The sequence below is a fragment of the Micromonospora sp. NPDC050784 genome, assembly GCF_044456765.1.
Taxonomy (GTDB): Bacteria; Actinomycetota; Actinomycetes; order Mycobacteriales; family Micromonosporaceae; genus Micromonospora; species Micromonospora foliorum.
Genome location: NZ_JBITGG010000003.1, coordinates 23,694 through 77,660, shown reverse-complemented (window position 1 = coordinate 77,660; position 53,967 = coordinate 23,694). Strand labels below are relative to the sequence as shown.

59 protein-coding genes, 1 tRNA gene and 2 pseudogenes are annotated in these 53,967 nt (G+C 70.3%); 30 read left to right on the top strand and 32 right to left on the bottom strand.

Annotated features, from left to right (window positions below; genetic code table 11):
- Positions 1–41 precede the first annotated feature (41 nt).
- The 7 genes from ACIBD9_RS04835 to ACIBD9_RS04805 all read right to left on the bottom strand — a co-directional run bounded on the left by ACIBD9_RS04835 (position 42) and on the right by ACIBD9_RS04805 (position 7,629).
- Complete coding sequence (locus ACIBD9_RS04835; protein ID WP_396714593.1) at positions 42–362, bottom strand: DMT family transporter; 321 nt, start codon at positions 360–362, stop codon at positions 42–44.
- Positions 363–408: 46 nt separating this feature from the next.
- A complete protein-coding gene (locus ACIBD9_RS04830) occupies positions 409–1,698 on the bottom strand; it encodes an RNA polymerase sigma factor (RefSeq protein ID WP_396715054.1) in 1,290 nt (429 codons plus the stop codon).
- 3 nt (positions 1,699–1,701) lie between these two features.
- Positions 1,702–2,103 (bottom strand): YciI family protein, encoded by a 402-nt coding sequence (locus ACIBD9_RS04825; protein ID WP_396714591.1) that lies wholly within the window; start codon positions 2,101–2,103, stop codon positions 1,702–1,704.
- Between the two features lie 104 nt (positions 2,104–2,207).
- Positions 2,208–4,415, bottom strand: a complete 2,208-nt coding sequence (locus ACIBD9_RS04820; RefSeq protein WP_396714589.1) for an alpha-galactosidase — start codon at positions 4,413–4,415, stop codon at positions 2,208–2,210.
- Positions 4,412–5,326: a carbohydrate ABC transporter permease gene (locus ACIBD9_RS04815; RefSeq protein ID WP_387175713.1), complete on the bottom strand. Its 915-nt coding sequence runs from the start codon at positions 5,324–5,326 to the stop codon at positions 4,412–4,414. The genes ACIBD9_RS04820 and ACIBD9_RS04815 overlap by 4 nt, the downstream gene beginning before the upstream one ends.
- The gene (locus ACIBD9_RS04810; protein WP_396714587.1) at positions 5,323–6,279 is read right to left on the bottom strand and encodes a carbohydrate ABC transporter permease; all 957 of its coding nucleotides are present in this window, start codon (positions 6,277–6,279) and stop codon (positions 5,323–5,325) included. The genes ACIBD9_RS04815 and ACIBD9_RS04810 overlap by 4 nt, the downstream gene beginning before the upstream one ends.
- 21 nt (positions 6,280–6,300) lie before the next feature.
- Positions 6,301–7,629, bottom strand: a complete 1,329-nt coding sequence (locus ACIBD9_RS04805; RefSeq protein WP_396714585.1) for an ABC transporter substrate-binding protein — start codon at positions 7,627–7,629, stop codon at positions 6,301–6,303.
- A gap of 283 nt (positions 7,630–7,912) precedes the next feature.
- On the opposite strand from ACIBD9_RS04805, the gene ACIBD9_RS04800 reads away from it, so the two are divergent.
- Complete coding sequence (locus tag ACIBD9_RS04800; protein ID WP_396714583.1) at positions 7,913–9,904, top strand: beta-galactosidase; 1,992 nt, start codon at positions 7,913–7,915, stop codon at positions 9,902–9,904.
- 37 nt (positions 9,905–9,941) lie between these two features.
- Positions 9,942–10,718 (top strand): DeoR/GlpR family DNA-binding transcription regulator, encoded by a 777-nt coding sequence (locus ACIBD9_RS04795; protein ID WP_396714581.1) that lies wholly within the window; start codon positions 9,942–9,944, stop codon positions 10,716–10,718.
- A gap of 119 nt (positions 10,719–10,837) precedes the next feature.
- Here the strand turns inward: ACIBD9_RS04795 and ACIBD9_RS04790 are convergent, their stop codons facing one another.
- Positions 10,838–11,074, bottom strand: a complete 237-nt coding sequence (locus ACIBD9_RS04790; protein WP_396715052.1) for a hypothetical protein — start codon at positions 11,072–11,074, stop codon at positions 10,838–10,840.
- A gap of 95 nt (positions 11,075–11,169) precedes the next feature.
- Positions 11,170–11,418, bottom strand: a complete 249-nt coding sequence (locus ACIBD9_RS04785) for a DivIVA domain-containing protein (RefSeq protein WP_396714579.1) — start codon at positions 11,416–11,418, stop codon at positions 11,170–11,172.
- A gap of 324 nt (positions 11,419–11,742) precedes the next feature.
- On the opposite strand from ACIBD9_RS04785, the gene ACIBD9_RS04780 reads away from it, so the two are divergent.
- Together ACIBD9_RS04780 and ACIBD9_RS04775 are read left to right on the top strand one after the other, a co-directional pair.
- Complete coding sequence (locus ACIBD9_RS04780; RefSeq protein ID WP_396714577.1) at positions 11,743–12,606, top strand: helix-turn-helix domain-containing protein; 864 nt, start codon at positions 11,743–11,745, stop codon at positions 12,604–12,606.
- Positions 12,603–12,812: a DUF397 domain-containing protein gene (locus ACIBD9_RS04775; protein WP_396714575.1), complete on the top strand. Its 210-nt coding sequence runs from the start codon at positions 12,603–12,605 to the stop codon at positions 12,810–12,812. Before ACIBD9_RS04780 ends, ACIBD9_RS04775 begins: the two co-directional genes overlap by 4 nt.
- On the opposite strand, the gene ACIBD9_RS04770 is transcribed toward ACIBD9_RS04775, so the two are convergent.
- The gene (locus ACIBD9_RS04770) at positions 12,809–13,423 is read right to left on the bottom strand and encodes a TetR/AcrR family transcriptional regulator (protein WP_396714573.1); all 615 of its coding nucleotides are present in this window, start codon (positions 13,421–13,423) and stop codon (positions 12,809–12,811) included. The genes ACIBD9_RS04775 and ACIBD9_RS04770 overlap by 4 nt on opposite strands.
- A gap of 41 nt (positions 13,424–13,464) precedes the next feature.
- On the opposite strand from ACIBD9_RS04770, the gene ACIBD9_RS04765 reads away from it, so the two are divergent.
- Both ACIBD9_RS04765 and ACIBD9_RS04760 read left to right on the top strand, forming a co-directional pair.
- Positions 13,465–14,634 (top strand): glycosyltransferase, encoded by a 1,170-nt coding sequence (locus ACIBD9_RS04765; RefSeq protein WP_396714571.1) that lies wholly within the window; start codon positions 13,465–13,467, stop codon positions 14,632–14,634.
- Between the two features lie 190 nt (positions 14,635–14,824).
- The gene (locus ACIBD9_RS04760; RefSeq protein WP_396714569.1) at positions 14,825–15,766 is read left to right on the top strand and encodes a sporulation protein; all 942 of its coding nucleotides are present in this window, start codon (positions 14,825–14,827) and stop codon (positions 15,764–15,766) included.
- A gap of 66 nt (positions 15,767–15,832) precedes the next feature.
- Here the strand turns inward: ACIBD9_RS04760 and ACIBD9_RS04755 are convergent, their stop codons facing one another.
- On the bottom strand, positions 15,833–16,210 hold the full coding sequence (locus tag ACIBD9_RS04755; RefSeq protein ID WP_396714567.1) for a hypothetical protein: 378 nt from the start codon (positions 16,208–16,210) through the stop codon (positions 15,833–15,835).
- Between the two features lie 177 nt (positions 16,211–16,387).
- Positions 16,388–18,430 carry a glycerophosphodiester phosphodiesterase family protein gene (locus ACIBD9_RS04750; RefSeq protein WP_396714565.1) on the bottom strand — a complete coding sequence of 681 codons (2,043 nt, stop codon included), beginning with the start codon at positions 18,428–18,430 and terminating at the stop codon, positions 16,388–16,390.
- Between the two features lie 191 nt (positions 18,431–18,621).
- Here ACIBD9_RS04750 and ACIBD9_RS04745 point away from each other — a divergent pair, with 191 nt between their 5' ends.
- Entirely contained in the window at positions 18,622–19,041 is a 420-nt protein-coding gene (locus ACIBD9_RS04745) for a hypothetical protein (protein WP_396714563.1), read from the top strand.
- A gap of 54 nt (positions 19,042–19,095) precedes the next feature.
- On the opposite strand, the gene ACIBD9_RS04740 is transcribed toward ACIBD9_RS04745, so the two are convergent.
- Positions 19,096–21,390 (bottom strand): HelD family protein, encoded by a 2,295-nt coding sequence (locus ACIBD9_RS04740; protein ID WP_396714561.1) that lies wholly within the window; start codon positions 21,388–21,390, stop codon positions 19,096–19,098.
- A 147-nt stretch (positions 21,391–21,537) separates the two neighbouring features.
- On the opposite strand from ACIBD9_RS04740, the gene ACIBD9_RS04735 reads away from it, so the two are divergent.
- Positions 21,538–22,164 (top strand): SGNH/GDSL hydrolase family protein, encoded by a 627-nt coding sequence (locus ACIBD9_RS04735; RefSeq protein ID WP_396714559.1) that lies wholly within the window; start codon positions 21,538–21,540, stop codon positions 22,162–22,164.
- Positions 22,165–22,232: 68 nt separating this feature from the next.
- Here the strand turns inward: ACIBD9_RS04735 and ACIBD9_RS04730 are convergent, their stop codons facing one another.
- On the bottom strand, positions 22,233–23,357 hold the full coding sequence (locus ACIBD9_RS04730; protein ID WP_396714557.1) for an outer membrane lipoprotein carrier protein LolA: 1,125 nt from the start codon (positions 23,355–23,357) through the stop codon (positions 22,233–22,235).
- 96 nt (positions 23,358–23,453) lie between these two features.
- On the opposite strand from ACIBD9_RS04730, the gene ACIBD9_RS04725 reads away from it, so the two are divergent.
- Both ACIBD9_RS04725 and ACIBD9_RS04720 read left to right on the top strand, forming a co-directional pair.
- Entirely contained in the window at positions 23,454–24,110 is a 657-nt protein-coding gene (locus ACIBD9_RS04725) for a response regulator transcription factor (RefSeq protein ID WP_396714555.1), read from the top strand.
- Between the two features lie 44 nt (positions 24,111–24,154).
- Entirely contained in the window at positions 24,155–25,708 is a 1,554-nt protein-coding gene (locus ACIBD9_RS04720) for an ATP-binding protein (RefSeq protein ID WP_396715050.1), read from the top strand.
- A gap of 132 nt (positions 25,709–25,840) precedes the next feature.
- On the opposite strand, the gene ACIBD9_RS04715 is transcribed toward ACIBD9_RS04720, so the two are convergent.
- Both ACIBD9_RS04715 and ACIBD9_RS04710 read right to left on the bottom strand, forming a co-directional pair.
- Complete coding sequence (locus tag ACIBD9_RS04715; protein ID WP_396714553.1) at positions 25,841–27,544, bottom strand: tetratricopeptide repeat protein; 1,704 nt, start codon at positions 27,542–27,544, stop codon at positions 25,841–25,843.
- A 57-nt stretch (positions 27,545–27,601) separates the two neighbouring features.
- Positions 27,602–28,063 carry a MarR family winged helix-turn-helix transcriptional regulator gene (locus tag ACIBD9_RS04710; RefSeq protein WP_238657451.1) on the bottom strand — a complete coding sequence of 154 codons (462 nt, stop codon included), beginning with the start codon at positions 28,061–28,063 and terminating at the stop codon, positions 27,602–27,604.
- A gap of 49 nt (positions 28,064–28,112) precedes the next feature.
- On the opposite strand from ACIBD9_RS04710, the gene ACIBD9_RS04705 reads away from it, so the two are divergent.
- Complete coding sequence (locus ACIBD9_RS04705) at positions 28,113–28,634, top strand: VOC family protein (protein WP_396714551.1); 522 nt, start codon at positions 28,113–28,115, stop codon at positions 28,632–28,634.
- 24 nt (positions 28,635–28,658) lie between these two features.
- A complete protein-coding gene (locus ACIBD9_RS04700; protein WP_396714549.1) occupies positions 28,659–29,543 on the top strand; it encodes a hypothetical protein in 885 nt (294 codons plus the stop codon).
- Positions 29,544–29,612: 69 nt separating this feature from the next.
- On the opposite strand, the gene ACIBD9_RS04695 is transcribed toward ACIBD9_RS04700, so the two are convergent.
- The gene (locus ACIBD9_RS04695; RefSeq protein ID WP_030333600.1) at positions 29,613–29,792 is read right to left on the bottom strand and encodes a DUF4236 domain-containing protein; all 180 of its coding nucleotides are present in this window, start codon (positions 29,790–29,792) and stop codon (positions 29,613–29,615) included.
- Between the two features lie 248 nt (positions 29,793–30,040).
- Between ACIBD9_RS04695 and ACIBD9_RS04690 the strand changes: the two genes are divergently transcribed.
- The 7 genes from ACIBD9_RS04690 to ACIBD9_RS04660 all read left to right on the top strand — a co-directional run bounded on the left by ACIBD9_RS04690 (position 30,041) and on the right by ACIBD9_RS04660 (position 35,493).
- Entirely contained in the window at positions 30,041–30,118 is a 78-nt protein-coding gene (locus tag ACIBD9_RS04690) for a putative leader peptide (RefSeq protein ID WP_349881247.1), read from the top strand.
- Positions 30,119–30,249: 131 nt separating this feature from the next.
- Positions 30,250–31,281 (top strand): ABC transporter substrate-binding protein, encoded by a 1,032-nt coding sequence (locus tag ACIBD9_RS04685; protein ID WP_396714547.1) that lies wholly within the window; start codon positions 30,250–30,252, stop codon positions 31,279–31,281.
- Positions 31,278–32,123, top strand: coding sequence for an ABC transporter ATP-binding protein (locus ACIBD9_RS04680; RefSeq protein WP_396714546.1), 846 nt, complete (start codon positions 31,278–31,280; stop codon positions 32,121–32,123). The genes ACIBD9_RS04685 and ACIBD9_RS04680 overlap by 4 nt, the downstream gene beginning before the upstream one ends.
- Positions 32,116–32,982, top strand: a complete 867-nt coding sequence (locus ACIBD9_RS04675; RefSeq protein WP_396714544.1) for an ABC transporter permease — start codon at positions 32,116–32,118, stop codon at positions 32,980–32,982. Before ACIBD9_RS04680 ends, ACIBD9_RS04675 begins: the two co-directional genes overlap by 8 nt.
- A gap of 11 nt (positions 32,983–32,993) precedes the next feature.
- A complete protein-coding gene (locus ACIBD9_RS04670) occupies positions 32,994–34,328 on the top strand; it encodes an LLM class flavin-dependent oxidoreductase (protein ID WP_396714542.1) in 1,335 nt (444 codons plus the stop codon).
- Positions 34,325–34,885: a flavin reductase family protein gene (locus tag ACIBD9_RS04665; RefSeq protein WP_396714540.1), complete on the top strand. Its 561-nt coding sequence runs from the start codon at positions 34,325–34,327 to the stop codon at positions 34,883–34,885. Before ACIBD9_RS04670 ends, ACIBD9_RS04665 begins: the two co-directional genes overlap by 4 nt.
- Positions 34,882–35,493 (top strand): malonic semialdehyde reductase, encoded by a 612-nt coding sequence (locus tag ACIBD9_RS04660; RefSeq protein ID WP_396714537.1) that lies wholly within the window; start codon positions 34,882–34,884, stop codon positions 35,491–35,493. The genes ACIBD9_RS04665 and ACIBD9_RS04660 overlap by 4 nt, the downstream gene beginning before the upstream one ends.
- Before the next feature lie 12 nt (positions 35,494–35,505).
- Here ACIBD9_RS04660 and ACIBD9_RS04655 read toward each other — a convergent pair whose 3' ends face one another.
- Together ACIBD9_RS04655 and ACIBD9_RS04650 are read right to left on the bottom strand one after the other, a co-directional pair.
- The gene (locus ACIBD9_RS04655) at positions 35,506–35,961 is read right to left on the bottom strand and encodes an Rrf2 family transcriptional regulator (protein WP_030333674.1); all 456 of its coding nucleotides are present in this window, start codon (positions 35,959–35,961) and stop codon (positions 35,506–35,508) included.
- A 7-nt stretch (positions 35,962–35,968) separates the two neighbouring features.
- Positions 35,969–36,961: a helix-turn-helix transcriptional regulator gene (locus tag ACIBD9_RS04650; protein ID WP_396714535.1), complete on the bottom strand. Its 993-nt coding sequence runs from the start codon at positions 36,959–36,961 to the stop codon at positions 35,969–35,971.
- Positions 36,962–37,164: 203 nt separating this feature from the next.
- Here ACIBD9_RS04650 and ACIBD9_RS04645 point away from each other — a divergent pair, with 203 nt between their 5' ends.
- The gene (locus tag ACIBD9_RS04645) at positions 37,165–37,941 is read left to right on the top strand and encodes a glucose 1-dehydrogenase (protein ID WP_396714533.1); all 777 of its coding nucleotides are present in this window, start codon (positions 37,165–37,167) and stop codon (positions 37,939–37,941) included.
- Positions 37,942–38,057: 116 nt separating this feature from the next.
- Here ACIBD9_RS04645 and ACIBD9_RS04640 read toward each other — a convergent pair whose 3' ends face one another.
- Positions 38,058–38,489 carry an SsgA family sporulation/cell division regulator gene (locus ACIBD9_RS04640; protein ID WP_007457244.1) on the bottom strand — a complete coding sequence of 144 codons (432 nt, stop codon included), beginning with the start codon at positions 38,487–38,489 and terminating at the stop codon, positions 38,058–38,060.
- A gap of 273 nt (positions 38,490–38,762) precedes the next feature.
- Between ACIBD9_RS04640 and ACIBD9_RS04635 the strand changes: the two genes are divergently transcribed.
- From ACIBD9_RS04635 to ACIBD9_RS04625, 3 genes are all read left to right on the top strand, one after another.
- Complete coding sequence (locus ACIBD9_RS04635) at positions 38,763–39,392, top strand: TIGR02611 family protein (RefSeq protein WP_396714531.1); 630 nt, start codon at positions 38,763–38,765, stop codon at positions 39,390–39,392.
- Between the two features lie 50 nt (positions 39,393–39,442).
- Positions 39,443–39,514: transfer RNA gene (locus ACIBD9_RS04630), tRNA-Val, on the top strand.
- An 806-nt stretch (positions 39,515–40,320) separates the two neighbouring features.
- Positions 40,321–40,767, top strand: coding sequence for a GNAT family N-acetyltransferase (locus ACIBD9_RS04625; protein ID WP_396714529.1), 447 nt, complete (start codon positions 40,321–40,323; stop codon positions 40,765–40,767).
- A 242-nt stretch (positions 40,768–41,009) separates the two neighbouring features.
- On the opposite strand, the gene ACIBD9_RS04620 is transcribed toward ACIBD9_RS04625, so the two are convergent.
- Both ACIBD9_RS04620 and ACIBD9_RS04615 read right to left on the bottom strand, forming a co-directional pair.
- Entirely contained in the window at positions 41,010–41,588 is a 579-nt protein-coding gene (locus tag ACIBD9_RS04620; protein ID WP_396714527.1) for an HD family hydrolase, read from the bottom strand.
- Positions 41,585–42,216: pseudogene (locus ACIBD9_RS04615) on the bottom strand (helix-turn-helix domain-containing protein). The gene ACIBD9_RS04620 and the pseudogene ACIBD9_RS04615 overlap by 4 nt, the downstream one beginning before the upstream one ends.
- Before the next feature lie 231 nt (positions 42,217–42,447).
- On the opposite strand from ACIBD9_RS04615, the gene ACIBD9_RS04610 reads away from it, so the two are divergent.
- The gene (locus ACIBD9_RS04610) at positions 42,448–42,570 is read left to right on the top strand and encodes a hypothetical protein (protein WP_396714525.1); all 123 of its coding nucleotides are present in this window, start codon (positions 42,448–42,450) and stop codon (positions 42,568–42,570) included.
- Positions 42,571–42,621: 51 nt separating this feature from the next.
- Positions 42,622–42,801 carry a hypothetical protein gene (locus ACIBD9_RS04605; RefSeq protein ID WP_396714523.1) on the top strand — a complete coding sequence of 60 codons (180 nt, stop codon included), beginning with the start codon at positions 42,622–42,624 and terminating at the stop codon, positions 42,799–42,801.
- Between the two features lie 281 nt (positions 42,802–43,082).
- Here the strand turns inward: ACIBD9_RS04605 and ACIBD9_RS04600 are convergent.
- The 6 genes and pseudogenes from ACIBD9_RS04600 to ACIBD9_RS04575 all read right to left on the bottom strand — a co-directional run.
- Positions 43,083–43,217: pseudogene (locus ACIBD9_RS04600) on the bottom strand (DNA-binding protein); the annotation flags it as partial.
- Between the two features lie 202 nt (positions 43,218–43,419).
- Entirely contained in the window at positions 43,420–43,677 is a 258-nt protein-coding gene (locus ACIBD9_RS04595) for a hypothetical protein (protein WP_030333696.1), read from the bottom strand.
- Between the two features lie 22 nt (positions 43,678–43,699).
- Positions 43,700–44,314, bottom strand: coding sequence for a hypothetical protein (locus ACIBD9_RS04590; protein ID WP_396714521.1), 615 nt, complete (start codon positions 44,312–44,314; stop codon positions 43,700–43,702).
- A 22-nt stretch (positions 44,315–44,336) separates the two neighbouring features.
- Positions 44,337–45,062: a WXG100 family type VII secretion target gene (locus ACIBD9_RS04585; protein ID WP_396714519.1), complete on the bottom strand. Its 726-nt coding sequence runs from the start codon at positions 45,060–45,062 to the stop codon at positions 44,337–44,339.
- A gap of 19 nt (positions 45,063–45,081) precedes the next feature.
- Positions 45,082–45,396 carry a hypothetical protein gene (locus ACIBD9_RS04580; protein ID WP_396714517.1) on the bottom strand — a complete coding sequence of 105 codons (315 nt, stop codon included), beginning with the start codon at positions 45,394–45,396 and terminating at the stop codon, positions 45,082–45,084.
- Complete coding sequence (locus tag ACIBD9_RS04575; RefSeq protein WP_396714515.1) at positions 45,396–45,788, bottom strand: YbaB/EbfC family nucleoid-associated protein; 393 nt, start codon at positions 45,786–45,788, stop codon at positions 45,396–45,398. Before ACIBD9_RS04575 ends, ACIBD9_RS04580 begins: the two co-directional genes overlap by 1 nt.
- A gap of 81 nt (positions 45,789–45,869) precedes the next feature.
- On the opposite strand from ACIBD9_RS04575, the gene ACIBD9_RS04570 reads away from it, so the two are divergent.
- The 3 genes from ACIBD9_RS04570 to ACIBD9_RS04560 all read left to right on the top strand — a co-directional run bounded on the left by ACIBD9_RS04570 (position 45,870) and on the right by ACIBD9_RS04560 (position 47,947).
- Positions 45,870–46,397 (top strand): aldo/keto reductase, encoded by a 528-nt coding sequence (locus tag ACIBD9_RS04570; protein WP_396714513.1) that lies wholly within the window; start codon positions 45,870–45,872, stop codon positions 46,395–46,397.
- Positions 46,398–46,525: 128 nt separating this feature from the next.
- Complete coding sequence (locus tag ACIBD9_RS04565; protein ID WP_396714511.1) at positions 46,526–46,933, top strand: nitroreductase family deazaflavin-dependent oxidoreductase; 408 nt, start codon at positions 46,526–46,528, stop codon at positions 46,931–46,933.
- Positions 46,934–47,275: 342 nt separating this feature from the next.
- A complete protein-coding gene (locus tag ACIBD9_RS04560) occupies positions 47,276–47,947 on the top strand; it encodes a hypothetical protein (protein ID WP_396714509.1) in 672 nt (223 codons plus the stop codon).
- A gap of 106 nt (positions 47,948–48,053) precedes the next feature.
- Here the strand turns inward: ACIBD9_RS04560 and ACIBD9_RS04555 are convergent, their stop codons facing one another.
- On the bottom strand, positions 48,054–48,881 hold the full coding sequence (locus tag ACIBD9_RS04555; protein WP_387175821.1) for an SAM-dependent methyltransferase: 828 nt from the start codon (positions 48,879–48,881) through the stop codon (positions 48,054–48,056).
- Between the two features lie 206 nt (positions 48,882–49,087).
- Between ACIBD9_RS04555 and ACIBD9_RS04550 the strand changes: the two genes are divergently transcribed.
- Together ACIBD9_RS04550 and ACIBD9_RS04545 are read left to right on the top strand one after the other, a co-directional pair.
- A complete protein-coding gene (locus ACIBD9_RS04550) occupies positions 49,088–50,272 on the top strand; it encodes a cellulose binding domain-containing protein (protein WP_396714507.1) in 1,185 nt (394 codons plus the stop codon).
- A gap of 108 nt (positions 50,273–50,380) precedes the next feature.
- Positions 50,381–50,611, top strand: a complete 231-nt coding sequence (locus tag ACIBD9_RS04545; protein WP_396714505.1) for a hypothetical protein — start codon at positions 50,381–50,383, stop codon at positions 50,609–50,611.
- Positions 50,612–50,735: 124 nt separating this feature from the next.
- Here ACIBD9_RS04545 and ACIBD9_RS04540 read toward each other — a convergent pair whose 3' ends face one another.
- From ACIBD9_RS04540 to ACIBD9_RS04530, 3 genes are all read right to left on the bottom strand, one after another.
- Positions 50,736–50,933: a hypothetical protein gene (locus tag ACIBD9_RS04540; protein WP_238660000.1), complete on the bottom strand. Its 198-nt coding sequence runs from the start codon at positions 50,931–50,933 to the stop codon at positions 50,736–50,738.
- A 349-nt stretch (positions 50,934–51,282) separates the two neighbouring features.
- Complete coding sequence (locus ACIBD9_RS04535) at positions 51,283–52,668, bottom strand: esterase/lipase family protein (protein ID WP_396714503.1); 1,386 nt, start codon at positions 52,666–52,668, stop codon at positions 51,283–51,285.
- Positions 52,665–53,967, bottom strand: a 1,303-nt coding sequence (locus tag ACIBD9_RS04530) for a tetratricopeptide repeat protein (protein ID WP_396714501.1), incomplete at its 5' end; no start/stop codon positions are given. The genes ACIBD9_RS04530 and ACIBD9_RS04535, both read right to left, overlap by 4 nt.

The window sequence follows — 53,967 nt, the reverse complement described above, 5'->3', positions numbered from 1 at the left end:
GTCGGGTGCGCGTCGGACCCGGCCACCGGAACCCGTTCCGGTCAGTGCTCCCCGGTCAGGTTCACGATGACCACTCCGGCGATGATCAGCGCGATGCCGGTGAGCTTGGCGAGCCCCACCGACTCACCCAGGAACACCGCCCCGATCGCCACGATGGCCGCGGTGCCCAGACCCGACCAGAGGGCGTACGCCACACCCACCGGGATTTCCTTGACGGCCTGCGCCAGCAGGAGGAAAGCCAACGCGTAACCGCCGAGGCATGCCACCGTCGGCCAGAGGCGGCTGAACCCGGCGGTGCTCTTGATCAGGCTGGTCGCCAGCACCTCGGCGAGGATGGCGATCCCCAGCAGCACGTACGCCATGCGTCCCCTCGGTCCGTCGTGGTCGATGAGCCCGTCGCCGCCCAGGCTAACGCCGGCGAGATCCACGTCCAGCCGACCCGTCCACGCCGGAGTCGGCGGCCAGGCGGGCTGCTCGCATGGTCAGGTAGAGCTGTTCGGGACGGCTGCTCGTGCGGGCGGCGGCGATCCGGTAGTCGGCGATCGCCTGGGCCTGGTCACCGGCCATCTCGTGCAGGTGGGCTCGGGCAGCGGCCAGCCGGTGGTGTCCGGCCAACTGCGGGTCGCTGCTCAGCGCGTCGAGGGCGGTCAGGCCGGCGGCCGGGCCGTGCACCATGGCCGTCGCCACGGCCCGGTTGAGGGCCACCACCGGGCTGCCGAGCATCCGTTCCAGCACCTCGTAGAGCGCCAGGATCTGCGGCCAGTCGGTCTGCTCGGTGCTCGGCGCCTCGTCGTGCAGGGCGGCGATGGCGGCCTGCACCTGGTACGGGCCGGCCGGCCCACGCGGCAGGGCCCGGGTGACCAGGGCGACGCCCTCGGCGATCGCCGCCGCGTCCCAGCGGCTGCGGTCCTGATCGGCCAGTGAGATCAGCTCGCCGGAGGGCCCGGTCCGCGCCGGGCCGCGTGCCTCGGTGAGCAGCATCAACGCCAGCAGTCCGGCCGATTCGCTGTCGTTTGGCAGCAGCGTGTGCAGCGCGCGGGTCAGCCGGATCGCCTCCGCCGCGAGGTCGATGCGGCGCAGGTCCGGACCGGTGGTACTGGTGTGCCCCTCGGTGAAGACCAGATAGAGCACCTGCCGCACGGCGACCAGCCGGTCCGCCCGTTCCGCCTGCTCGGGCATCCGGAACGGCAGCCCGGACGTCTTGATGCGCTGCTTGGCCCGGCTGATCCGCTGTGCCATCGTCGCCTCGGGCACCAGGAACGCGCGGGCGATCTCGGCGGTGCTCAATCCGCCGACAGCGCGCAGGGTCAGCGCCACCGCCGACGTCGGGGCGAGCGCCGGGTGGCAGCAGAGGAAGAGCAGGACCAGCGTGTCGTCCCGCTCGGCGGTCAACTCCTCGTCCGGGGCTGGCGCGTACCCCCGGTCGTCCGGATCCCGGCGGGCGACCAGGTCCTCCCGGCGGCGTCGGGCCTGCTCACCGCGGACCAGCTCGATCATCCGGCGGTACCCGACCTGGATCAGCCAGCCACGCGGGTTCGCCGGCAGCCCTTCGGTCGGCCACTGGGTGGCGGCGGCCAGCAGCGCCTCCTGCACCGCGTCCTCGGCGGTGGCGAAGTCACCGAAGCGGCGGCTGAGCACGCCGAGGACCTGCGGCGCCAACTCGCGCAGCAGGTCCTCGACGTGGGGATCGGTGTTCAGCCCTCACAGCTCCTGGGACGGGGCGGACATCACCGGGTGCACCTCGATCGGCATGTTCAACGGCCGGCCACCGGGGCCGGGCGCCGTGGAGATGTACGCGGCCAGTTCCACGGCCCGCTGCGGGCTCTCGCAGTCGACGATCCAGAACCCGGCCAGGAACTCCTTCGTCTCGGCGAACGGCCCCTCGGTGACCACCGGCGCCCCGCCGTCACCAGCCCGGACGATCCGGGCCTGCTGCGGGCCGCCGAGACCCTGCGCGTCGACCCACTCACCGGCGGCGGTGAGCTTGTCGTTGACCTCGCCCATGAACGCGATGTGCGCCCGGACCTCGTCCTGGGTCCAGGTGTCGATGCTCGGGAAGTCGGTACCGGCGGCGCTGAACTGCATCAACAGCATGTACTTCATGGTTGGCTCCTCACACCTGCGCACCCTCGTCGGTGCTCTCACCCTGAGGTAGAAGCACGCCCTGCCGTTCTCGACACCCCGGCCGAAGATTCTTGAGAATCTTGTCAGTCGACGGCGTCGACCTCCAGCACCAGAGTCTGCTCCGGGTGCAGGGCGGGCACCTGCACACCCATCCGGGCCAGCGCCGCCCCACTGAGGGTGAGACCACCCGCCAGCCAGGTGGGCGCGGACAGGTCGATGGTCGCCGGGGCCGGTACGCCCGACACCTGTCGCACCCGGTACCGCCGACCCGGGTCGAGGCCGGGCAGCCGTACCGCGCCGGGGACCTGCGCCACCGAGGTGGCCAGCCGGGCCACCGCGTACACCGCTCGGGTGTTGTCGTGATCGACCACGCCGTGTGCCCAGACGGCCGGGTCCGGGTGATCGACCCGGACCACCCGGCCAGCGTGCAGCAGCGGGCGCAGCCGCTTGTGCAGTGCCACCCAGGCGGCCAGCTCGGTCTGTTCGGCAGCGCTGGTCGACGCGATGTCCCACTCGATGCCGTGGTGGCCGAAGAGCGCCGTCGCCGCCCGGAAACCCAGGTCGTGTACGCGGTTGGTGGTGTGCGAGCGTTCCGGCCCGATGTGGGTGCCGATCAGCTCGGGTGGCAGCAGCAGCCCGGTCCAGCGCTGGATGCTGAGCCGCTCCAGGGCGTCGTTGCAGTCGCTGGCCCAGACCCGGTCGGTGCGGGCCAGGATGGCCAGGTCCACCCGGGCTCCGCCGGACGAGCAGCTCTCGATCTCCACGCCCGGGTGCCGATTGCGCAACTCGTCGAAGAGCCGGTAGACCGCCAGGGTCTGCCCGTGCACCCCGGGACGGCCGTGGTGCCCGGCCTCGGTGAGGTCCCGGTTCTGGTCCCACTTGAGGTACCGGATGCCGGGGTGGTCGGTGAGCAGCGTGTCGAGGCGTTCCAGCACATAGTCGTACGCCTCGGGGCGGCCCAGGTCGAGCACCTGCTGGTGACGCCAGGCCGGCGGCAGCCGCCCCGGCACGGCGAGCAGCCAGTCGGGGTGCGCGCGGAACAGGTCCGAGTCGGGGTTGACCATCTCCGGCTCGACCCAGAGGCCGAACTGGAGGCCCTGGCCGGTCACATGGTCGATCAACGGTTGCAGGCCGTCCGGCCAGACGCCCTCGTCGACGTACCAGTCGCCGAGCCCGGCGGTGTCGTCGCGCCGGCCGCGGAACCAGCCGTCGTCGAGCACGAACCGCTCCACACCGATCTGTGCGGCCCGGTCGGCGAGCGCCCGCAGGCGGTCCAGGTCGTGGTCGAAGTAGACCGCCTCCCAGACGTTCAAAGTCACCGGGCGGGGAGAGCGCGGGTGCCCGGGACGCGCCCGGAGGTGGGTGTGCAGCACGTCGCTGAGCCCGTCCAGGCCGGCGTCGGACCAGACCGCGTAGAGCAGGGGAGTCTCGTACGACTCGCCGGGGCCGAGCCGGACCTCCCCGGGGGCCAACAGCTCGCCGCCACCGAGGGTCGACTCGCCGGTGGGCCGACGCTCGGCGAACGTCACGTGGTCGCCGCTCCAGGCGGTGTGCACCGCCCAGACCTCGCCGTGGCCGAAGCCGAACCCGGCGGTGCCGGCCACCAGCAGCAGCGTGGCGTCATGCCCGGTACGACCGTGTCGGCCCTCGCGGACCCAGGCGCCGTGCTGCCACGGGTGCCGCTGCGGGGACCGTTCCCGACACCACCGGCCGGTCAGGTCGAGCAGCTCGGTGGCGACCGCCGGCACCGGCAGCGCCGGCGTCAACTCCCGCAGCTCGTACGCGCTGTCGCCGTCGTTGCGCAGCCGGTGCCGCACGGTGAGCAGGCCGTACGGGTCGAGCGTGATCTCGATGGTCAGGGTCAGCCCGGCGGCCGGGTCCGACGCCCGCACGGTCAGCAGCGCCCCGCCGGGCCCGCCGTGCCCACCGTAGGAGGGGAGTACGCCCACCACCTCCCCGCCCGCAGCCAGGTGGCCCGGGTCGGGGTCGTTGTCGCGCACGTCCCACCCGTCCAGGCGGAAGGACGTGGACCAGTCTCGTCGGTCGCGGTGCCCGGCCAGGCCGGGCCGTCCACTCCAGCCGGCGCTCGCCTCCGGCAGCAGGGACAGCACGGTCGGCTGGTCGAAGCTGCTCGGCACCACCGGCGGTACGGTCGCGTCGACGAGCTGGCGCAGGCCGTCGTCGTCGAGGTCGCCGACGTCACCGCCCCAGTGCACGACCCGGGGCAGCCCCGGGCCGCGCGCGTCGAGCACCAGGCTGGTCCGCGCGCGGCGCAGGTGCAGGATCGTCATCCCTTTGAGGCTCCCAAGGTCAGGCCCCGAACGAAGTGCCGCTGGAGCATAAAGAAGATCACCAGGGTGGGGATCGCGACGAGCACGCTGCCCGCCGAGACCAGGTTGTTGTCGGTGAAGAACTCACCGCGCAGGTTGTTGAGCGAGCTGGTCACCGGGAACTTGTCGCCGGTACGCATGAGGACGGTGGCCCAGAAGAACTCGTTGTAGATCCAGGTCACCTCCAGCGTCGCCAGCGCGGCCAGGGCCGGCCGGCACAGCGGCATGGTGACCTGCCAGTACTGCCGCCAGATGCTCGCCCCGTCGACCATCGCCGCCTCGTACAGGTCACGGGGCAGCGCCTTCATGTAGTTGCTGAGCACGAAGACGCAGAAACCGCACTGGAAGGCCACGTTGATCAGGATCAGGCCCCAGTAGCTGTCGTAGAGCAGCTCCGAGTCGCTCATGAACTCCGGCAGCGGCACCTCGGTGAACAGCCGGAACAGCGGGATGAGCAGCGCCTGCTGGGGCAGCAGGTTGGCCGCGGTGAAGATCCCGAGCAGGACGAGGTTGAGCTTCCAACTGAACCGGGCGATGACGAACGCCACGCAGGAGGCGAGGAAGAGGGTAAGCAGCACCGCCGGCACCGTGATGTACACCGAGTTGAGGAAGTGCTGGCCGAACTCCGCCGTCCGCCAGGCGGTGACGTAGTTGTCGAACGTCCAGCCGCCGAACGACACGTAGCCGTTCGCGGCGGTGTAGTCGTACGACCGCAGCGAGGTCAGCACCGCCCAGGCGATCGGGAAGAGCCAGGCCAGCGAGACGACGATGAGGAAGCCGTGCAGCAGTATCCGTAACGGGGTCAGCTTGCGGCGGCGCGGCGGCGCGTCGGGCCCGCCCTCGGTACGCCGGGTGATGGTCGCGGTGCTCATTGCCGGTTCTCCCTCATCACGGTCGCCAGGTAGATGGTGATGAAGACCAGCGAGACGACCAGCATGATCGTTGCCAGTGCCGAGCCGAACCCGATCCGGCTCGCCTCACCCACCACGTTCTGGGTGACCAGCGCGGAGATCAGCTCCAGCCCGTTGCGGCCCTTGTTGACCACCCAGACGAGGTCGAACGCGCGCAGCGACTCGATCACGGTCACCACCAGCACGATGATGTTGATCGGCCGCATGACCGGGAACACGACCCGGAAGAACGCCCGGCTCTCCGAGGCGCCGTCGACCGCCGCCGCCTCGCGCAACGATGGATCGACGCCCTTCAGCCCGGCCAGGTAGAGCAGCATGATGTAACCGACGTGCCGCCACCCCGAGGCGACCATCACCGCCCAGATGTTGACGTTCGAGTCGCCGTACCAGTCGATGTTGCTGCCGAAGACGGCGTTGATCAGCCCCTGGTCGCGGGAGTAGAGCAGCTGCCAGACGAAGCCGATGAGCGCCAGCGAGAGCACCACCGGCAGGTACAGCGCGGTCTGGTAGAAGCGGCTGCCACGCAGCTCCTTGTCCAGCAGCACGGCCAGGAACATGCCGAACGGGGTGGCGACCACGAACAGCGCCGCCAGCCAGAGCAGGTTGTGCTGGATCGCCGGCACGAACGGCGGGTAGATGTTCACCACGTCGCTGTAGTTGCGCGCGCCGACGAACTCGATCTCGTTGAGTGGGCCGATGCCGTCCCAGTTGGTGCCGGAGAGCAGCACGGTGGCCGCCGCCGGCAACCAGACGAATCCGGTGACGAGCAGCAGCGGGACGAGCACCATCAGCGTGATGACCACGCGGTCGGTGCGGGACAGGAGCCGTAGCCGCCGGCGACGACCACCCGTGGAGGTGGTCGTGGCCGGCGGTGGCACGGCGCGATCCGCTTGGATCAGGGGCAGGTCGGACACGATGTCCTCCCCCTTCCGCCGTCAGTCAGTGAAGATCGACTTTTTCTGGTTCTCGATGGACGAGGTGAGACCGTCGATGTCCTTGGGGTTCTTGATGAACTGCTGGATCGCCGGGATCATCACCGTGGAGGCGAAGTCCGGCCGGGTGTCCCGGTCGAGGAACTGGGCGATCTCGGTGGCCGACCCGACCAGTTCGGCGGCCTTCTTCTGCAGGGCGGTGTAGCCGCTGACGTCCGCGCTGGTGTTGGCGACCAGGGTGGCCGGGTCGTTCTTGACCGTGATGTCGCCGGCCTCCTTGCCACCGAAGTACTCCAGCAGCTTGCGCGCGTTGTCCTCGTTCTTGGGCTTACGCGCCATCATGTAGCCGTCGATCGGGGCGTCCAGCGCCTTGGCGCCGATGGCCGGGTCGATCTCGGGGAAGGTGAAGAAGTCGAGGTCGTTCTGCTCCTCGTTGCTGAACTGCTGACCGACGAAGAGGCCGAGCATGTACATGCCGCTCTTCTTCTGCTGCAACGACTGCGCGGCCTCCTGCCAGGTGCGGCCGAGGCTGTCCGGCTGGTGCAGGGGGAGCAGACCGGCCCAGGTGTCGAAGACCTTCTTGACCTTGTCGGAGGTCCAGGCCTCCTTGCCTGCCATCAGGTCGACGTGGAACTGGTAGCCGTTGATGCGCAGGTTGAGGATGTCGAAGGTGCCCATCGCCGGCCAGCCGTCCTTGTCGGCGAAGGCGATGGGGGTGAGGCCGTCCCTCTTCATCTGCGCGCCGAGCGCCGTGAGCTGGTCCAGGGTGGTGGGCACCTGGTAACCGTGTTGCTGCCACACGGACTTGCGGTAGAACATCGCCCACGGGTAGTAGGACGCCGGTACGAAGTACTGTTTGCCGTCGTCGCCGGTGGATGCCTTCTTGAAGGCGTCGGAGTAGCCGGAGAGCTTGCCCCACACGTCGCTGATGTCGCTGGCCAGGCCCTTCTGCGCGAAGAAGCGCATCCGGTAGCCGGCGAACCAGGTGAACACGTCGTCCGGCTTGCCCTGTAGGTAATTGTTGATGTTCTCCTGGAACGTGTTGTGGTCGACCGTGTTCACCGCGACCTGCACCCCGGACGAGGTCTTGAAGCCGTCGGTGACCTTGGCGAGGACGTCCTTCGGCTTCGGGTCGGACTGGTTCGAGCCGAGCGACACGTCCTTGCTGGACCCCCCGGAGCCGGAGTCGTCACCGCAGCCGGCGAGCAGTCCGGTGCCGAGCAGCGCGCCCGTGCCGGCCGCGCCGGCCAGCAACGATCGTCGGTTGATGCCGGCGACTGAGGGCGGTACGAGCCGAGCCAGGTACTCGGCTTGGGATTGGGGACGGGACATCTGTGCCTCCTGCGGATGAGAAGGAGCTACGCCCAAGGGCCTCAGGGGTGGTGAAGGCAGGTCCGGCGTCGTGATCACACATTGAGATCCACCGAGAATCCACATTGGCGAACACGAACGGCCATTGGGGCCTCAAGCTACCCTCCAGTCGGGCGCTGTCAAGAGGGCAGTTCGCCTCTGATAACCCAGTCGTGACACGGCCGTTACCTAGTAAACGTTGGAAAGAAGCTCGATGTTGGAACCTGTTGACTTCCCTGGGCCAGCGGGTGCACCCTCAGCTGTCATGCGGCAATGGCAGGGGAACAGCATCTATTTCGGCGGCGACTACAACCCCGAGCAGTGGCCCGAGGAAACCTGGCCGGAGGACGTCGACCTGATGCGCCGAGCCGGGGTCAACCTGGTCTCCGTCGGCATCTTCTCCTGGGCGCTGCTGGAGCCCACCCCGGGCCGGTTCGAGTTCGGCTGGCTGGACCGGGTGCTGGACCTGCTGCACGACGGCGGCATCCAGGTCGACCTGGCGACCGCAACGGCCAGCCCACCGCCGTGGTTGGCCCGCGCGCACCCGGAGACACTGCCCCGCCGGGCCGACGGCACGATCCTCTGGCCGGGTGGCCGGCAGGCGTACTGCCCCAGCTCCCCGGTGTTCCGCGAGCGGTCGCTGGAGCTGGTACGCGCGGTCGCCGGCCGGTACGCCGAGCATCCCGCCGTGGTCATGTGGCACATCTCCAACGAGCTGGGCTGCCACAACGTGCACTGCTACTGCGATGTCAGCGCGGAGGCGTTCCGCGGCTGGCTGCGCGAGCGCTATGGCGACCTGGACCGGCTCAACGACGCCTGGGGCACCGCGTTCTGGAGCCAGCGTTATGGCGACTGGGCCGAGATCAACCCGCCGCGCACGGTGACTGCCTTCGCCAACCCCACGCAGCAGTTGGACTTCCTGCGCTTCTCCTCCGAGGAGTTGCGCGCCCAACTGCGCGCCGAACGCGAGGTGCTGAGGACACTGGTCCGTCAGCCGATCACCACCAACTTCATGATCGGCATGGGCGTCAAGCACATGGACTACCAGTCCTGGGCGTCCGACGTGGACCTCGTCTCCAACGACCACTACATGACCGCCGCCGACCCGCAGGCGCACCTCGGGCTGGCGCTCGCCGCCGACCACACCCGGGGCGTCGCCGGCGGTGACCCGTGGTTGCTCATGGAGCACTCCACCAGCGCCGTCCAATGGCAGCCGCGCAACGTGGCCAAGCTGCCCGGTCAGCTGCGTCGCAACAGCCTCGCGCACGTCGCCCGGGGCGCCGACGGGGTGCTCTTCTTCCAGTGGCGCGCCTCCCGGGCCGGCGCGGAGAAGTTCCACTCCGCGCTGGTCCCGCACGCCGGACCGGACACCAAGGTGTTCCGCGAGGTCTGCCAGCTCGGCGCGGACCTGAAGGCGCTGGCCGAGATCCGCGGTAGCCGGGTGGACGCCGACGTGGCGATCCTCTTCGACTGGGAGGCGTGGTGGGCGGTCGAGCTGGATTCGCACCCCAGCGTCGACGTCACCTACGCCGACCGGATGAACGCCCTGTACGGCTCGCTCTGGCGGGCCGGCGTGACCGCCGACGTCGTCCACCCGTCGGCCGACCTCAGTGGCTACCGGCTGGTCCTGGTGCCGACCCTCTACCTGGTCCGGGACGCCGACGTCGCCGCGCTGCACCGGTACGTCGAGGCCGGCGGCACGGCGGCGGTCACCTACTTCAGCGGCATCGTGGACGCCAACGACCACATCCGGCTGGGCGGTTACCCGGGCGCGTTCCGGGAGTTGCTCGGCGTCCGGACCGAGGAGTTCTTCCCACTGCGCGAGGGCGAAAAGGTCCGTCTCGACGACGGCAGCACCGCCGACGTGTGGACCGAGTGGGTGCACCCCGACGGCGCCGAGGTGCTCGCGTCGTACACCGATGGGCCCTTGCCGGGCGTGCCGGCGCTGACCCGCAACCAGGTGGGCGACGGCGCCGCCTGGTATGTCGGCACCCGGCTGGACGAGCCGGCCACGGACCGGTTGGTGGCCCGCCTGCTCGCCGAGACCGGCGTCCGCCCGGCGGCGTCGGCGCCGCCCGGGGTGGAGGTGGTCCGCCGCCGCGACGGCGACCGGACCTGGCTGTTCGCGATCAACCACACCGACACCGAGGTACGCCTGCCGGCGCACGGCGTCGAGCTGTTGACCGGAGGGCACTGTGCCGGTGAGCTCGCGCTGCCGGCCGGTGAGGTGGCGGTGGTCCGTGAGGATCGGACCTGATTCTGACGACAGTCACGGTGCGAAGGAGGGTCCCCAGATGCTCGCCCAGCAGCGGCAGACCGCCATTCTCGATCTGATCCGCCAACGCGGCGGGGTACGGGTGAGTCACCTGGTCAGTCGGTTCGGCGTGTCCGACATGACGATCCGGCGCGACCTGGAGGTGTTGGCCGAGCGCGGCCTGGTCGACAAGGTGCACGGCGGTGCCACGCTCGCCGGGCCGGGTTCGGCCGAGGAACCCGGCTTCGCCGCCAAGTCGATCCGCCAGCAGGCGGAGAAGCGGGCCATCGCCGAGCGCGCGGCGACAATGGTGGAGCCGGGGATGGCCATCGCGCTCTCCGCCGGCACCACCACCGCCGCGCTGGCCACGCTCCTCTCCGACGTACGCGGGCTGACCGTGGTGACCAACTCGATCCCGGTGGCCGACGCGCTGTACCAGAACCCGCGCGCCGACCAGACCGTCGTGTTGACCGGTGGCATCCGCACCCCGTCGGACGCGTTGACCGGGCCGGTGGCCGAGGCGGCGATCAGCGCGCTCAACGTCGACCTGCTCTTCCTCGGCGTGCACGGGCTGAGCCCACGGACCGGGTTCACCACCCCCAACCTGCTGGAGGCCGGCGTCAACCGCTGCCTCATCGGCGCGGCCCGCCGACTCGTGGTGCTCGCCGACCACACCAAGTGGGAGACGATCGGCATCGCCACCATCGCCCCACTGGAGGCCGCCGACGTACTGATCACCGACCGTGGGCTGCCGACGGAGGCGCGCACCACGATCGGTGAACAGGTAGGCGAGCTGGTGGTCGTGGAACCCGACTAGGGCGCCCCGCGCGCGCTGCCCCGCGTCGATCTTGCAGTTTGTGTCGTCGAGATGCGTGGAATGTCCTACAAGTCGCGACAGAATGTGCAAGATCGCGGAGGGTGTTGGGCTGGCCCTCACTAGGGGCTGTCGGTGGGGAGGCAGGTGCCGACGTGGTCGGCGTCTCGCGTGCAGCGGCGGCGATCGGGCATGATCCGGTCGCAGAAAACCCAATGTCGTACGTGCTGCGCGTCCTCGGCCGACACCGTGATGCCCGCGACGTCGGCCTGTGGCGTCGAGGCCAGCGACCGGGCGAGCGTACGGGCCAGATCCAGCGCCCCGGCCAGGTCGGGAACCGCCACCGGCAGGTGGATCACGTGTCGGGGCAGCGGTTCGGTTGACTCGGTGAACGCCAACACGGCGGCCCGAGGCAGCGGTACGAAGATCCCGCCGGGTGGTTCGTCCGGCGGGATCACGGCCGATGCCTCTCGGACCAGGCACTCTGTCGGACGCGCAGCGCCCGCTTCATCCGTGCGTTCTCCTCACTGAGCTGCGCCAGGTCGTGGTGCAGTGCAGTGAGGTCGAGCGCGACGCGTTGCAGAAACCGCCGCACCTCGCCAGGGTGGAGGCCCCGCCGGCCGAAGCCGACGGTGGTGAACTGGCGGTCGCGGACATGCCGTGGATGCAGCCGACCGCCGTCGTAGAGCGTGCCTCTGGGCATCGGTCACCTCTCGTCGTTCCTCAATGGGTGAGTCAGGGTCGCGGGGCGCCCTTCTTCGTGGTAGGTATTCGTTCAAGTCGGTTCGGAGCCGGGTTCGCACATCCCGACGCTCTAGTTGAGACCCGACGAGAGCCGGTATGCGCCTGCCACTCGCGAGGCCGTCTCTCGTCACCTTCTCGGCTGTTGGCACAGCCGCGGTTGCCGTTTTCGCACCGGGCGTCCCCGGGGGCCGGCGATCACCTCACCCGAAGGCCACGTTTCCAGTCGCTTGGAACTGGAGCAATGGTTCCTACGCGGCTTCGCCAACGAATCGAGAGGTGGACCATGCCGCACAAGCCGTTCATCCGGACCCTCCGTGCGCAATGGCTGGGTCAGCAATTGCGGACCCTGCGGGAGGAGCGGGGGATGACGTTGAAGTTGGTCGCCGAGCATCTGCAACGCGACATGTCGGCGCTTGGTCGGTACGAACGCGCGGACTGGCCGATCCGCAAGGGTGATGTGATCGCGCTGTTGGATCTCTACGGATTTCACCACGCAGCCGAGCGGGCCCGTCTGCTGGCGCTTGCCGAGGAGGTTTGGCGCACCGACCGGTGGGACGAGGACTATGGCGACGTAGTGGACGCCTCCTTCATCGAATACCCCTGGCTGGAAGGTCGCGCGGAGCAGGTCTGCTGCTTCCATCTCACCCTGGTCCCCGGGCTGCTTCAGACCCGGGAGTACGCCGAGGCGGTGATTCGTAATGCGGCAGAACCGGGAGCTACCGAGGCGACGATCAACCGCTGGGTCGACCTTCGGATGACCCGTCAAGAGGTTCTGAGGCGACGCCGCCCACTGACGATTTCTACTGTGATAGACGAAGCTGTGCTGCGCCGGATGGTCGGCGGGCCGGAGGTGTTACGCCGACAACTGCACCACCTCACGCAGGCGCAGCGATTGGGTAACGTCGCAATCAGAGTGATGCCGTGCGGGGTAGCCCTGCACCAAGGGCTCGACGGTACGTTCTGGATATTCCGGCTGCCAGAGCCGTATCCTGCGGTTGCCTACGTCGAGTCTTTGGGAGGGCGGCTCTACCTGGAGTCGCCGAAGGCTGAGCGCTTCGTTCGTGCCTATGGGCGTCTGCTGGATTCTGCGCTCAGCGAGAGTGAGTCAACGAAGTTGATCACGAGCATCGCGGAGGAGTTGTCATGAGCGAGAGCATGTCCGAGGTGGCTTGGCACATCAGCAGCAAGAGCGACAGCAACGGTGGTAGCTGTGTCGAGGCGGGTCCCATCCTGGACGGTTCAGGTCGAGTGGCGGTGCGGGACAGCAAGGACCGGGCGGCGGCAACCCTCGTCTACCCCGCCGAGGGGTGGACCGTGTTCGTCCTCGGGATCAAGGACGGCGAGTTCGGCTAGGGCCGGAGAAGTGCCTCGGTGGCCCGGTCGACCAGCCAGTGCTCGGCCTCGTCGTACGACCAGCCACCCTCGTCGACCAGCTGTGGCCAGGAGTGCAGCCCGAAGTAGAACCAGAGCACCTGGGTGGCCTGTTCGACGGTGAGGCCCGGACGTAGGGCGGAGAGTTCGTCGAGGCGTACCGCGCCGACCCGTAGCGCCTGCCGGTACGCCGCCGCGCCGTCGCGCGCCGCTTCCGCCGCGCTCGCCGTCATGCCCGGCGCCGCCCTCATCAGTTGGATGGTGTGCGGGCGGCTCTGGTGGCCGTACCGTGTCCCGGCGCCGATCAGCCGCACGACCTCGCCGGGGTCGGCGGCGACCGCGATGGCCGCCACGTTCCGCGCGGTCTCCGGGTCGTTCACACCCGCCTCGATGAGCGCCCGCAGCAGCGTCGGCTTGCCGCCGACGCTGGTGTAGACGGTCGCCACGGCAACCCGGGCGCGGGCGGCGATGTCGTTGACCGTCGTGGCGGCGTACCCCTGGGTGATGAACAGATCCTGCGCCGCATCCAAGATCAACTGCCGCGTTTGCTCGGCGCTCTCCTGGCGCCGACTGGCGCGGGGTTGAGCGGCCACCAGGGCACTCTACCGGCCCATCTCGTCAGAAGAGTATTCTGATGAACATGCGAGTCGTCTTCTCGAACGTGCCGTCTTTCGGGCACTTCCTCCCGCTTCTGCCCCTGATCCGCGCGTTCCGGCGTCAAGGCCACGACGTTGCCGTGGTGACCGCTGCGGGCATGGCCCCGCTCCTCGCTCCCGAGGGCATCGAGCTGCTGCCGGCTGGCCCCATGCCGGATGCCCTCTTCGCCGAGGTGGGGCGAAAGCTGGGCATCAACCCCGCGACCGAGCCGATCCCGGAGGCGGTCGCCGAGTTCTTCGCCGGGGTCCGGGTCGACCTCACCGCCGACGAGGCGTTCGCGCAGGCAAAGAGCTGGCAGCCGGATCTGATCGTCAACGAGATGCTCGACTTCGTGGGGCCGCTGGTCGCCGCCGGTCTCGACGTACCGCTGGCCACCCTCGCCTTCGGCCCGGCGGTGCCGGCCGAGTTCACCGACCCGCTGATCGCGGTGGTCCGCTCCCGCTACGAGGAGCGCGGGTTGCCCGCGCCGCAGCGCGTCCAGGCCGGGCGGTGGCTGCTGGACACCTGCCCACCGGGGCTGCAGTTCGAGGGCTTCGCCGTACCGCAGGGGGTGGAGCGGATCGCGCTGCGGCCGGAACCGCACCAGGCGCCCGACGCTTCGACGGGCGCGCACACGCCGCCGGCCGGCGGGCGTCCCCGGGTGCTGGTCAGCTTCGGTACGGTCTTCGCCGACCCCGCCGTGGTCGGCCCGCTGCTGGGCGCCCTCACCGACGTCGACGTCGACGTGCTGGCCACGCTCGGCCTCGACGGCGAGCCGGAGGACTACCAGCTCGACTCGGAGCGGGTGGAGTTCACCCCCTTCGTGCCGCTGGCCCAGTTGCTGGAGAACGTCAGCGCGGTCATCACCCACGGCGGCGCCGGCACCACCCTCGGCACGCTGGCCCGTGGCGTCCCGATGGTGGTCGTACCCCAGGGCGCCGACCAGTTCATCCAGGCGGACCGGGTCGCCGCGTCCGGAGCGGGTCTTGCACTGATGCCCGGGCAGGCCGGCCCGGCCGCCATCGCGGCGGCACTGCGCCGGCTGCTCGACGAGCCGACGTTCACCGAGGCGGCTCGCCGGATCGGCGCCGAGGTCGCCACGATGCCGTCGCCCGACGAGGTCGCCGAGCGGCTGCGCGCCGAGGTGATCGGCCAAAGCCAGGGTTGATCGACTCGGGCTCGCTGAAATCGGGGTGTCCCGGTCGACGGGACACCCCGCCTTTCATGAACCGCAGTCGATCAACGGACGCCGGCCGTCCGGGCGCTTCACAGCCACCTCACAGGGGTGCTGGATAGGGTGCCGTTCGAGTCAACGTCCGACTCCAACCTGGAGCGGTCGGCGTCGCACAGGAGTTCCGATGGTCTTCAAGAAGATGTTGAGCGCGTTCGGTGTGGGCGGTCCCAGCGTGGACACCGTGCTGACCAACCCCAACACCCGGCCCGGCCTGACCCTCGACGGGCAGGTCAACCTCGTCGGTGGCGACGCTGAGGCAGCCATCGAGCAGGTGGTGATCGGCCTGGTCACCCGGGTCGAGGTCGAAGGACACGACACCGAGTACGCGGGCACGATGGAGTTCCACCGCATGGTGGTCAGCGGTCCGCTCCAGCTCGCCCCGAAGCAGCAGCTCTCGATCCCGTTCCAGCTGCCGGTGCCGTGGGAGACCCCGATCACCGACGTGTACGGCCAGCGCCTGCACGGCATGACGATGGGTCTGCGCACCGAGTTGGCGATCGCCCGCGCGGTCGACAAGAGCGACCTGGACCAGGTGGCGGTGCACCCGCTGCCGGTGCACGAGCGGATCCTGGAGGCGTTCCAGCGGCTCGGCTTCCGGTTCAAGCACGCCGACCTGGAGCGTGGGCACATCCGGGGCGTGCAGCAGACGCTGCCGTTCTACCAGGAGATTGAGTTCTTCGCCTCCCCGCAGTACGCGAGCACGATCCGGGAGGTCGAGCTGACCTTCGTGACCAGCCAGCGCGGTGTGGAGGTCATCCTGGAGTGCGACAAGCGAGGTGGGTTCCTCAGCGCCGGGCACGACGCGTTCGGTCGCTACCAGGTGGCGCACATCGACGCTGACCGGGTGGACTGGGCGCAGGTCGTCGACGGCTGGCTGCGCGAGACCACGTCCCGCTACGGCAGCCTGCGATCCCAGTACGGCGGGGGTCACGGGCACAGCCGTGGGCACGGCATGGGCGGCATGGTGGCCGGTGCGGCGCTCGGCGTCGCCGGCGGCATGATCGCCGGCGAGGTGATCGAGGATGCGTTCGAGGGCGACTTCGGCGACTTCGGTGGCGACGAGTAGCCGATCCCAGACATGACGGTGGCCTCCGGGAGGATCTCCCGGAGGCCACCGTGCACTGTGAACCGGTCAGTGCCGGGCCTTGCGCTCCTCGCTGCTGCGCCAGTTGCTGCCGGCCTTCGCGAGGCCACGGCTACCGAGGTAGCCAAGCGTCAGCAGGGTGATCAGGAACCAGGCGTTGTCGGCCCGGAAGATGTCCACCCCAGCGGTGTTCCGGCCAACGACCTGCGACGCGCCCAGTACGGCGGCCACCGCGATCAGGTAGATCCAGAACTCGGTGGTCTTGAACGCCTGCTTGGTCTCCGTACCGGGTGCCTGCATGTCGTTGCGGCGCCCGTCATGCATGACCGGCATCTGCTGGGTCTGCATGTCCCGCATCTGAGCGGGATTCTGCGGGTCGTTCATGGGCCGGTTCATCGGCCGGGTGGAAGCAGCCTGCGTGCTCATCTGGTCCTCCTCAGGATGCGATGAGTCGTACCTGCATTCCCCCGCCCCGCTACCGCGTGTCGGCCACGGCGCGGTTCGCTTTCACGGCGGGGACACCCCCCGACTACCCGAGGCCCCGGAGCAGGTAACACCGATCGCCGGCCGGAAAAACCGGCCGGCGATCGGATGGTCGACGGGTCAGCGCAGGCCGTTGCGGATCGCCACGCTCACCAGAAGGCCCGGGTCGTCGGTGATGATGCCGTCGACGCCGAGGTCGATGACCCGCTGCATCACCGTCGCGTCATCGACCGTGTACGGGATCACCTTCAGGTCGTACCGCGTCTGCAGGGTCCGAACGTCCGGTCCGTGGAAGTATGCCGGGTTCTCCCGCAGGTACCAGTCGGTCGAGGCGACCGTGCCCTGCTTCGGGTCGTGCACCTGCCAGTTGGCGGACACCGTGCCAGCGCCCGCGGCCCGGGTCAGCTTGCCGAGGTCCTGGTACTTCCACCAGTCCAGTCCACCGGTCCACGGGCTCCGCACCGACGGGTCGCCGTAGACCGCCTCCAGCGAGCACTCGTCGGCGAGGGTCGCGCACTCGGCCGGACCGTACTGCCAGACCAGGCCGACCGTGCCGATCCGCCGGTCGAGCTGCCGGGCGTACGTGATGGTGCGCCAGTCGAACGACTGGATGGTGGCCCGGCTGGTGAAGCCGGCTCGCTGGATCGCGTCGACGAGCTTGCGGGTGAAGCTGCGGTACGGCTCGGTGTCGTTCACCACCGGGCTGATCTTCGTCTCGATGTTCATTCCGATGTCGGTGCGGCCACTCGCCTTCACCAGGGCGAAGACCTCGTCCAGGGTCGGGATCCGGGCACCGGGCGCGGGCACCTGGGCGGGCAGCTCGGGCAGCGTCTTCGTGCCGCAGTCGACGGTCTTCAGCTGCGCCAGGGTCAGGTCGTGCACCGGCTTACCCACGTACGGGTACATCCGGTCTCCCGGGCGCACCGGGGCGGTGTCGACGCAGTGCGACCCGTTGACGGTGCGATCGTGCAGCACCACGAGCTTGCCGTCGGCGGTGACGCCGGTGTCCAGTTCCAGGGTGGAGATGGCCCGGTTGGACAGCGCGTTCGCGAACGCCGGCAGGGTGTTCTCCGGCCGGGTGGCCCGGCCGCCGCGGTGCGCCTGGATGTCGAACGGCGCGGTGTACGCCTTCGGCAACCGGTAACCGCGTTGCGCCAGCAGGCCGCGCAGCCGGTCCGGGTAGTCGGTGATGATGCCGTCCACGCCGTCGTCGATGAGCTTGGTCATGGTCGGCACGTCGTCGACCGTCCACGGGATCACCTTGATCCCGTAGCGGTGCGCCTGGGCGACCATCTCCTTCGTGACGTACGGCTTGTAGCCCGGGTCGGTGACCGTGCCGTTCTGCGGGAACCCGTGCACCGGCGAGAAGGCGCTGGCGCCGAAGCTGCGGATCGCCTTGATCGGGTCGCCACCGAAGTCGTCGACGTCCAGCCCGCCCAGCCACGGCGAGGCACCCGGCTGCCCGGTCTGCAGGAAGTCGTAGTTGGTCAGGGCGACCAGCGGCAGCTTCGGCTCGACCTGGCGCATGCGCATCAGCGCGCCCCAGTCGAAGCTCTGGATGGTGACCTGCTTGAGCAGCCCGGCGGCGCGGATCTCGGCCGCGGTGACCCGGACGAACTGCTCGCGGGGGGCGGTCTCGGTCGGCGCGCCCGCCTCGACCTTGGTCTCGACGTTGAGCTTCACGTCCTTCGCCTGGTACCGGTTGACCAGCGCGAAGACCTCACGCAGCAGCGGCATCCGGGCACCCGGGACGGCGAGCTGGCCGGGCTTGTCCGACAGCGTCTTGGAGCCGCAGTCGAGCGTGCGCACCTGGGCCAGGCTGAGCGTGTTGATGTACTTCCCGACGTACGGGAACTCCGCGTCGCCGGGCGTCACCGGGGTGGTGTCGACGCACTTGGTGCCGGTGACCTTGCGGTCGTGGGTGACGACGGCCTGGCCGTCCTCGGTGATCTGCACGTCCAGTTCGAGGGTGCTCACGCCGAGCTGGAGGGCGTTGCCGAAGGAGGCGAGGGTGTTCTCCACCCGCAGCCCGAGGCCACCCCGGTGGGCCTGCACGTCGAATGTCCGGTCCGGTCGCGGCTTTGCCTGGGCGGGCACCGCGAGCCCGGTCGTCACCGTCGCGGCCACCAGGGCCGCGACGGCGGTACGGCGTACTGTGCGCACGCTGTCATCCCCTCCTGCCGGCGGGCATCTCCCACCGGTCGCGGGACAGCATGGACATCTCGGGCTGCGGGCAGGCGGCCAGCGGGCGGCGCGACGGTGAACCGCGGTGGACGACCTCCCGGTCACGCCGGGTTTGGTCGGCCGGTGGTCGGGCACGCAGTCAGTTCCACAGCTTCTGCGAGGTGATGGACGTGCGTGAGGACGACATGCGGCAGGATGCCGCCCGCGAGGCCGAGGATCGGATCGCCGGCGGCGTGTACGGCAAGGGCGCCCTCGACGAGGTGACGGTGCCCCGCACCGATGTGGAGAGCCAGATCCAGCGCGATGACCCGCTCGATCCGGCACACGAACGGATCGACCCACAGGTGCTGCGCGACGGCGGCCCCGTCGGCGGGCAGGGGGCGGTGACCACCACCGGCGGCACCGCCGGGCCGGCGAGCGTACGCCGGGTGGCCCGACAGCCGGAGCGTCACCCGGGCAAGGTGGCGCCGACCACGACCGGCGATGCCACCACCGGCGGCCTCAGCACCCCGATGGGCGGTGGCACCAGCGACCAGTCCACCTCCGCCACCGGCCCGGCAAAGTCCATCAGGGACACATCCAACGACTAACCCACCCACCGTCCCCGCCGAGCGACAACTCGGTGGGGACGGCGGGTTTCCTGGTCAGCTCGCCGGGCGGAGGACTCCCAGGCGTTGGGTGGCGCGGGTCAGGGCTACGTACAGGTCGCTGCGTCCGCGTGGGGACTCGGCCACCATCCGATCCGGGTCGACCACCAGCACCGAGTCGAACTCCAACCCCTTGGCCTGCGCGACGGTCAGCACCACCACCCGGCTCTCCAGCTCCGGATGCTCGCCGACGGCGGCCTCGGGCAGCGCGGCGATCACCGCCGCGCCCAACTCGCCCACCCGGCCGGCCGGCACGAGCACCCCGAGCCGGCCCTCGGTCAGCCCGGCCGCCTCCCGGGTGGCCTCGGCGACCAGTTCGGCCGCCAACCGCCCGTCGGGCACCGTCCGGTCCCACGGGGGTACGCCGCTCTCGCGCACCGAGCGCGGGGGCCGCAGCGCCGGGTCGATCTCGGCCAGGACGTCGGCGGCCACCGCCATGATCTCGGCGGGGGTGCGGTAGCTGACCGTCAGCTCGGTGAGCCGCCACCGCTGCTCGACGTACGGGGCGAGGGCGTCCGCCCAGGAGGGCGTGCCACTGAGTGCGCCGGTCTGCGCCACATCGCCGACGATCGTCATCGACCGGCTCGGGCAGCGGCGCATCAGCAGTCGCCAGGCCATCGGCGAGAGCTCCTGCGCCTCGTCCACGATGACGTGGCCGAACGCCCAGGTGCGGTCGGCGGCGGCCCGCTGGGCGGTGGTCAGCCGGTCGGCCTCCTCCTGCCGTTCCAGCAGCCGGTCCGCGTCGATCAGGTCGGTGACGCCGAGGATCTCACCGCCCTCGGCCTCGTCCTCGACGTCGATCGAGCGGGAACCCCGGGCGATCTCGAGCACGCCCTCGGCGTACTCCCGTTCCATCATCCGGATCCGGTCCCGCCGGGCGGCGGCGGCGCGCTCGTCCTCGCCGAGCAGTTCGGCGGCCTCGTCCAGAAGCGGTACGTCGGCCGGCGTCCAGCCACCCCGCTCGCGCCGCAGCAACGCCCGCTCGTCCTCGCTGAGCATCGGGGCGGCGGCGGCGATCCGGTCCGGGTCGGCGTACAGGTCGGCGAGCAGCCGCTGCGGGGTGAGCACCGGCCACAACTGGTCGAGGGCGGCCTGGATCTCCGACTCCTCGCGCAGCTCCCGGCGGATCTCGGCCCGGTCCGCCTCGTCGAGGAGGTTGTCCCCGCCGAGCGGATCGGCGCCGATTCGTTCGGCCACCTGCTCGGCGAGTGCGTGCACGATCTCCACGTCGAACAGCGCCCGGGCCAGGTTGTGTGGTCGGTCGGCGCGGCGGACCCGGTCCCGGGCGGCGCGCACGATCTCCGGGTCGAGGGTCAGCGTCTCCCGCTCGACCTCGATCTCCAGCGGCTCGTCCGGCACCCACTGCCGGTCCTGTACGGCAAGCGCCAACACCTCGGCCAGCACCGCCCGGCCCTTGAGCGCCGCGGTCTCCGCCGGCTCGGTCCGTTGGGCGCTCACCCCGGGAAAAAGATCACCCTGGGTACGCAGCAGTACGCCGGTCTCGGCCAGCGTCGGCAGCACCTGGGAGATGTAGCGCAGGAAGGTCGCGTTCGGGCCGACCAGCAGCACGCCACGGCTGGAGAGTTCCCGGCGGTGCGTGTAGAGCAGGTACGCCGCCCGGTGCAGCGCGACCGCGGTCTTGCCGGTGCCCGGGCCGCCCTGGACCACCATCACGCCCGGAAGCTCCGCGCGGATGATCTCGTCCTGTTCGGCCTGGATGGTCTCGACGATGTCGCGCATCCGGCCGGTACGCCCCGCGTTGAGCGCGGCGAGCAGTGACGCCTCACCGGTCAGCTCCTCGTGGGCGCCGGGGGAGGCGGTGTCGATGTCGAGCACCTCGTCGTTGAGCCCGGTCACCTTGCGCTGTCGGGTGCGCAGGTGCCGGCGGCGGCGTACGCCCTGCGGGTTCGCGGCGGTGGCGAGGTAGAACGGGCGGGCGGCGGGGGCCCGCCAGTCCATCAGCAGCGGGTCGTAGTCACCACTGGTGTCGAAGATGCCGATCCGCCCGATGTAGCGGCGGGAGTCGTCGTCGCCGTTGAGACGGCCGAAGCAGAGCCCGTTCTCCACGGCGGAGAACTGTTCGACCTGATCGGCGTACATCGCTACCGAGCTGTCGCGCTGCGAGCGGTCCTGGAGGGTGCCGCCGGTGTTGTGCAGCTCGGCGGTGAGCCGGTGGGCGGCCTGCTCACGCAGCTCGTCCAGCCGGTTGTAGAGCATCGAGACGTACTCCTGCTCGCGACCGATCTCGTCGTCGAGCGGCAATTCGCCGGAACCGCCGGAGTGCCTTGACAAGCCGTCTCCCTAAAGATTAGAATCCTTTGCAGGAACGGCTTTCAGCCGTTCTTTTTTGTGCCCTTCGAACTGTTGAAGATAGCGCGTTCCGCCGGTTGTCACCAAGCCGGGCGGGCCGGCGCGCCGGTGATCGCGAGGTGGCGGCGGATGATCCTGCGGACCGGCCAACGGGTGGTCTTCATCGGGGACAGCATCACCGATTGTGGTCGACGCGACGTCGCCGCGCCCTACGGCAGCGGATATGTGAGCCTCGTGCGCGCCCTGGTCGGCGCGCGGCACCCGGAGTTGGAGCTGGAGTGGGTCAACCGGGGTGTGGGCGGTGACACTGTGCGGGACCTGGCCGCCCGCTGGGACGACGACGTCATCGCCGAGCGCCCCGACTGGCTCGCGGTGATGATCGGCATCAACGACATCTGGCGACACTACGGCGACCGGCCGGATGAGGCCGTCGGCATCGAGGAGTACAAGCGCACCCTGCGTGACCTGCTCCGGCGGGCGGTCAGCGCCACCGGCTGCCGACTGATCCTCGGTGACCCGTTCTTCATCGAGGCCGACCGGAGCGTCCCGCAACGCGCCGACACCGACCGGTACGCGGCGGTCGTGGCGGGGCTGGCCGGCGAGTTCGACGCGGTGCACGTGGCCAACCAGGCGGCGTTCGACCGGGTGCTGGCGGTGAGTCCGGCGACGCGCTGGGCCGACGACCGGGTCCACCCGCACCTGCCCGGCCACGCGGTCCTCGCCGACGCGTACCTCAGCGCCCTCGGCGTCTCCTGACCCGGGCCTGACCCACAGCGAAGCGCCGGGCCGACCGTCAGGTCGACCCGGCGCGAAACCCGCGGAGATCAGCCGCGCGCGGCCTGGTAGAGCCGCTCCGGCGTCACCGCTCCGGCGAGCACCCGGCCGTCGTCGGTGAGCAGCACGTTGAACAGTTTGCTGCTGAAGAGGCGTCCGCTGCCCCAGTCACCACTGACCGCCGGCAGCCCGCCGAGCAGCTTCGACACGTCCATGCCCTCAGCGGCGCCGGCCGGAGGGGCGGCCGGCTTCGCGGGCTTCCCGCCGAGCGCACCATCCAGGCGGCCGACCAGCACGGTCGTCCAGCCGGTGCCGACCGCGCGTACCTGCGGGTCACCCGCCGGTCCGGCGTGGCCGGGCTTACCGGCGGCCGGCCGCTCGGCCTTCTCCTCGCTGACCGTCACGCCGGGCGGCGGGTTGAAGGTGAACTGGTCGGCGTCGGGGCGGCGGTAGTCGACCTGGGTGAAGGCCACCTCGAACGCCGGCCGGTCGCTGCCCTTCGCGAGCACCTCGAAGCGCAGCGGCACGTGCTGCTTGGCGTCGATGGCGATCCGCAGCTGGTGCACCAGTGAGTCACCGTCGCGCGGCTGGAGCACCAACTCGTACGCGTCCTGACCGGCGACGGTCGCCGACCGGCCGACGCTGACCTCGGTGCTCGGGTCGATCGCGCCCAACGCCAGGTCGGCGGCCTGCTGCGGGGTGGCCGGCAGGCTCGCTGCCGGTTCGGGGGCGGGCTTCCAGGCCCCGGCGTCGCCGCCCAGCGTGCGGTGGGTGGCGTTGTTGGTGCGGCTCTGCCACGTCCACAGGTCCCGGCCGTTGCGGATGATGTCCTGCTCGCCCAGGGTGTCCACCAGCGCGACCCGCTGCTGGTCCGGGCCGGAATACCAGACCCGCAGGGTGTGGGTGCCGGTCAGCAGGGTGGTCAGCTCGTTGCCGGGAACCAGCCCGACGAGGGGCGGCAGACCGAGATCGGCGCGCTGCACCACGGTCCCGGACAACCCCTCCAGCCGGGATGTCTGCAGGTCGACGAGGAGCTGAGCGGCGGTTCGGGGCGGCAGGCTCGGCTCGGCCTCGGCGGCGAACGTGCCGACCGCCGCACCCCCGCCGATGACGGCGACGGCCGCAGTGGCCGGGACCAGCCAACGAAGGACAGGACGACTTCTCAGAACGGACATGGTGGCACCTCCTGCGTGCCATCCTGCCCCCTCGGTGCTGTGAACGCGCTGAGGACACCGAACCGCGCCCTTTGACCCGGGTGGCACCCTTGAGCTGTGCGGGTGCTGGTGGTGGAGGACGAGACCCGGTTGGCGGCTGCCCTGCAACGCGGCCTCCAGGCGGAAGGGTTCGCGGTCGACGTGGCGGCAAACGGTCCGGCCGGCCTGGACGCGGCCCGGCACGGCGGGTACGACGCCATGATCCTCGACGTGATGCTGCCCGGCCTCTCCGGGTACGAGCTGGTCCGGCGGTTGCGCGCGGAGCAGCACTGGTTGCCTGTGCTGATGCTCTCCGCCAAGGACGGCGAGTACGACCAGGCCGACGGCCTCGACTGCGGCGCCGACGACTACCTGACCAAACCCTTCTCGTACGTCGTGCTGCTGGCCCGGTTACGGGCGTTGCTGCGTCGGGGCGCGCCGGAGCGCCCGACCGTGCTGGCGGTCGGTGACCTGCGGCTGGACCCGGCCCGCCGACGGGTGACCCGGGCGGACGCCGAGGTGGCGTTGACCGCGCGGGAGTTCGCGCTACTGGATTACCTGATGCGTCGGCCGGGCCAGGTCATCTCCAAGATCGAGTTGTTGGACCACGTCTGGGACGCGAGCCTGGAGACCGCGCCGAACGCCGTCGAGGTGTACGTCGGCTACCTGCGCCGCAAGCTCGGCCGGGACCGGCTGGAGACGGTCCGGGGCGCCGGCTACCGGCTGGCGACGTGATCGCCGACGGCCCGGCACCCACCCGTCGGGCCTGGCCCGGCCGGATGCCGGTCCTCGGGCTGCGCGGGCGGCTCATGGCGATCGGCGTGGTCGGCCTCACCATCGGGCTGGCCCTGGGCGGGGTGGTGCTGCTCGGCGCGCTCGGCTTCGTGCTCCAGCGCACGGTCGACACCGAGGCGTTCCGCACCGCCGACGCGGTCGCCCTGCTCGCCGCCGAGGACGCGCTACCCGACCCGCTGCCGGTGGCCGGCGGGCAGGTCCGCGTGCAGGTCATCGACGGGCAAGGGCGGATCCGGGCGGCCTCGATCGACGCCGACCGCCTGGTGCCGATGGTCCGCCCGGAGCGACTGAACCGCGACGGCCGGCAGCGGTTGGAGGTGCCGGCCGAACGGGTCGGGCTCGTCGGCCCGGTCCGGGTGGTCGCCGTACCCGCCGGCACCGCGGCCGACCCGCTCACCGTGCTGGTCGCCCGCTCGATGGCCGACGTGCGACACAGCACCCACGTGGTCCGGACCATCCTCCTGGTGGCGTTCCCGCTGCTGGTGGCCGTGCTGGCCGGGGTGGCGTGGCGGGTGGTGGGCGCGACCCTGCGGCCGGTCGAGGCGTTACGTCGAGGCGCCGAGGAGATCACCGGGAGGGCCGGCACCGGCCGGCTGCCGGTGCCGGCGTCGGCTGACGAGATCCACCGTCTGGCGGTCACCCTCAACGGCATGCTGGACCGGCTGGAATCCGCCCGCGTCCGGCAGCGGGCCTTCGTCTCCGACGCCGCACACGAGCTGCGCAGCCCGTTGACCAACATCCGGACGGAGCTGGAGGTGGCCCAGCGCCTCGCCGACCGGACGGACTGGACGGCGGTGACCGCCAACCTGCTCGCCGACACCGACCGACTGAGCCGCCTGGTCGACGATCTCCTGCTGCTGGCCCGACTGGACGAGGCTCCGCTGGCCCGGGGGACCGGCCCGGTGGAGCTGGGCGCGTTGCTGACCGAGGTCGCCGCCCGCTACCCGTCGCCGCCGGTGCGGGTGACGTTGCCGGCGGGCCCGCTCTGGACGATCGGCACCGTCGAGGAGCTGCGTCGCGTGCTGGCCAACCTCGTCGACAACGCGGTACGGCACGCCCACGGCAGTGTCGTGCTCGCCGTCGAGGCGACGTCGACAACGACGGCTGCGGCGACGGCGGGGGCGACGGCGGCGCCGGCGGGAGCGGCGACGGCGACAACGACAACGATGGCGGCGGCGACGGCGCGAGCGGGGGCGACGGCGGGGGCGACGGTCGGGCCTGGCGTCGGGGCGTACCACCTGGTGACGGTGACCGACGACGGCCCGGGCGTCCCGGTGGCGGACCGGGAGCGGGTCTTCGACCGGTTCACCCGGCTGGATGACGGACGGGCACGCGACGACGGGGGCGCCGGCCTGGGGCTGGCCATCGTCCGGGAGTTGGTGCGGCGCGCGGGCGGCAGCATCACGCTGACCGACGCGCCGCAGCAGCGAGGGCTACGGGTGTGCCTGCTGCTGCCGGCGTTGCCGGCACTGCCCTCCGAGGACGGCCAAAGGTTGACGGCCCGTGACGGCGACCTGCCTCCCACCGCCCACCGATGACCCTTTGCTCGGCACCCACGGGGCGACAGCTACGTGACGTGCTGCCCACCGGCACGTGTCGAAGCGGCGGTTCGGCTGGTCATTCGAGGTGGTGCATAGAGGTTGGCGGGGCGTGGCTGGCGGACGCGGCTGTCAGCGGCGGCGGGTGCAGACCTGCTTGGACCGGGCCACGGTGTCGGTGGACCAGGCGACAGCGACGGTGAAGCAGAAGTCGTTGGTGCGGTTGAGCGCGTAGATGACGAAGCTGGTGGTGCCGGCCGGCAGCGTCGCGAAGATGTTGTGGGCCTGGCCGGTGCGGCCGCCCGCGATGACCACCGGGCCCTCGCTGCCGGCCGGGTAGGTCCAGTTCAGCGCGATGCTGTCCCGGGTGTCGCGCAGGGTCACCGCGCTGGGTGGGGTGCCGGGCGGCGCCGCGGCGGCCGACGTGGGGGCCGAACCGCCCGGGGCGGGCGTGGTGCTGGCCGGCGCGCCGGCGGTGGGGGAGGCGCTGGCCGGCGGCGGGGTCGGCTCGTCGTCACCGTCGACCCGGGCCACCCCGGCGATCACCGCTGCCGCGCCGAGGAGCACCACGACCACGCCGGCCACCAGCACCGGCACCAGCCGGTTGCGCTGCTCCGGCTGGGCGCGGTGCACCGGCACCGGCAGCAGTCGCGACGGCGTGTACGGCTCGACCGCCGCGTACGGGTCCGCCCGCGGGTGCGGCTCGGACGCCGGGTACGGGTTGGACGACGCGTGCGGGTCGGGCGACGTGTACGGGTCGGGCGACGTGTACGGGTTGGGCGACGTGTACGGGTCGGACGGCTGGTACGGGTCGGGCGACGCGTACGGGTCGGTGGGGGCGGCGGGGCGGTGCAGCCGGTACACCCCGGGCTGCTCCTCCCCGCCGGCCAGCCCGACCACCGACGGGGGCACCGGAGGGTCGGTGGGGTGGGGCGGGGGCTCGTCCACCGGTTCGGTCGACCATCTGCCGCCCGTCGATCCGACCGTTTCGTCGGAGGGCTGCCGGGGGTTCGGCACCGCCCCGGCGTGGTGGGTCGCGGCCGCCGGTGGGTGGTAGCCGGATTCGGCCGGCCCGTCGCCGTGCGGTGGGACGCGGGCGAGCGGCACGACCGGGGTGTCCCGGGCCGTGGGCGGGTTGTCCGCGCAGGCGTGGTCGGGGTTGGCCGCCGCCCGGGCCAGGGCCGCCACCTGGGCGGCCAGCGGGTCGTCGGCGGGCAGGTGCTGCCGGCACAGCTCACGGGCGAGCGCGAGGTTGTCGTGTGCCTCGGCGAACTGCCCGCAGTCGCGCTGCATCGCCCCGAGCCGCGCCAGCATCTTGATGCCGCTGGGGTGTCCGTCGCCGTACACCTCGCGGTGCAGCTCCCAGGCGTCCTGGAGTCGGTCGCGGGCCACCGTGCACTGGCCGCGCGCGTACTCGACGGTGGCCAGGTCGGCGTGCGCGGCGAGCACCCGCAGCGACTCCGGGCCGTCCTGCGCGGTCAGCTCGATGATGACTTCCTGGTAGAGCCGCGCCGCCCGGGAGTGGCTGCCGACGCGGTGCAGCACCGCGGCCAGGGTCGCCGCGGCGGCCACCGTGCGCGGGTCGGCGCGGCCGTGCAGGCGGGTGGTGGCCGCGTACGCGAAGGCCGCCCACCCGCGGGCCGAGTGCGGCTCACCGAGGGCGATCAGCACCCGCGCCTGGAGGCTGGCCGCCTCGGCCAGCTCGGGGGTGGCGTTGGCCGGGCGGGGGTCGGCGTCGGTGAGCGCGTCGGACAGCAACTGCTGTGCGCCGGCAAGATCGCCGGAGGACACGAGGTGGTGCGCCTGATCAGTCAGTTCACCGAAGCCGGAAGACACGCCCCATCGTGCTCATCCGACGACGGTAAGTACAAGACCCGCGCCGGGGTCGATTGGTCAGGATCCGGTCAGGTGCTCGGCCAGGGTTTCGCTGATTCGGCGCAGCTGGTCGACCTGGGCGGGGCTCAACGCGTCGAACAGGTGTCGGCGTACCCCCTCGACGTGGCCGGGCGCGGCGGCCGCGAGGGTGGCGAAACCCTCGTCGGTGAGCAGCGCGATCTGCCCGCGCCGGTCGGTGGGGCAGTCCTCGCGGCGCACCCAGCCGGCGGCCTCCAGCCGGGCCACGGCGTGTGAGAGCCGGCTGCGGGACGACCCCGCGGCCTGGGCCAACTGGCTCATGCGCAGTTGGCGGCCGGGGGCCTCGGAGAGCTGGACCAGGATCTCGTAGTACGCGTGCGGCATGCCCGCTTCGCGTTGCAGCTCGCGGTCGAGAGTGTCCATCAGCACCCGGGAGGCGGTGAGGTACGCGCGCCACGTGCGTTGCTCGTCGGGGTCCAACCAGCGGGTCATGGCAGCCATCATACTCCCGATGGTTGAATGTTCAACTAAACCGCGCTAGCCTCGGGTCATGGGTATCCACCGGCTCAACCACGCGGTCCTCTACGTCAGTGACCTCGCCCGCAGCGTCGCGTTCTACCGCGAGGTGCTGGGCTTCCGCCCGGTGGCGATGACCCCGGACGGCTTCCGGGGCGCCACCTTCCTCCAGGCCCCCGACTCCACCAACGACCACGACCTCGGCCTCTTCGAGGTCGGCGCGGGCGCCGGTCGGTCGACCGCCGGCCGGTCCACCGTCGGCCTCTACCACCTCGCCTGGGAGGTGGACACGCTCGACGAGCTGGCCGCCACCGCCGAGCGGCTCGTCGCGGCCGGCGCACTGGTCGGCACCTCCGACCACGGCACGACCAAGAGCCTCTACGGCAAGGACCCGGACGGGCTGGAGTTCGAGGTGGTCTGGCTGATCCCGGCCGACCTGCTCGACGACACCGCGCTGGCCGCCCGCAAGCAGATCGGTCGGCTCGACCTGGACGCCGAGCGGCGGCGCTACGGCGGGCAGACCCGGGGCGGGGTGGGGATCTCCGTCCCGGCCTGATCGCCCGTACGGTAGAACGGACCGATGCCGACCGACCGGACCACTGATTTCCTCCGCGAGCTGCTGGTCCGCCAGTTGACGACCTGGCTGCCCGCGGCCCTGCACCGCTCCCGGCGGGCCACAGTCGCCCTCGCCGGGGCCGACGCGGGCAGCGCGGAGGCCGCGCTGCGCCTGGTCGCCACGCACGGCGACCAGGTGCGCGGCCGGCAGGTTACGGTGCTGGTGCTGTCCGACGCCGCCGCCGACCTGCCGGCCCGCCTCGGCCCGATCGAGGCGGAACTGCCCGCCGAGGTCACCGTGCACCTGCTGCCCGGCGACGCGTACCGGCTGCCGGTCGCGGTGAAGGCCGCCGGGGCGGCCGGCGCGCCGCTGTTCTCCTTCGTGGACCTGCCCGGCGCGGTGACGCCGAAGCTGCTCACCGCCGCGACCAACGGCCGGACCGGAGAGCTGCTGCTGCACACCGCCGACAGCGCCCGAGACGTGCTCGTCTCCGCCGGCTTCCCCCTGGTCGCCGAGGTCGCACCGGTGCTGCCCGGCGGCGAGTCGGCCGGTGTGATCGCGTTCGGCAGCCGCTCCGACCGGAGTCTGGAGGCGGTCCGCGACGCGCTCTGGGCGGTCGGCGCGGACCTCGGCGTGCGCTACCGCGACCCGCTCGACCCGACCGGCACGACTATCGACGTGGTCGGCGACCCCGACCTCGAACCGCTGAGCCACGAGCTGCTGGCCGAGTTGCGGGCGGGCGGGGCGCGACCGGTCACCGAGCTGCGCCGGCACACCCTCACCGCGACCGTCTACCGGGCCGCCGACGCCAACCAGGCGCTCGTCGACCTGCTGGACGCCGGCGCCGTGCGGCGTGAACGCGAGTCCGGGCGGCTGGCCGGCGACGAGATCATCACCGTGGCACGCTGACCGCCCAACCCACAGACGCCGAGCGGGGTGCCGGTGAATCACCGGCACCCCGCTCGACTCCCGGGATGCTTACGACCGGGACTTGTCCTGCTTCCAGCTCAGCGGACCCGGCAGGTCGACCCGGTGCGCACGTGCCTTGGAGTTCCAGGACCAGCGACCGATCTTGATGCTCCACGAGGAGAAGCCGTTCTCGGTGAAGTTCAGGATGATCGGACCGTACTTCTTGCGCTTGCGAAACATGAGGCCCATCGGAGGTCTCCCCTCGTCACCGTTCCCTGCCGTGTCGAGATCGAACATGCCCGAACCGACAACTTTTGAAACCCTCTCGCCGTCCGCCCTGGACGGTCGCCCAGCACCGGCCGCAATCCCTATCCACCAGATAGGTGTTGCGGCACGGTAAACGCTGCTCGGGGCGGTTCGTAACATCGGCAGCGATAGAAGTCTCATCTTCTGGAAGGCCGTTGACCGCTCGTTCCGATCGCGGGCAGCATGGGGTCATGTCGCAGCGGGATGAGCTTCTCCTCACCGCTCGTGTGCACGTCGACCTGGTCCGGCACGCGAGCGCGCTCTGTTGAGCTGACCGGTCCAACCGGCTCGGCTCCAGCGCCGCACTCTCACCGCCCGCCCGCTCAACGCGGAGCAGCGTGCCCGCACGCCCTCATCCGGGCGTCCCCGTTCCCATCGTGGACAGATCAGGAGACTCCTCATGTCCCCACCCCGTCGTGCCATTCTGCGTACTCTCGCCGCCGTTGCCGCCCTGGTCGTGCTCACCGCCTCGGCCGGTTGCGGCGGTGACGCCGCAGCCGGCGGCGCCCAGGCCAGCGAGCTGCGCTACCAGGGCTCGGTCGGCCAGGTCACCCTCCCCGAACTCGCCGCCGACCTCGGCTACCTGGGTGACGTCAAGCTCAAGTGGATCGGCAACGTCACCGGTGGCCCACAGGACATCCAGGCCACGGCCACCGGGCAGAGCGACTTCGGCGGCGCGTTCAACGGCGCCATCGTCAAGCTCGCCGCCGCCAACGCCCCGATCACCGCCGTGGTCAGCTACTACGGCTCGGACGCGCAGACCTTCCAGGGCTACTACGTGCTCGACGACAGCCCGATCCGCAGCCCTCGGGACCTGATCGGCAAGAAGGTCGGCATGAACACCCTCGGTGCGCACGCCGAGGCCGTGCTCAAGACCTGGCTCGCCCGCGGCGGTCTCACCCCCGCCGAGATCAAGCAGGTCGAGTTGGTCGCCCTGCCACCTGTCAACACCGAGCAGTCGCTGCGGCAGCGGCAGATCGACGTCGCGGTGCTCGGTGGGGTGATCCGGGACAAGGCGGTCGCCGGCGGCGGCATCCGCACCATCTTCACCGACTACGAGCTGCTCGGCGCCTTCAGCGGCGGCACCTACGTCTTCCGCGACGACTTCATCAAGCGCAACCCGGAGACCGTCAAGGCGTTCGTCACCGGGGTCGGCAAGGCCATCGAGTGGGCCCGCACCCAACCCCGGGAGACAGTGGTCGCCCGGATGCGCGACATCATCGGCAAACGGGGTCGCAACGAGGACCCGTCGCTTGTCGCGTACTGGAAGAGCAGCGGCGTCGCCGGCCGCGGCGGCGTGATCGGCGAACAGGAGTTCGGCACCTGGATCGACTGGCTCGCCGCCGAGGGCGAGCTCAAGGGCGACCGTCCGAAGCCCGGCGACATCTACACCAACCGGTTCAACCCGTTCGTGGACGGGGGCAGCGCGTGAGCGCCGACAAGATCCTCTTCGATCGGGTGAGCAAGACCTTCCCGGTCCGCGCCAGCCGGCGTGGCGGCGCCGGCGCGGTCACCGCGCTCGACGAGGTCACCCTCGGGGTACGCCCCGGCGAGTTCCTGGTCGTCGTCGGCCCCAGCGGCTGCGGCAAGTCCACCCTGCTCGACCTGCTCGGCGGGCTCACCCAGCCGACCGCCGGGCAGGTGCTCGTCGACGGTCGACCCGTCACCGGTCCCGGGCTGGACCGGGGCATCGTCTTCCAGCAGTACGCGCTGCTGCCCTGGCGCACCGCGGCCGGCAACGTCGCGTTCGGCCTGGAGGCCAAGGGGGTGCCCCGGGCCGAACGCGCCGCGCTGATCGAGCACCACCTCGACCTGGTGGGGCTGCGCGGGTTCGCCGACCGTTACCCGCACGAGCTGTCCGGCGGAATGAAGCAGCGGGTGGCCATCGCCCGCAGCCTCGCGTACGACCCGGACGTGCTGCTGATGGACGAGCCGTTCGCCGCCCTGGACGCGCAGACCCGCGACTCGTTGCAGGACGAGCTGGTGCGGATCTGGGCCCGCACCGGCAAGACGATCGTGTTCATCACCCACGGCATCGACGAGGCCGTCTACCTGGGTCAGCGGGTGGCGGTGCTGACGTCCCGGCCCGGGCGGCTCAAGCAGGTCATCGACATCGACCTCGGCGACCGGGACGCGGTCGAGGACGTCCGCTCCACCGACGCGTTCCGCCACCACCGCCACCAGATCTGGACCCTGCTGCGCGACGAGGTGCGGGCCGCCCAGGCGGCCGAGGGCACCGGCGTCCGCCACCCCGAGGAGGCCCGCGTTGGTTGACATCGCCGAACGTCCCGCCCGACTCGCCGGCCCACCCACCGTGCCCCGGGCGACGGCTGACAGTGCCGCTCCCGGCCGCGCCGGTCGACTGCTCGGCGTCGGCGCGAAGGTGCTGCACCGCACCGTCGCGATCGCCGCGCTCGCCGCGATCTGGGAGGGCGCACCCCGGCTCGGGCTGGTCGACCGCGTCTTCCTGCCCCCGCTGTCGGAGGTGCTGGTGGCCTGGTGGGAGTTGCTGCGCAGTGGGCAACTCGCCGAGCACGTGGGCGCCAGCCTCACCCGGTCCCTGGCCGGGCTCGGCCTGGCGGTGCTCACCGCCATCCCGCTCGGGCTGCTGATCGGCTGGTACCGGCCGCTCGCCGAGCTGCTCAGCCCACTGCTGGAGGTGTTCCGCAACACCGCCGCGCTGGCCCTGCTGCCGGTGTTCGTGCTCATCCTCGGCCTGGGGGAGACCTCCAAGATCGCCCTGGTGCTGTACGCGTGCTCCTGGCCGATCCTGTTGAACACCATCGCCGGGGTGAAGGGCGTCGACCCGCTGCTGATCCGTTCGGCCCGCTCGATGGGGCTCAACCACCTGCGGCTGTTCCAGAAGGTGATCCTGCCGGCCGCGGTGCCGACCATCTTCACCGGCGTCCGGCTGGCCGGGGCGTACTCGATCCTGGTGCTGGTCGCGGCCGAGATGGTCGGCGCGAAGGCCGGGCTCGGCTACCTCATCAACTACGCGCAGTACAACTTCGCGATCGCCGACATGTACTCCGGGATCATCACGATCTCCGCCATCGGTCTGGTCGTCAACCAGCTCCTCGTCGCCCTCGAACGTCGCTTCTCCACCTGGCGCGTCGACGTCTCTGCCGGATAGGACGGACACCAATGACCCGCACCCTGCACCTCAACGCGTTCCTGATGGGCGTCGGCCACCACGAGGCCGCCTGGCGGCACCCCCGCACCGACCCGCGTCGGGTCACCGACGTACGGCACTTCCAGGAGCTGGCCCGGATCGCCGAACGCGGCACCCTCGACTCGCTGTTCCTCGCCGACGGTCTCTCGGTCGGGCCGAACCCCCGGCACAACATCCAGGCCGTCTTCGAGCCGCTGACCCTGCTCGCGTCGCTCGCCGCGGTGACCGAGCACATCGGTCTCATCGCGACTGTCTCCACCACCTACAACGAGCCGTTCCACGTCGCCCGCAAGTTCGCCTCGCTGGACCACCTCAGCGGCGGCCGGGCCGGCTGGAACATCGTCACCTCCGCCCAGGAGCGGGAGGCGGTCAACTTCAACCGGGACAGCCACCCCGAGCACGCCGACCGGTACCGGCGGGCCGCCGAGTTCGTCGACGTGGCGATCAAGCTCTGGGACAGCTGGGAGGACGACGCGCTGGTCTTCGACACCACGGCCGGGGTGTTCGCCGACACCGACCGGGTGCACGAGGTGGCGCACCGCGGGCCGGAGTTCCAGGTCCGTGGCCCGCTGAACATCCCCCGGGGGCCGCAGGGCCGACCGCTGCTGGTGCAGGCCGGGTCGTCGCCGGACGGGATCGCCTTCGCCGCCCGCTACGCCGAGGCGGTCTTCACCGCGCAGCAGACCCTCGCGGACGGGCAGAGCTTCTACGCCGAGCTGCGCCGGCAGGTCACCGACGCCGGCCGGGACCCGGACCTGGTGAAGGTCCTGCCCGGCATCGCGCCGGTGCTCGGCGGCACCGAGGCCGAGGCGCAGGCGCTCGCCGCCGAGTTGGAGGAGCTGATCGTCCCCGACTACGCCCTGGCCCAGCTCTCCGGGATGCTCGGCATCGACCTGACCGGCCTGCCGCTGGACGGGCCGCTGCCGGAGCTGCCGGCCGCCGGCACCGTGCAGGCGCACCAGAGCCGCTACCAGCTCGTCACCGAGTTGGCCCGCCGGGAACAGCTCACCATCCGGCAGCTGATCGGCCGGCTCGGTGGCGGCCGGGGTCACCGGGTCGTCGCCGGTACGCCGGAGCAGGTCGCCGACCAGATCGAGCTGTGGTTCACCCAGGGCGCGGCCGACGGGTTCAACATCATGCCGCCGCACCTGCCCGGCGGGCTCGCCGACTTCGTCGACCACGTGGTGCCGGTGCTGCGATCCCGCGGGCTGTTCCGCACCGAGTACACCGGTCGGACGCTGCGCGAGCACTACGGCCTGCCCCGACCGGCCAGCACGTACGCCGCGTCGGCCCTGGTGCCGGCATGACCACCGTGGAGCGACCGAGGGCGGACATCGCCGAGCTGCGACCGGTGAACCGGGACCTGTTCCGCGCTCTGCTGCGCCGGCAGGCCACCAGCGTCACCGTGGTCACCGCGGTCGCCCGCGCCACCGACCCCGCCTGCCTGGGTGGGATCGGCGCACCCATCCGGGCGGGCTTCACCGCGACCTCGTTCACGTCGGTGTCGCTGGACCCTCCGCTCGTCTCGTTCTGCCTGGGGACGGGCTCGTCGAGCTGGCCGGTGCTGGCTCGGGCCGAGCACGTCGCCGTGCACCTGCTGGGCGCCGGGCAGCGGGAGGCCGCCACGGTCTTCGCGACCAGCGGCATCGACCGGTTCGCCGCGTACCCGGACTGGACGTCCGGACCGTTCGGGGTGCCGCTGCTCGACGGGGTGCTGGCCCGGCTGCTCTGCCGGGTGGTGCACCGGGTCCCGGCCGGCGACCACACGCTGGTGATCGCCGAGCCGCTGGCGCTCGGTGACGGCGGCGACGGCGCGCCACTGGTGCACCACCGGGGCGGCTACACCACCGCTGTCCCGAGGTGACGGCACCGACCACGGCCGACCTGCTCGCGTTGGACCGGGCCGCCCAGGACCTGCTGTTCCGGGCGGCCCGCACGGCCAACACGTTCACCGACGAGCCGGTCACCGACGCCCAGGTCGCGGCGATCCACGACCTGATCCGGTACGGGCCGACCGCGTACAACGGCCAGCCACTGCGGGTGCTGCTGCTCCGCTCGGCGCCGGCGCGGGCGCGGCTGCTGCCGTACGTCTCGTCGAGCAACCGGGCGAAGACGGCCAGCGCGCCACTGGTGGCGGTGCTCGCCGCCGACGTGGACTTCCACGAGCGGCTGCCCGAGCTGTACCCGCACCGTCCGCAGGCCCGGGACTGGCTGAGCGACCGTCCGAGCCGCGCCGAACAGGCCCGCTTCAGCGCGACCCTGCAGATCGGTTACCTGCTGGTGGGCGTACGCGCCGCCGGGCTGGCCGCCGGCCCGATGGCCGGGTTCGACGCGGCCGGGGTGACCCGCGAGTTCTTCCCCGACGGGCGGCACGAGGCGCTGCTGCTGCTCAACGTGGGCCACCCGGGCCCGGACGCCTGGGAGCAGCGGCTGCCCCGGCTCAGCACCGAGGAGGTGGTGTGGACGCTGTGAGCCGGCCCCGGGTCAGCGGGGCTCCCACGCGTCGGGCAGCGCGGTGAGCTTGCGGACGTGCGCGGGCAGTCGACCGCTGACGATCTCGGCGAGGCTCACCTCGTCGACGACCCGCCGCACGGCGGCACGGACCGCCACCCACAGGCCGGGCAGGTTCTCCGCCGAGCCCTCGTACCGCGTCTCCTCGGGGCGCAGCCCGCGTACCCCGGCCAGCGGGCCCTCGACGGCGCGCAGCACCGCGCCGACGGTCACCTCGCGTGGCGGGCGGGCCAGCGTGTAGCCCCCCTCGGCGCCGCGTTGGGCACGGACGATGCCTGCCCGGCGCAGATCCGCCAGGACCGCCTCCAGGAACTTACGGGGCATGTCCTGCTCCGCGGCGATGGCCTGGGTGGAGAGCAGCGAGGGGTACGCGGTGGCGAGGCTCAACGCCGCCCGTACCGCGTAGTCGCCGCGCGCGGAGATCTGCACCCTGCCATCATGCCCGCCCGGTGCCGCCCGGCCCTCCAGCGGGCGGCCCCGGTCTGGTGGCGTGCCCGCCGTTGGCGGGTTCGCCGGGGGTGCCGGGGCGGAACCGGCCGCCGTTGGTGCCCGTCGACTCGGCCGGCGGTCGGGGCCGGACCACCCGGCCGGCCGCCGGTTGGTCCCGGACGGCCCGGAACGCGCCGGGGCTGACCCCCACCTCGCGGGTGAAGAAGCGGCCGAAGTTCGTGGGTTCGGAGAAGCCGAGCCGCCGGCCGATCTGGGCGATCGGCTGATCCGTCGCGGCGAGTAGGCGGCTGGCCTGCAACGCGACCCGCTCGTCGATGACCTGTTTGGCGCTGCGACCGGTGACGGCCAGGCAGGCCCGGGTCAGGGTCCGCACCGAGCAGCCGAGCTCGGCCGCGTAGTCCTCCACCCGCCGGGTGTACGAGTAGCCGTGCTCCACCTCGCGGCGGAACCGGTCGAACGTCTCGTCCTCGGGTCGGGACGCCGACCCGTCGGTGTGGGCCACGGCCAGCCGCAGCAGCAGCACGGCCAGTTGGTGCCGCAGCAGCGCGCGGGCGGTGGGGCCGTCGGGGTGCCGCCGGCAGTCCACCGCCAACTGGCTCACCTCGCTGATCACCGCGTCCTCGTCCTCACCGGCCAACTGCCGCCAGGTCGCGGTCGTGGTCAGGTCGACGTCGAAGCCACGCAGCGCCTCGGGATCCCAGGCGACCACTGTGGCGTCGAACTGGGGGCCGGCGCAGCGCAGCACCTGGCCGGGGCGGACCCGCAGCAGCGTGCCGGGCCGGCACGGCAGCAGGTGAAAGTCGAGTTCCGCGTCGCCGTGCCCACGCGTGGTGAGAATCAACAGCTCCCGCTCGACGATCACCGGCCGACGCCAGCCCGGGTCGCCGGCAAGATCGGCCAGCGCGAACGTGGCTATCTCGTCGGTGACGGGAGACGTCGTTCCGATCGATGGCGCGGGGGAGGGATCGGTGGAGACCATCGCCTGCGACCGTAGCCCGAACCGCAGGTCACCGCATCCCGATCGACGTTGGTAGCGGAATCCGCGGCGCGCCACGGGCTTGTCCCGGTCCCGGCGGCCGGGCTACGTTACCCGGCGGTAGCGCCGTCGGTCCGCGGCCCGCCCGGCACCCGCCGGCCACCCGGACCGACCGACGGCCCCCGCCGACTCGCGATGGGATGGGCATGACGCAGCTGTTCTCGGTCGAAGGTAAGACGGTCCTGGTCACCGGAGGCTCGCGGGGGATCGGGCTGATGATCGCCCAGGGCTTCGTCCGGGCCGGCGCACACGTGATCATCTCGTCGCGCAAGGCGGACGTCTGCGAGGCGGTCGCCACCACCCTGTCCGCCGAGGGCCGCTGCGAGGCCATCCCCGCCGACCTCAGCGACGACGCCGGCGCCGAGACGCTGGCCGCCGCCGTGCGCGAGCGCTTCGACCGCCTCGACGTGCTGGTCAACAACGCCGGCGCGACGTGGGGCGCACCGCTGGAGGACTACCCCGAGGCCGCGTTCGACAAGCTCTGGGCGGTCAACGTCAAGGCCGTCTTCCGGCTCACCACCGCGCTGCTGCCGGCGCTGCGCGCCGCCGCCAGCGCCGACGACCCGGCCCGTGTGATCAACATCGGGTCGATCGACGGCATCCGGGTGCCGATGATGGAGGTGTACGCGTACTCGGCCACGAAGGCTGCCGTGCACATGCTCACCCGCAGCCTCGCCCACCAACTCGCCGGTGAGCAGATCACCGTCAACGCGATCGCGCCCGGCCCGTTCGAGAGCAAGATGATGGCGTTCGCGCTCGACGACCCGGCGAGCCGGGCCGCCATCGAGCAGCAGGTGCCGCTGGGCCGCATCGGACGCCCCGAGGACATGGCCGGCACGGCCATCTACCTCTCGTCGCGCGCCGGCGCGTACCTGACCGGCGCGGTCATTCCCGTCGACGGCGGCATCACCACGCACGGCTGAGCACCGGCCGACCCCGGGGCGGACTGTCCGCGTACACCCCTGGGTGTGTGCCGGGGCCGCGCGGACTCGGCAGATCCGCGCGGCCCCGGTATGGCCGGTGTTGCCCGTTCGGGCGGTCAGCGACCGGCGAGCAGCCGGTTCACCGCCGTGTCGACGTCCAGGTGCTCGGCCTCACGGCCGCGCGGGACGACGACGTAGGTCCGTCGAAGGAAACGCACCAGGACGCTGCGCGGCACCTCGAAGAGGGCGTTGCCGTCCGGTGACGAGAGGGCCAGCGCGACGAAGTCGCCGCGCGGTGTGGCCCAGGGCCAGACCCGAACATCCCCGATGCCGGCCGGCTCGTCCAGGCCGGTGACCAGAAGTTCGCGAGCGAACGACCAACTCACCGCCTCGCCCCCTGCCGATTCGGCATGGAACAGGACATGGACCGCATACGGGTCAGCAGGGTCGTAACGCAGACTGGCACGCACCGGCAAGGCGGTGGCGTCAGGTGCGACGAGCCTTAGCGACGTCTCGACCTCTACGGTCGTCGGTCGGATGACACTCATGGACGTTCTCCCCCCGGCACCGCTGCGGAACGCGCGTGTCCCGCTTTTCCCATACTCAGGTGCTACTCCTGGCTACGCTCCGCCATACGCTGACTTCACCCAGTGGTGGGAAGGGGGACGGAAAGGCCGCGTGAATGTGAGCATTCATGTAGGATTTCCGGTTCTGCCCAGTGCGTGATCCCGCCCGGTATCGGGTGGCTCAGTCGTCGACTTACTCCGGTAACGTCCAGTCGGCCGTTGCAGTGACGGGCCCGAGCGACACTGGGGGGTGAAATGGTGACGAAGCAATCCTCAGTGGATGCGGCGGCGGCACCCGACCCGCCGAAAGTCGCGGTCCGAGCAGCCGAAAAGCGGGGGTACGGAGTGCCGATGGAGCAGCCCGAACGGGCCGGTCGGCCGGCGTCCGACGCCGGTCGTCCCGGCGGTGATGGTGGCGGCGCCGATGCTGGTCGTGGCGCCGGTGCTGGTGGTGGCGGCGGAGTCGCCGTGCAGGACCGGCCGCGCCGCCCGCGTTGGCGTGAGCGGATCTCGCTGACCCTCGAACTCATCCGCGCCAACCCCACCGGCCGGATCGCACTCAAGATCTTCATCGCGATCGCCGGTGCCCTGGTGGTGACCATCGGCATCGCCCTCATCCCACTCCCCGGGCCGGGCTGGCTGCTGGTGATCGCCGGCCTGGGCATCTGGGCCGTCGAATACCACTGGGCGCGCCGGCTGCTCGGCTTCACCCGCCGCCACGTCCACGGATGGACACGCTGGGTAACCAAACAGTCGCTGCTGGTGCGAATCGTGCTCGGGTCCGTCGGCCTGGTCTTCGTGGCCACGGTGGTCTGGCTGTCCCTCAAGTACAGCCTCGGCATCGACGTGTTGGCCGAGGCCATGCACTACCTCGCGACGCACTGACCCCGGATTTCCGGTCCGGTTCCACGATCGGGTAGAGTCAGTGGCGCTGAGGGCGATTAGCTCAGTGGGAGAGCGCTTCGTTCACACCGAAGAGGTCGCTGGTTCGATACCAGCATCGCCCACTCTCAGTTTCTGCAGGTCAGAAGCCCGTTGCCGAGTTTGCCGGTAACGGGCTTTGCTGTATGAGGGCTTACATTGGGAGCAGATTGGGAGCAGCGCGGCTGGTGCTCGGTTCAGACAGTCATGGACCTGCCGGCTGAGTGACTGATTTGCGGTCCCGAGCGGGCTTGCTGGCTGGCGCCCACCTCACGAGAGGGTGCCCCCGTGCTGTGGCTCACGGGCTGACTGATGGCCATCGGTCCGGTGATACGCCCACTCGCCGGTCCACATTGTGAGGTCGCGTACCCAGCGCTCAGTGTCCTGCCGGGACTTGACCGCTCACTTCGTTGCGTTCTTTGCCGACGAAGGTGAGAGAGCAGGCGGAGGCGTGGGCGCGGAGGCGGCCGTTGCCAAGTTCCGTCCGCCGTTTCCGCGGCTGCGGGCAGTGACCGGTGCTGTAGAGGCGGACTTTGACGCGCCCGCCCCAGACGCGTGGGGCTGCGACGCGGTGCGAACCTGCAGCGTCTGCGATGGGCCGGTCGACGGAGAGCTTCGCCAAGTCTGGATCTCTGGCCTGGTCGCCACCGACGTGTTGCCGTTGCTGGTAGACGCATGTTCCGCAGCCTGCGTGGCGGCACTGCCGCAGCCTTACCCCGGCTACCTCCCGACGCCGCACACCCGCGGCCCGGACGTCGTTCAGCCGGCCGCCAGGCGATGAGGCTGCCAACACGAGACCACCGCGAGTGTCGACTACCGTGCACTCGAGCATTGCGCGGGTCACCGCTGCTTCGCCAGGCACCCTAACGCCGATCACAGGCAAGATAAATCGATGGCGACGATAAGACGGTTCGACAGCGCCGATGCCCCCGCCGTGGCGGGCCTCATCGAACGCTGCCTGCGTGAGGTCAACAGTCGCGACTATCCGAGGGAGGTCATCGAGCGGATGTGCGACCACTTCACCGAGCAACGCATCAAGGAACTCGCCATCCAACGACAGATGTTCGTCGCAGAGGCAAACGGGATCGCCGGCACGGTCTCCCGCGACGGCAACAAGGTCTACACCATGTTCGTGAACCCACCGGCCGCCGGTCGCGGCATAGGACGGCTCCTCATGCGCCACGTCGAGGCGCTGGCGGTGGTCGACGGCTACGACCACATGGAAACCGGAGCGAGCATCACAGGTCATGGCTTCTACCAACGGCTCGGCTACATCGACGTCCGCTCCACGGAGACAGAGTTCGGCTTCAACTACATCCTGCGCCGCAACCTGCCCTGACGGAAGCAGTAGCCACCGAAGCTAGATTCAAGGTGCGGCCCCCATGCGGCTGACATGACGCGGGCGATCCTGGGCGTGCTCGCCGATCGACCAATGGGGCTGTTCTAGGCCGTCAGAGGTGGACCAGGAGCAACGAACGTTGACCACCGGCCACCAATGAACGGGCAGCTCAGGCGGCATCTTGTCCGTGTTGATCGACTACGCCCTCACCCTCGATCAGTACAACGCCAAGTGTTGAACGCTTACTCCTGCGGCCGGGGAGTGAGCCAGGCCAGGGGTTGTCCGCTGAGGGCGGCGTCGGCAAGGCGGTGGGCGCTGGCGGTCTTGGGCGAGGCTCGTGAGCTGTCGATCCAGCGCTGCACGTTGTCGACGCCCTGGTGGCGGTACTCGACCGCTTGGACGAGGCATTCCAGCTTGTCAGCGTCACGAGCGACGACAGCTTCTAGTGTCTCGCCAGCTTCATACTCGGCTACCGCGGCGGTGATGACTTCGGCGACGGCTGGGGGGCAGGCGGCGACCTGGTCTGCGGTGACGGCGGTGTTGGGTACAGCGGTGAGGTAGCGCTTGGCGATGTGTGGGATGTCGGTGATTCGGGTTTCCTGGGTGTCGTGCAGGGTGCAGAGCATCGACACTCGGGCTGGGTCGGCGCCTTCCATGGCGGCGAGCATCATTCCGATGAGTGCTGTTCGGAAGGAGTGTTCGGCGATGGACTCGGGTTGCTTGACGCCGGCGAACCACCAGCCGGTCCGGGCGGCGCGTTTGAGCACGCCAGCTTCGAAGATGAAGTTCATCGCTCCGGCGGCGTCATGGTCGTCGGTCATCTGCCCGTCCCTGTGCCGGTGAGTCCGTCCGCCCGCAGGCTGTAGACGATAGAGGTTAGTTCCTGCCGCGACTGCGCGGAGATCCGGTCACTGTCCAGGAGCGGGACACTGCGGTCGATGAGCGCCCGAGTCGCGGCGGGGTTGTCGAGAGCGAGACCGCGTCGTGCGGCCAGCAGAGCCCAGACGTTGTGGATGTTGAGGTCGACGAAGGGATGGCCTGGTTCGAGCGATGGACCAGGTGCCCGAGGACCGCCCAGAGGATCAAGTCGGCCAGGCGGTGGGTGAGGACGGACCAGCCCAGCGGCTGTTCGGCGAGGTCGCAGCGGTCCACATGGTCGTCGAGGACTGCGGCGAGGATGAGATCCGCCTCGGCGGCGTCGTCAAGTGCTGCGAGCAGGAGTGTGTTCGCGCCGAGCCGTCCGAGCCGGCGTCGGACGGCGATCGCTTGCCCGAGCGGTACCGCGGTGAATGGCCGACGCCCGGATTCCCAGCTCTGCACGGTCACGCGATCGACGTTCAGGTCGACGGCGAGCTGCTCCTGGGTGAGCGGGATGGACTCCCGGATCAGCTTGAACAGGTAGCCGGTCACCTCGCCGCGATGCGGCGCTGATCGTCCGGGACCTCTCATGCGTCATCCCTACGTTGACCGGTGGTCGACGTTCCGCCGTGAAACCAATGCTGCGGCAGCTCATCTGGCCTGCTCACTCGTACTGCCGGTGAGTCCAACCGCCGTCGTCGTGATCGTAGCGTCGCAGTTACCGAACGTTCCAGATCCGGTCCCGTCGTTCGGGGTCGTCCATGGGTTGCTGCCCGGTGGAGGGAGCCAGTGATGCGGGACAGGACACCACCATGGCGACGAGTGACGTACGACCAGTACCTGGTCGCCGTCGCGATGACCAATGGCCCGGCGACACCGCCCGGCGTGGTCGTGGCGGAAGTGGAGCTGGATCTGCCGCTGTGGAGCGGAGCTGCCCTGTCGTAGCCGGCACCGCATCCCGATCAACCCAGGGCACTGGCCCGCCGAGGAGGAGCAGTGAGCAACGAAGCGGAACGGCGGATCCTGGCCGTGCATCTGCCGAGCAGAGACTTCCTGTGCACCGGTTGTCTGGCGTGGTGGTCGCGGCTCACGCCGTACCCGTGCTGGCAGGTGGACTGGGCGACCAGCCGGCAGTCGCGGTCGATGACCGCGGCGCTGCTCGGAGGCCGCGCATGACGACGCACGGCCCGGTGCTACCGGCCTGGAGTTGCGGCGGCTGCGATGCGCCGTCGCCCTGCCGCACCCGGCAGGGCGAGCTACGCGCCGAGTTCGACGACGCTCCGATCTCCCTGGCTCTCTACCTGGGTGCGCAGCCGGTGCGGGCCTCCGAGGACCTGACCTGGGTGCCGGCGGGTGCGCTGCACAGACGCTTCCTTGAGGAACGTGCACCCGAAGGTGCGGATCCAGCGCCTCGTCTGATGCCAGCAGTACAGCAGCGAAGTACAGCAACCGTGCCCGCGGCGGTACTTGCCGTCCTTGATGGAGCGCAGCTCGCCGGTAGCGATCTTTATCTTGACCTTGGAGATCCCGAAGCCGAGCAGGACGGCTACCCCGGCGGGGGAGCACCAGCGGGGGCGGAGGTCCTGGTTCATGCGGCGGCCCAGGTGAGCCAGGCTTCGTGGGCAAGTTCTTCCCGACCGATGCGTCTGCTCTCGCGTTGCTGACTTGCGGCGGTGTCGGTGCCCATGGGCCGTCCGAGGAGCCAGCAGGTGTCGATGAGGCGCGCGAGGTGGTCTGGGACGCCCGCTGGTCGACACGGTGCAGGGTTCGAGGGGCCCGACTACGCTTCGGCCGTCAGTCCGAGGTCCGGATCTGCTCCAGGCGCGTCAGAGGCTCCTGGAGGTACTCCATGAGCTCCCGCAGCGCGTCCTTCTCCGCCGTGGTGATCACAACGCCCTCCTCCCACACGGCGCCGACGAGCGTCGTGATCGCCAGGTCCCAGGCCCCGGCGCCGGCGGCGTCCCGGACGATCGGCAGGTACTTCGGGCTGATCTTGGGTGCGAGCTGGTCGATGATCCGGAGGGTGCGCCGGATGTAATCGTTGACTTCCATGGGTCTCCCGTGGGTGCGGTGGTTAGGGCAGCGGGTTGGTGGTGACGCCCTCGCCGCTGACGGGGTGGCCGCCGGAGATGCTGCCGTCCTTGTCCAGGGTAACTTTGCAGGTGATGCCGTCGCGAGTGCCGATGACGACCCAGCCGTCGCCGCCGGGACGCGCCTGAGGGCGGCTGTCGGGGTTGGCGGCGATGCTCTTGAACCAGCCCTCGACCTGCTCCTTGGTGGTGCCGGGCGGGAAGCGCGTCTTGCCGGGCTCGGTGGAGGAGGGCTTGTGGTCGCCATTGCCCTTGCCGTCGCCGTCCCAGATCTTGTCCATCGCCCCGTCGCCCATCTGACCGAAGCGGTCCATGTCGTACAGGGCGTCGGCGAACTCGGGGTCGTCCCAGGGGTTGGTCCTCTTGGGTACCTCGGGCTCGGATGTGTCGGCGTCCTTCGGGCGGCCCTCCTCGGCGCGCTTGATGCCGTGCTGCTGGGCTGGTCCCACGCGCTTGGGCATCATTCCCGGGTTGAACTTGGGACGCTTGGGGCCATCGTCGCCACCGCCGTGTGGTGGGGTGGGGCCTGAGGGGTGCTTGTGGAGACCCGCCACAGCGAACAGGACCACCAGGACGGCGGTGGTCCGCAGAGCCGCCATGAGTTGTCGCATCGTGGGCCGCCTAGACGTCGAGGAGTGCGCGAAGGGCGGAGAGGCTGGCGATCAGGCCCATCAGCCAGCCGAAGATGCGGCCGGTCCAGCGGACGACGGCCATCGCGAGCTGGGAGGCAACCAGCGGTGTGGCGAAGCCGAGAGAGAAGACCACCTCGGCCAGCCACACCACGACCTTGGCGATGCAGTCGGCGATGAAGGCGCGCACGACCTCCCGCACCGTCTGCACCAGGATTCCCGCGCCACGGGTCGCGGCACCCATGCCGGCGGCCGTGCCCGCGAAGATCCCGGCGACGTCGATGTTGATGGTCAGGATGTCGCGGTAGGCGTCGGCGGCCGCGCCCTGCCATCCGTCGAGGTCGCCGACCAGCCGCGCCTTGAGGTCCTCGGCGATGGAGAACAACTCACTGGCCATGTTGTCCCAGGTCAAGGCGTGCGTCTCGATGGTCTCGGGGTCGCCGGCCAGCCAGTCGAGCGCCTGCTTCAGTGGCTCGACCTGCTCGATGGCCCACTCGATGCCCATCGACAGGAGCGTGCTGAACGGGTCGATGACGATGGACGCCCCGTCGAGAGCGGCGCCCAAGCCCGCGACTGAGCCGTCGATCCAGCTGCCGGAGTCGATGGCGTCCTTGATGCCCATGTAGTCGTCGGCGAGCGGCAGGCCGGTCCAGCCGTCGCGGTGCGCGGCGCTTGTCGAAGCGATGTCGGAGGTCGTGGCGACCAGTGGGTTGCTCATGAGAGGGCGCCGGGCCGGCTCAGGTCGCGGAGTGGAAGGAGTTGAAGCCGTCGGTGGTCGACTCCTCGGCCCGCTCGTAGGCGTCGGCGTTTTTCTTGATTCCCGCGGCGAGCAGCTCGATGTTCTCGGCGAGCATCCCCACGCCCTTGTCCTGGTCCCGGTGGCGTCCCTCCAGGATGGGCGGTAAGAACTGGCAGAGCTGACCGTACGCCTCGTCGGCCTGGAAGATGGTGCCGCTCGCGGCCTTGACGGCGGCGAAGCGGTCGTGGATGGCCAACATTGCCGCGGCGTGCGCGCGCAGCGCCTCGACGTTGACCTCGAACCCCCCGTGCATCAGTAACGCCCCTCTTCGTCCTCGGTGTCGGCGGTCCGGAATCCGGCCAGCAGGGCCCGGCCGGTCGCCGAGTCGGCGCCGACCGTCTCCCGCACGACCTCGGCGGCGGCCTCGGCGAGCTTGACCCGCGCGTTGCGATAGGCGCCCATGATCGCCTGCTGCGTCTGCTCCAGGCTCACGCGCTGCACCCGCGCGGAGAGCCGGACGTCGGCCATCGCCCCCGTCGAGTCGACGGTGACCTCGACGATCCCGTGGGCGTCGGTGGCCGTGACCCGCAGCGCGCGCAAGCCGGCAGCGGCGGCCTGCGTGTCGGCGGCCCGACGCACGGCATTGGCCTGCCATGCCTCCAGGCGTTCCCGCGCATCCTCGGCGTCCAACAGCGGATTAGCCATCGCGCCTCCGTTTCCGTTGCAGAGCCGGGGAATTAGAGGCGTCAGTGTAGCCGCGGCCCGCCACACCAGGTTGCCGAGCGAATGCGGCGTGATCTGATCAATCTGGATCTCAGCGACGTAGATGCTGATGATCGTCTTCTTCGGGCCTGCTCGACCTGGCGGCTGTCACGGGCGGTCGAGGCCGACGTGCTGCCCACGCTGCGGGAGCTGGGCATCGGGCTGACCGCGTACGGGGTGCTGAGCCGTGGCCTGCTCTCGGGGTACTGGGTGCCGGGGCGGGCGGACGATCCGCGTAACCACAGTCCCCGCTTCTCCGCCGAGAACGCGTCGCACAACCTCGCCCTGGTGGAGGCGTTGCGCCGGGTCGCCGACGCGAAGGGGTGCACGCTGGCGCAGTTGGCGATCGCGTGGGTGGCGGCGCAGGACCCGTCCATCGTTCCGCTGGTCGGTGCGCGCACCCGGCAGCGGCTGGCCAAGGCGTTGCCGGCGCTGGACGTGGAGCTGTCGGCCGATGATCTCGAAGAGATCGAGGCGGCCGTGCCGAAGGGTGCCGCCCGCGGTGACCGCTACCCGGCGGCGTTCATGTCGAGCCTCGGCGTCGGCAACTAATGCCTGCTTGACTCTTCCTGCGATGCAACGCGCGCCACCGGGCTTGTTGGCGCGTGGTCACGGTGTCGTGCATCGATGGGACTGTCAGAATGTGTCGATGGAGCCGGTGCGCGAACGCGGGGAGAAGCATGAGCGACTTTAACGACAAGATCATCGCAGAGTTTCGCGCCAACGGTGGGCAGGTCGGCGGTCAGTTCGCTGGCGCTCCGCTGCTGCTGTTGCACACGGTCGGTGCCAAGAGCGGCCAGCCTCGCGTGAACCCGATGATGTACCAGAAGGTGGACGGCGGCTATGCCGTGTTCGCGTCCAAGGGCGGTGCGCCCACCAATCCCGACTGGTACTACAACCTGCTCGCTCACCCAAAGGTCCAAGCAGAGATCGGTACGGACAAGATCGAGCTGGTCGCCAGAGTTGCCGTCGGGGACGAGCGGGAACAGATCTGGAGCCCGTTGAAGGCTGCGTACCCAGGCTTCGCCGACTACGAGCGGAAGACCACCCGCCAGATCCCAGTCGTCGTACTGGAACCCGCGCGGTAGGCACTTGACGTCACGTCGGTGCACCCGGGCCGCGCTCGCCCGCATGGCCTGAGTGAAGAACGGGACAAAGGCCGAAGTGTCGTCGGTGGTCAGCCGTTTGCCAGCCACCCGGGGGTCGATAACGCGGAGTGAGGGCGGATGGATCTCGCCGACCTCCACAGCGAAGGTGGCCCCGGTTGCCGAAGCAACGTCTCGCCAGCCTGCGGGACTAGCAGCGGCATGCCGCACCACGGTCCATTCGCAACGTATTGAACGACGTTGACGTAGATCATCTTGCTGGCTAGGGTGAGCGCGCTGTGACGTTCTGATGATACGGGGGCTGGAATGTTCGTCGGATCAACGTTGGGTGCGCGCACCCGTCTGACTCGCCGTGGTGTTGCTGCATTGGCCGCGTCGCTGGCGCTGGCCGCCGGTTCGATGCTCGTGGCGCCGCCTGCATCGGCGGCCGTCCGAGGATCGTCTGGGACGAAGACTGCTCTTCAGCCGGCAATCAGCTTCCCGAACGGGGACAGTGCCGCCGAAGGTGGCCAGATCGCCATCAGGTTCGACGCGAACGGCGACACTCGGGCGACCAAGTTCCGGTACAGCGTCGGCGACACGAGCCTGGGCAGCGAGGTCCACGCGGCTTCGGACGGTACGGCCACTGTGACGATCGACGTAGGCAGCGTGACGGGTGAGCGGCCGGTGTACGCGGTCGCGGTCGACCGTCGCGGCCGGCTGAGCCCCATGGCGCAGGGCAGCTTCACGGTGGCCGCCGTCTGGAGCCTCCAGGGCCAAGCGTTCGACACGACCACCTGGCTGCCGTTGGAGGGGGCGACAATTCGGCTGGAGCCGGCCGGGGTCGAGGTCGTGACCGGCCCCGACGGTGCCTTCCGGTTCGCTGTCGACCCGGGCCTGTACAACCTCGTCGGCACCTACGCTGGCCCGCCAAGCCTTTACGGCAGCCAGCAGTTGGAGCTGGACAACCAGGGGATGCGGTTCGATCTGTACCTGTTCCCGGACTCCGGGAGCTGATGTCCAGCCTCCTCGATGATGGATTGGGATGGCCCCGGCGCTTTGCGCCGGGGCCATCCTCCTGCCGCCAAGCAGGGGAGGGCGGGACCTCACCCGTAGGCGACGCCTACGGTTTGCGGGCGAGGAGCCCGACGAACGTGTGATAGGTGTCGGTCTGCACCCCAGCCGGTGCGTCCGGCTCTGGGCGCCACTCGGCCAGCGGCACCAGTCCCGGCTCCAGCACTGTCAGCCCGTCGGCGAACGAGAGGATCTCCTCGTCGGTACGCCAGCGGCCGGTGCCCAACGACTCGTTGAAGACCCGCTCGACCTCGCGGGCCTTGCGGGAGCCCTCCGGGTCTCGCTCGCCCGGGTCGCGGAAGTGCGAGATCGCCACGTAGCTGCCGGAGGGCAGGGCGTCGATCAGCGCGGCCGCGACCGCCTTCGGGTCCTCGTCATCACCGAGGTGGTGCAGGATCGCGAAGAGCAGCAAGCCGATCGGCCGGTCGAAGTCGAGGAACCGGCGTACGTCCGGGTGGTTGAGGATCGCCTCCGGTTCCCGGATGTCCGCCTGGATCACCGTCGCGGTGCCCTCCGCGGCGAGCAGGGCTCGCCCGTGCGACAGGACTATCGGGTCATTGTCCACATAGACCACCTGAGCCTTCGGGTTCTGCTCGGTGGCGACCTCGTGCACGTTGCCCTGGGTGGGCAGCCCCGACCCGATGTCGAGGAACTGGTCGATGCCCGCCTCGCTGACGAGGAAGCGAATCACTCGACGCAGAAAGGCCCGGTTGGCCTGGCCGGCTGCCGGCCCGTCGGGTGTGATCCGCAGGGCGTGCTCGGCGACCTTTCGGTCGACCTCGAAGTTGTCCTTGCCGCCCAGGAAGAAGTCATAGACCCGGGCCACGCTGGGAACGTTGGGGTCGATGCCGGGGGGTGCCGCCTTGTCGCGGGTCACAGGCGTCTCCTATCGATGGGGATTGGCGCAGGTTGAGGTCTGCGGCGGTGCCGGCGTTTCGGCGAGTGTAACGATCGGGAGGGTGGAATTTTGCCCCACTGGTATCGCTCCCATCGACGCGGCCCAGGTGTCAGGAGCGGTTCCTGTCGCCGGCCGAAGCGTGAGACACGTTGGCGATCGTCGATGCATTGTTGCATCGTCGACGTATGACAGGCGTTCGCTCGTCCTCGCTGCTCCGCCGCCTGCGGCCGGGCCCGCTGACCGCCGTCGTGCTGTCGGCGGCGGTGCTCGTCACCGCTCTGAGCGCCGCACCACCGGCCGACGCCGGCACCGCTGCGCCCGCGGCGTATCCGGGGGTCGCCCCGGCGCCCGGTGCGGCCGCGGTGGTCACCGCAGCGCCGACCGGAACCGCGCCACCAACGCCGTCCAGTACGCCGAGCACCGCGCCCGTCCCGCCGAGCGCGCCCACGAACCTGACCGCCAGCGAGGTCCGGACCGGGTCGGTCACCCTCACCTGGACGGCCGCCACGTCCGGTTGCTGCGCCATCACCGGGTACGACATCACGTACTACCAGGAGTTCGGCGACATCGTCTTCAGCGCCAGTGTCGGGGCCGTCACCAGCACCACTATCACCAACTCCCTTGGGTCGGGCCAGCAGTACACGTTCCGATTGATCGCCCGGGACAGCCTCGGGCAACGCTCGAACTGGTCGGACGCGCTGACAGTGGTCACCCCGGTGACGGACACCGGCCCGGACACCACACCGCCGAGCGCGCCGCAGAACTTGACCGTCGGCGAGGTGACCGCCTCAACCGGTACGTTGTCCTGGTCGCCGTCGACGGACGACGTCGGCGTGCTCGGGTACAACGTCTACCGGTTCGACGGCTGGTTCACCTCGCAACTGATCGCCACCGTGCCGGGTACGACGTACACGACACCGCTACCGTCATCGACGCCGCTTCGTAACCTGTACTACGTGCGGGCCCGGGACGCGGTGGGCAACGTGTCGATCGCGTCCAACACGGTCACTCTGCCCACGACGACGACCACTCCGACGCCCCCGCCGCCCTCGACCTGCCGGGTGACCTACCGGAACCAGTCCGAGTGGCAGGGCGGTTTCGTGGCCACGGCGACGGTCCACAACGCCGGGGCGGCACCGGTCGACGGCTGGGTCGTCACCTTCAACTTCCCGGGAGACCAGCAGGTCACCTCGGGGTGGAACGCCACGGTCGGCCAGACCGGGGCCACCGTGACCGCTCGTAACATCGACTGGAACCGCGTCCTCGCGCCGAACGGCTCCGCGACCTTCGGCGTCCAGGGGCGGTGGAGCGCCAGCGACGCGCCGCCGACCGGCTTCTCGCTGAACGGCGCCCCCTGCACGGTGGGCTGACGAGTCTCGTGAACACCCATCCGGGCACACCCCACCGCCGCCGCGTCAGGGCCTGATCGGGGCAGCGATCAGACCGAGGGGGAGTACTACTGGTTGGCGGACCGCTCGGTGAAGCCCGATCGGTGGCCTGTGGTCGCGCGGTGGGACGGCATCGAGCCGTGGCACCAGCTCGAGATGTCGACGGCCGAGTTCGTCTACCGGGTGATCGTGGATCCGGCGTTCAAGCCGTTCACGGTGGCCGACCCACCGCGGCGGCCCTTCTACCTGCCGCACTGGGGGCCGTTCCCGATGAGCGCCGAGGACTGGAACGCTCTCACCGACCCGAATCGCGGAAGCTGAACCACGTTCTGCGAGGGCGGTTGGTCAAGGACACTCGGCTGGACGTCGAGGTCGGCGAGAAGCGTTTCAGAGGTCCAACGGGCGTCGTGGACGGCGATCGGCCCCACGATCGGGCGGGCGAGGGTCAGCAGGTGCGGGGCTGCCAACTCACCTTCGTCACGAACATGGGCACATACAGGTCCCCGCCGCCGGGGCGAGCGCAGATCGCGCCGGACAGCTGCGTCCCGAGGTAGTTGTAGGACCAGGTGATCTCGGCGTTGCGGGAGGTGCGGTTGTAGAAGTTGAAGGCCGGGACGTTGCCGGACCATTCGGTAGTGGTCACCAGAGACGGAGTCGCGGTAGGGCCTTCTGCCGGGTGATCCCAGTTGGGCCAGATGCAGAACGTGCCCTGCGGGCAGTTCCCGGGTAGCCAGGCTTCGTTTGACGCTTGGGAGCTTGCCGCCGAGGCGGCGGGAGCGGTGGCCAGCACGCCGGCGACGGACGCGGCGAGGGCGATGGCTTTCAACAGCACGGTTCACCTACTTACATAGATAGCTATGGATGGATGCCGAAAGGCTACCGGTGGAAATTTGAAGGGTCAAGCACTTGGGTGGTCCTGTCCAACGGCGTACCGCACCCTCACGACCACCGGATGCCGGTGGCGAGACGGCCCGCAATCGACAGAGGGCCGGCTAGCTCCAGATGAGAGTGTTGGTGCTGACCGGCGCGATTGGTGAGCTGGGGGTGAGTCCGGCGACGTCGATGGTGTAGGCCCCGGGTGGCAGATCTTCGACGAGGGTGGTCGTCGTTGCGCCGTCGATGGGTCTGGCAACTCGCGCGTCGACCACCTTGTGGTTCTCGTCGGACACGGTGATCCGGATGAGATGTGCGTTGCCGTCCGTGGTGGCGACGTGAATGGGAAGGGGTTCGCCGGCGAGGAGTAGGTCGGGAGTGCCGACGTGGAGCGCGGTGGTGCGCGGCGCGCGGATGACGATCGGGCTCGCGGTGAGGATGCCGTGGATTTCGTCGAGGACGGCGGTGTTTCGATGCAGGTTGCCGTGCTGGTCGGGGACACGTCGTAGAAGCGGGCTGTTCATTGGTACGTCGGGTCTGCTGGCGGCGACGATCGGGACGGTGGCGTCACCGTGGAGTTCGTCGGTGCCGTAGCTGTCCATGAGTTCGATGCGCGACCCGCTCAGCCGCGCGGTGGTGGCGGTTGGTTGGTGGATGCCGATGATGGCGTGGGTGGTGCTGAGGCTGGCTGAGCGGCCGATCTCGGCTTCGGCGAGTTGGGTGTGGAAGCGCATCCCATCGTCGATCCTGGCCGTGGTCAGTTCTGGTAGGGCGGTCTCAGTGGTCTTAGCGAGGCCGCCGGGGTGTTCGAGGCAGGCGTATTCGGGTAGCAGTTGGTACATAGACGGCATGCTGCGGATGAGGTCGGTAAGGCTGACGCCGAATCGCCCGATGCCTTTGTGGCTGCCGTTGACGAGTTGCCCGAGGGCCTTGGCAGATCCCCGGTACGGAGTACCGATGGTGATGAGCTTGTGAGTTGTTTCTGCGCCGCCGCAGTACTCGACGTACCAGCGGGCGATGAGACCGCCCATCGAGTGGCAGACGAAAGTCACCTTGGCGTCGGCGTAAGAGCCGCCTTGATCGCGCCAGCGTCCGAGGGCGGGTTCGATCAGACACGCGAGGCGTCGGCCGTTGTACCGGTTGGACAGCCGCCAGTCGTACGCAATGGGTAGTAGGTTGCCGGGCGGGGCGTCGGGGTGGTTGGCGGATTCGCGATAGCCGAGGGAGCGTAGCCGGTTCAGGACCCGGTCGTACCCCTTGATCGGGGTCCAGATGCCGGGCAGCACGTGCAGGTCAGGCATCAGGCCAACCGGATCGACGCCGTCGCCGGGGTGCTCGTCACCGAGGCCGTCGGGAAGTTGTAGGTCGCGGACACTGTGACCGAAGGTTCGGATCGCGCGGAGTGCCGAGCCGGCTGAGGGCGCCCAAACCAGCTTGCCGCGATATCGCAGGGTGCTGCCGAGGATGCCGGGTAGCACGACGACGAAGTCCGTGGGGTTGGTCATCCCGGGGCTCCTGGCTGCTCGTCTGCGGTGGTGAGGACGCTGATGAGGTTCAGCGCGGCAGGATGGCGTCGGCCGATGTTCGCCAGCCGGTTGATCCAGGCGGCAGTCTGCTCCGGAGCGAGCCGGCGGGCTGTGGCCAAAACCTGCGTCGCCTCGTCCAGGTCGTCAACGAGAGCCGAGGCGACGGCGGTGTAGAAGTCGGCGGTCGCTGCCGCCGCGTCTGTTTCCGCCACGGACCGGGCCAGAAATGCGGTGGCATCGAGGGCGGTCGGGTCGGGGCCTTCCGCGATCGCGGCCATGAGATCGGTGAACTTCTCAGGGTGGGTCAGCGCATCGAGGGCCGGTTCGGCGGCGCCGACTTGGGCGAGAGCGAGGATCGCGTCGGCACGGTCGGCGGCACCGCCGGTGTCCCGCAGCGCGAGCGCCGCGAGGGCCTCGCGGGCGCTTTCGGTCAGCAGTTCCTCGTTGTGCTCCGTGAGCATGGTGGTTTGCGTGAGTGGATCGGCGGCGGCGAACTTGGCGGCGAGAATGGTCAGCAGTAGGGGGGCGTAAGCCGCGGCGACGCCGTCGCTACGAGCGATGTTGCGCAGCGTGAGGTACCGCTGAGCTTCCTGGTCGCGGACTACGAGGAGAGCGTCGGCGACAGCGCTGTCGGCGGTGGGGGCGAGCAGTTCGGGATGGGCCGCGAGAAAGTCGCGTTCATCCTGGTAGTTCGCTGTGCTGATCCACGCCTGGGAGGTGGCGAGGAGATTTGGATCAAGCGTCAGCCAGTCCGGGAGATTCCCTGCGAGGGTGGTCCAGGCACGATCGAAGCGGCCAGGGTCAGCGCGACGGTGTCGCCGTGCCTGATCATGCAGAGCACCGAGCAATGCCCGATCGGCTGGCTCGTGCCGCAAGGCGGTCGCAACCCAGTCGACGACTTCGAGGGCGCCCGCATCAGCCGCGGCAGCCCTTGTGAGCAGGAGATATGCGATATCCGACGGGGACGCGTCAGCCAGAACAGCGGACCATATTGCCTTCTGTTCTGCCGGCCGCCCCGCTGCGCTGTAGTGGTTGCTGAGGTTGTTGAGCGCGGAGGCGAGGTCGGGGAGGAACGCGGGGTTGGTGGCGGCGAGTTCTTGGTAGGTGGTGACGGCTTCCTCGCCGGGAGCGACCGCGTCGGATCGCCGACCGACCTCGCCGTAGTGGTTGCCGAGGTTGTTCAGCGCGGAGGCGAGGTCGGGGAGGAACGCGGGGTTGGTGGCGGCGAGTTCTTGGTAGGTGGTGACGGCTTCCTCGCCGGGAGCGACCGCGTCGGAT

Excerpts from the sequence above, each read along its gene's own strand:
- ACIBD9_RS04835 (WP_396714593.1), bottom strand. The coding sequence starts at position 362 with ATGGCGTACGTGCTGCTGGGGATCGCCATCCTCGCCGAGGTGCTGGCG.
- ACIBD9_RS04825 (WP_396714591.1), bottom strand. The coding sequence starts at position 2,103 with ATGAAGTACATGCTGTTGATGCAGTTCAGCGCCGCCGGTACCGACTTC.
- ACIBD9_RS04820 (WP_396714589.1), bottom strand. The coding sequence starts at position 4,415 with ATGACGATCCTGCACCTGCGCCGCGCGCGGACCAGCCTGGTGCTCGAC.
- ACIBD9_RS04815 (WP_387175713.1), bottom strand. The coding sequence starts at position 5,326 with ATGAGCACCGCGACCATCACCCGGCGTACCGAGGGCGGGCCCGACGCG.
- ACIBD9_RS04805 (WP_396714585.1), bottom strand. The coding sequence starts at position 7,629 with ATGTCCCGTCCCCAATCCCAAGCCGAGTACCTGGCTCGGCTCGTACCG.
- ACIBD9_RS04800 (WP_396714583.1), top strand. The coding sequence starts at position 7,913 with ATGCGGCAATGGCAGGGGAACAGCATCTATTTCGGCGGCGACTACAAC.
- ACIBD9_RS04795 (WP_396714581.1), top strand. The coding sequence starts at position 9,942 with ATGCTCGCCCAGCAGCGGCAGACCGCCATTCTCGATCTGATCCGCCAA.
- ACIBD9_RS04785 (WP_396714579.1), bottom strand. The coding sequence starts at position 11,418 with ATGCCCAGAGGCACGCTCTACGACGGCGGTCGGCTGCATCCACGGCAT.
- ACIBD9_RS04780 (WP_396714577.1), top strand. The coding sequence starts at position 11,743 with ATGCCGCACAAGCCGTTCATCCGGACCCTCCGTGCGCAATGGCTGGGT.
- ACIBD9_RS04775 (WP_396714575.1), top strand. The coding sequence starts at position 12,603 with ATGAGCGAGAGCATGTCCGAGGTGGCTTGGCACATCAGCAGCAAGAGC.
- ACIBD9_RS04765 (WP_396714571.1), top strand. The coding sequence starts at position 13,465 with ATGAACATGCGAGTCGTCTTCTCGAACGTGCCGTCTTTCGGGCACTTC.
- ACIBD9_RS04760 (WP_396714569.1), top strand. The coding sequence starts at position 14,825 with ATGGTCTTCAAGAAGATGTTGAGCGCGTTCGGTGTGGGCGGTCCCAGC.
- ACIBD9_RS04755 (WP_396714567.1), bottom strand. The coding sequence starts at position 16,210 with ATGAGCACGCAGGCTGCTTCCACCCGGCCGATGAACCGGCCCATGAAC.
- ACIBD9_RS04735 (WP_396714559.1), top strand. The coding sequence starts at position 21,538 with ATGATCCTGCGGACCGGCCAACGGGTGGTCTTCATCGGGGACAGCATC.
- ACIBD9_RS04730 (WP_396714557.1), bottom strand. The coding sequence starts at position 23,357 with ATGTCCGTTCTGAGAAGTCGTCCTGTCCTTCGTTGGCTGGTCCCGGCC.
- ACIBD9_RS04720 (WP_396715050.1), top strand. The coding sequence starts at position 24,155 with ATGCCGGTCCTCGGGCTGCGCGGGCGGCTCATGGCGATCGGCGTGGTC.
- ACIBD9_RS04710 (WP_238657451.1), bottom strand. The coding sequence starts at position 28,063 with ATGGCTGCCATGACCCGCTGGTTGGACCCCGACGAGCAACGCACGTGG.
- ACIBD9_RS04705 (WP_396714551.1), top strand. The coding sequence starts at position 28,113 with ATGGGTATCCACCGGCTCAACCACGCGGTCCTCTACGTCAGTGACCTC.
- ACIBD9_RS04700 (WP_396714549.1), top strand. The coding sequence starts at position 28,659 with ATGCCGACCGACCGGACCACTGATTTCCTCCGCGAGCTGCTGGTCCGC.
- ACIBD9_RS04695 (WP_030333600.1), bottom strand. The coding sequence starts at position 29,792 with ATGGGCCTCATGTTTCGCAAGCGCAAGAAGTACGGTCCGATCATCCTG.
- ACIBD9_RS04690 (WP_349881247.1), top strand. The coding sequence starts at position 30,041 with ATGTCGCAGCGGGATGAGCTTCTCCTCACCGCTCGTGTGCACGTCGAC.
- ACIBD9_RS04685 (WP_396714547.1), top strand. The coding sequence starts at position 30,250 with ATGTCCCCACCCCGTCGTGCCATTCTGCGTACTCTCGCCGCCGTTGCC.
- ACIBD9_RS04670 (WP_396714542.1), top strand. The coding sequence starts at position 32,994 with ATGACCCGCACCCTGCACCTCAACGCGTTCCTGATGGGCGTCGGCCAC.
- ACIBD9_RS04665 (WP_396714540.1), top strand. The coding sequence starts at position 34,325 with ATGACCACCGTGGAGCGACCGAGGGCGGACATCGCCGAGCTGCGACCG.
- ACIBD9_RS04650 (WP_396714535.1), bottom strand. The coding sequence starts at position 36,961 with ATGGTCTCCACCGATCCCTCCCCCGCGCCATCGATCGGAACGACGTCT.
- ACIBD9_RS04645 (WP_396714533.1), top strand. The coding sequence starts at position 37,165 with ATGACGCAGCTGTTCTCGGTCGAAGGTAAGACGGTCCTGGTCACCGGA.
- ACIBD9_RS04640 (WP_007457244.1), bottom strand. The coding sequence starts at position 38,489 with ATGAGTGTCATCCGACCGACGACCGTAGAGGTCGAGACGTCGCTAAGG.
- ACIBD9_RS04635 (WP_396714531.1), top strand. The coding sequence starts at position 38,763 with ATGGTGACGAAGCAATCCTCAGTGGATGCGGCGGCGGCACCCGACCCG.
- ACIBD9_RS04625 (WP_396714529.1), top strand. The coding sequence starts at position 40,321 with ATGGCGACGATAAGACGGTTCGACAGCGCCGATGCCCCCGCCGTGGCG.
- ACIBD9_RS04620 (WP_396714527.1), bottom strand. The coding sequence starts at position 41,588 with ATGACCGACGACCATGACGCCGCCGGAGCGATGAACTTCATCTTCGAA.
- ACIBD9_RS04595 (WP_030333696.1), bottom strand. The coding sequence starts at position 43,677 with ATGGAAGTCAACGATTACATCCGGCGCACCCTCCGGATCATCGACCAG.
- ACIBD9_RS04590 (WP_396714521.1), bottom strand. The coding sequence starts at position 44,314 with ATGGCGGCTCTGCGGACCACCGCCGTCCTGGTGGTCCTGTTCGCTGTG.
- ACIBD9_RS04585 (WP_396714519.1), bottom strand. The coding sequence starts at position 45,062 with ATGAGCAACCCACTGGTCGCCACGACCTCCGACATCGCTTCGACAAGC.
- ACIBD9_RS04580 (WP_396714517.1), bottom strand. The coding sequence starts at position 45,396 with ATGCACGGGGGGTTCGAGGTCAACGTCGAGGCGCTGCGCGCGCACGCC.
- ACIBD9_RS04575 (WP_396714515.1), bottom strand. The coding sequence starts at position 45,788 with ATGGCTAATCCGCTGTTGGACGCCGAGGATGCGCGGGAACGCCTGGAG.
- ACIBD9_RS04570 (WP_396714513.1), top strand. The coding sequence starts at position 45,870 with ATGCGGCGTGATCTGATCAATCTGGATCTCAGCGACGTAGATGCTGAT.
- ACIBD9_RS04565 (WP_396714511.1), top strand. The coding sequence starts at position 46,526 with ATGAGCGACTTTAACGACAAGATCATCGCAGAGTTTCGCGCCAACGGT.
- ACIBD9_RS04550 (WP_396714507.1), top strand. The coding sequence starts at position 49,088 with ATGACAGGCGTTCGCTCGTCCTCGCTGCTCCGCCGCCTGCGGCCGGGC.
- ACIBD9_RS04535 (WP_396714503.1), bottom strand. The coding sequence starts at position 52,668 with ATGACCAACCCCACGGACTTCGTCGTCGTGCTACCCGGCATCCTCGGC.